This is a genomic window from Shinella sp. 838, from assembly GCF_029623935.1.
GTDB lineage: Bacteria > Pseudomonadota > Alphaproteobacteria > Rhizobiales > Rhizobiaceae > Shinella.
In genome coordinates this window covers 1,017,130-1,073,494 of the sequence record NZ_JARSBQ010000001.1, presented here as the reverse complement: position 1 = coordinate 1,073,494, position 56,365 = coordinate 1,017,130, and the positions used below count along the sequence as shown (strand labels likewise).

Genomic DNA, 56,365 nt, shown 5'->3' with positions numbered 1-56,365 from the left:
TCCTGGATCACGTTTCGCTCGTCATGGATGCCGAGCAGAACGCCGAACTCGACGCCGTCTCGATCATGACGCTGCACTCGGCCAAGGGCCTCGAATTCGAGACCGTGTTCCTGCCCGGCTGGGAGGAAGGCCTCTTCCCGCACCAGCGCTCGCTCGACGAGGGCGGCCGTTCGGGCCTTGAGGAAGAACGGCGCCTTGCCTATGTCGGCATCACGCGGGCCAAGCGCCGCTGCCACATCTGGTTCGTCTCGAACCGCCGCATCCACGGCCTGTGGCAGACGACCCTGCCCTCGCGCTTCCTCGACGAGCTGCCGGAAGCCCATGTCGAGGTTGCCGAGGTCGAGCAATCCTATGGCGGCTACGGTCGCGGCGGCGGCTACGGCCAGTCACGCTTCGACAAGCAGGAGCCCTTCCAGAACGCCTATTCGACGCCCGGCTGGCGCCGCGCCCAGGCGAACCGCACGGATGCGACCCGCGACAACTGGGGCTCGCGCTCCGGCCATGCCGTCGAGCGCATCGGCTATGGCGAGAGCGGGCCGCGCGCCCGCACCATCGACGGCGAGCTGGTGGCGAAATCGACGGTAAGCGAGCCATCGAAATTTGCGATCGGCGACCGGGTCTTCCACATGAAATTCGGCAATGGCAACGTGGCGGCGATCGAAGGCAACAAGCTGACGATCGACTTCGACCGCGCCGGCCAGAAGCGTGTCCTGGACGGCTTCGTCAACAAGGCCTGACGGGGCCGCATTGCGACCCCGTCCCTCGTTTTTCAGGATGCTTTGCGGATATGGCCGAGACGGGCCGCGCGCTCTTCCGGCGTCCAGACCTCGCTACCGTCACGGCGACGGGCACGACGGTTCAGCTGGAAGCGGTTCACGAGTTCGCTCAGGGTTATTGCGCCTTCCGCCAGCGACTGGCTCGTCGCCGTCGTGTGCTCCACCATGGCCGCGTTTTCCTGCGTGATCCGGTCGACGTCGGACACGGCGGCACTGATCTCCTCGAGGCCGCTCGCCTGCTCGGCAGCGGATGTCGCGATGGCATCCACGTTGTGGTCGATCTCCGCGACGAAGCTTTCGATCTCCTGCAGCGCGCGGCCTGTCTCGCCGACGAGACGCACGCCCTCATGCACTTCCGTGCTGGAATTGGTGATCAGCTTCTTGATCTCGCGTGCCGCCTTGGCGGAACGCTGCGCCAGTTCGCGCACCTCCTGCGCGACCACCGCAAAGCCCCTGCCCGCCTCGCCGGCGCGCGCCGCCTCGACACCGGCGTTCAGCGCGAGCAGGTTGGTCTGGAAGGCGATTTCATCGATGACCCCGATGATCTGGCCGATTTCGGCGGAGGCCGCTTCGATGCGTTGCATGGCGCTGACCGTGTTGCTCACGACACTGGCCGACATGTTGGCCGAGGCGCGCGCATCCCGCACGAGCTTGCGCGTTTCCCGCGTACGGTCGGTCGAGGAACGCACAGCGACGGTCGCCTCCGTGAGGGCAGCAGCCGTCTCCTCCAGCGCAACAGCCTGCTGGCGCGTGCGCTCGGAGAGATCTTCGGCCGCCTTGCGCATCTCCTGTCCGCTCCGGTTCTGGATGTAGGTCTGGTCGAGAACCTGCGAGAGGGTTTCCTGGAAGGCGCCGATCGAGTTGTTGAAGTCGCGCCGCAGCGGCTCGAACTCCGGCACGAAGGCGCGGTCGATCGTCATGCGGATGTTGCATTCCGCCAGGCGGCCAAGGCCGGCGCCGATCTCCTCGATTGACCTCACACGCTCCGTCACGTCGGTTGCGAACTTAACGACCTTGAAGACCTTGCCGTCGGCATCGAGGATCGGGTTGTAGGACGCCTGGATATGGATCTTGGCGCCACTCTTGGTGATACGTGTAAACTGGTCGGCGACGAAATGGCCTTCCGCCAGCCGCTGCCAGAACACCCGGTATTCCGGGCTTGCGACATGGTCGGGCATGCAGAACATCGAGTGGTGGCGACCGGTGATCTCCGTGAGATCGTAGCCGAGCGCCGCGAGGAAATTCTCGTTGGCACCGAGGATGTCTCCCTTCGGCGTGAACTCGATGATCGCCTGCGCGCGGCTGAGTGCCGCAAGCTTGCCCTCGTCCTCCATTGCCTTCAGCTTTACCGTCGTGATGTCGGTGGCGAACTTCACCACCTTCACGGGCTTACCGCCCCGGAAGACCGGATTGTAGGAGGCTTCGATCCAGATCTCGCGGCCGCCCTTGGCAACGCGCTTGTACTGGCGCCGGTCGAAATGGCCCTCGGCAAGCCGCGCCCAGAAGGCCGCATAGTCCTTCGACTGCGCCTCCACCGGATCGACGAACATGCGGTGGTGCTGGCCGACGACCTCGGAAAGCTGGTAGCCAACGGCCTGCAGGAAATTCTCGTTGGCATGCAGTATCCTGCCGGTCAGGTCGAATTCGATGATCGCCTGGGAGCGATCCATCGCAGCAAGTACGGCGCGGGCGTTCAATCCAAAATCGAAAGCGGTCACGTCTGGTTCCTACCCTCAGTGCGGTCCCGGCTTCTCCAAGACCCCTAAAATGACACTGGCCAAATTTGACGCGAAATTCTTAGCGTTTGATAAACCAAATAGATCATTGGCATAAGATTCTTGGAAAAACGCAAGAAACCGCATTCCAATAAAAAACCGGCGCTGCAGGGCGCCGGCTCGGATTTCAGCCCATCAAGCGGAAGGCAGTCAGGCACCGGCCTTGCGGTAAAGGGCGGCAAGCTGCGTGCGGGAGGACGGCAGCTCCGGCACCACGACCATCATCGTGATGTGACCGCGCTTGAAGGCATTGAGGAATGGCTCGTAGTTCTGGAAGGCGACGCAGCCATGCGAACCCTTCTGGCCGCGCAGCAGGTTGGTGTGCGTCAGGAGGCCCGTACGGTTCTTCGGGTCACGTCCGTCGATCGACGTCATGCGGATTGCCTCGACGCCGTGGAAGCGCCGCTCGCGCATCTTCAGGCGGTAGATACCGGCGGGCGTCGGCCCGGTCATCTTGACATGTTCGTAGCGCGGGTTGTCGCGCATCTTGCCGATACCAGAATGCGCGCGCAGCTTCGTGCCGTCGGGCATGTAGACCGTCGCATTGGAGACGTCGTAGATCGCGACCCGCGTTCCGCGCCCCGGCCAGCCGGTGCCGCTTGCGCCACCCTTGCTCTTGAAGAGATCGCCAAACAGCGAACGCTCGGGCTTGACGAGAGCGACGTCTTCCTTGGCCTTGTCCTTCGCCTCCTCGCGCTTGGCGCGGGCGACGGGTTTTTCCTCGACCACCGGCTTTTCGATGGTGACCGTCTCCAGCGCGGGCTTGACCTCCGGCAGCGGGATCTCGCTGAGGAGGTTCTCCTCCTCGGTTTCCGGCTTCTGCATGACGAGGCCGAAGGGCTGGATGTCCTTGCGGGCGGAAACATCCTCGACCAGCGCGGTAACCATGGTCGGCTGGCCAGTGATCCGCTTCTCGTCCTCGACGGAGCGTTCGGCGCGGGCGATGGCCGCCTCGATCATCGCCGCCTTGGCCTTCTCGCGCTTGACGGCGGAGGCGAGCTGGATGGAGATCTTGCGCTGGTGGGCGAGCTGGATCGCCTCGGCCGTCAGCTGCTTCTGGCGCAGCTCGCTTTCCGAGGGTTGCGACAGCCGCGAGAACTTCGCGACCTTCACCGTGCGCTCGGCGTGTTGGGTCAGCCTCGCCGCAGGCTTGCCATGCAGCGAGGCGGTCATGATCTTCTTGCCTTCGGAAAGGGAGGAGGCCGCATCCTGCATTGCGCCCAGCGTCGAAACGACGGCCCAGGCGGATCCTGCGACGACACCGCAGGCCAGGAATGCGCTGAGAAGGATACCCCGACGGGTCTTCGACGCGGAACGCGCGGAACTGTATACAGACGCCATGATACTCGTTACCCGATACTCGTTACTCGACGCGGCCGCGGAAAACACACTCCGGAAGCCGTTACGCTTGCGGCAGGCGGCGGGATCACGCGTCCCGGGCTTCTGCCGAACGAGCAAAGAATGACGAAATATGGTAAGCAATTCCTAAACGGCGCCTCGCGTTTTTGAAGGAGTCTGCCGGACGGTCCTCAACACCCGGCAAGGCTGCCTGTCACGAGAATGCGGCGCTGGCGTGTCAAAAGCCCCCGTATCCCTAGAACTGGGGATGCCGGGAGAGCCAGTCGGTCGCTGCCTCATAGCGCGCGGCAGCCGCGAGCACGTCGCGATCGGCCCGCGGGCGACCGATGATCTGGATGCCTGCGGGCAGTCCGTTCACGCCGAAACCAGCCGGCATGGCGGCGACGGGAAGGCCGGCCAGCGTCGGCCCGATCACCACCTCCATCCAGCGATGATAGGTGTCCATCGCCCGCCCCGCGATTGCCTTCGGCCAGTCGAGCTCGGCCGCGAAGGGGAAGACCTGGGCAGAGGGAAGGACGAGGAAATCGTAGCGTTCGAAGAGGCCCATGACGTGGCGCAGCCAGTCGCTGCGGCCGAGCGAGGCGGCATAGACCTCCGCCGCGGATAGGTTCTGGCCGTTCTCGATTTCCCAGATCATCTCCGGCTTCATGCGCGCGCGCCGGATGGGGTCTGCATAGTCGCCCGCCTGCCCATTGGCGACGAGGAAATGGCGCAACGTGCGCCAGGTCTGCCAGAGTCGCGCCATGTCGAAGCCCGGAGGTACGTCCTCGACGCGGCATCCAAGCCGGCGGAAGACGTCGAGCGCGGCGCGGCAGAGCTCCAGCACGCCGGGCTCGAAGGCAAGGTAGCCGTCGAAATCGCCCAGCCAGCCGATGCGGACGCCGGAAAGATCACGGTCGCCATCGTGCACAAGGCCATCATCGGCAAGCGACAGCGGATCACGGGGGTCATGGCCGGCCTGCGTCGCCAGCAGGGCCGCGACATCGGCGACGCTGCGCCCCATCGGGCCGTTGACGGCGAGCTGGCCGAGGAAAAGTTCGGTGTTGAGCGAGGGCACGCGGCCGAAGGACGGACGGAAGCCGACGACATTGTTGAAACCCGCGGGATTGCGCAGCGAGCCCATCATGTCGCTGCCGTCGGCGACCGGCAAGAGCCGCGCCGCCAGCCCCGCCGCCGCACCGCCCGAGGACCCGCCGGCGCTCCTGCCGGTGTCATAGGGATTGCGCGTGACGCCGAAGACCGGGTTGTAGCTGTGCGAGCCGAGGCCCATTTCCGGCGCATTGGTCTTGCCGATGATGATGGCGCCGGCAGCCCGGATGCGCTCGACATGGATGTCGTCGTAGTCGGGGACGAAATCCGCATAATTGGCCGAGCCGAAGGAGCAGAGGATGCCCTTCGCCTCTGAAAGGTCCTTCACCGCGAAGGGCACGCCGTGCAGCCAGCCGCGATAGTCCCCCACCGCAAGGGCCCGGTCTGCCGCTTCCGCTTCGGCCAGCAGCGCATCCGCCGGGCGCAGGCTGACGATGGCGTTGAGACGCGGATTGATCGCCTCGATGCGGGAGAGATAGGCCACCATGACGTTGCGGCAGTCAAGCCGGCGCTCGGCGATGGCGGCGGAAAGGGCAAGGGCGGAAAGGTCGGTAATGTCCTGCAAGGTCGGCTCCGGCATTCGTCTGGAACAGAGCTAGCAGGCGGAAGGAGGGAGCGCCAGCCCGGTCCTAGCCGAGCGCGGCACCCTGGCGGAACGCGAGCGTGAAGAAACCCACGGCGGCAAGCGCGCCGAGCGTGCGCACATGGTTCCACAGCGTCCAGACGTCGAGATAGCGCTGCCAGAGCGCCGCCTGTTCGGGGCTTCCCGCCGGCGCGGCGGCAAGCGCCTCATTGAGCGGCACGCTGAAGACGACCGTCACGCCGATGACCGCAACAAGGAAGACGGCGCCGCCCGCCGCAGCCGTCAGTCCGCCCGGCCCGTCCTGCAGAAAACCGAGCACCGTCAGCACCAGCGACAGCAACGCCCCGCCGAAGAAAGCCGAGAAGAACCAGGGATTCTGGATGACGGCATTGATGGCGTTCATCGCCGCCGCCCCTTCGGCCGGCGACAGGCGGGCGAAGGCCGCCATGATGCAGACCGAGAAGATGAAGAACAGCCCGGCATTCAGCGCCGCGGCGAGAATGGCGAGGAAGGTCAGGATGGGAACGGCACTTGCCATGGTCAGGTCCTCCAGAAACCGCTTTCGGCCGTATCACGGGCGAATTCGGAAAAGTCACGCGGCGGACGGCCGAGCACACGCGCAATGTCGTCGCTCAGATGCTCGTTCCGCCCGTCGAGCACCGAACCGAAGAGATAGCTGACGAGCCAGACGACCTCTTCCGGCTGGCCGGCCTGCCGCAGCATGCCGGCATAGGCTTCGATTGTGACGGGCGTATAGGCCACCGTGCGCCCGCCGGCGGCGGCGAACTCCTGAACGGCCTCGCGAAAGGTCATCAGCCGCGGTCCGGTCAGTTCGTAGGTCTTGCCGGCATGTCCCTCTTCCGTCAAAGAGGCGACCGCCATGTCGGCGATGTCGCGCGTATCGACGAAGGGTTCGCGCACGGTGGCGGACGGCAGCACCAGCTCACCGGCAAGGATCTCCTCGGCAAAGAGCCCCTCGCTGAAATTCTGGAAGAACCAGCTGCCGCGCAGCACAGTCCAGGTTACACCCGCCTCCTTCACCGCCGCCTCGCCCGCCTCCGCGGCATCCTCGCCGCGGCCCGACAGAAGCACCAGGCGACGCACGCCGGCGGCAGCTGCAAGATACGCCAGGTGGCGCAGGTCCGCATCCGATCCCGGCACCGCAAGGTCAGGCTGATAGGCGATGTAGACGGCCGTGACGCCCTCCAGAGCCGCCGACCACTCGGCCGGGTCGCGCCAGTCGAACGGGATCGCCGCGGAGCGGGAACCGATGCGCACCGCAACGCCCCTTTCGCGAAGCCGCTCGGCAATCGGCCGCCCCGTCTTTCCCTCGCCGCCCAGAAGCAGAATGCACTCGTTCGTCATCGTCTATCCTCCAAAACATGAGCAATCCTCATATTTGCAAAATGTGAGGATTGCTCGTATTTGTCAAGGGCAATCGAAACCACGTCGCAGCCGCCCGGAAAACCCGATGACCGAACCACAGATGCGCCGCGCCCCCACCCAGAAACGCAGCCGCGAGCGGGTGGACGCCATTCTTGCCAATGCGACGGACATGATCGCGCAGACGGGCAGCGACGCCCTGCGCATGAGCGAGCTTGCCCAGCGCACGGGCATCTCGATCGGCTCGCTCTACCAGTATTTTCCCGACAAGAGCGCCGTGGTGCATGCGCTGGCCGAACGCTGCAACGAGGAAAGCCGCGCCTGCATCGCCGAAGGCCTTGCCGCGGTCGGCAGCATGGACGCGCTTGCCGAGGCCTTCGGCGGCCTGATCGACACCTACTACGCAATCTTCCTCGCCGAACCGGTCATCCGCGACATCTGGTCTGCCGTGCAGGCGGACGGGGCGCTGCGGGCCATGGAAGCGGAGGAAAGCCGCCGCAACGGCGCGCTGCTCGCCGCCCGGCTGAGAATGCTGCGCCCGAAGGCCGACCCCGACCGGATCGAGGCGGTCGCGCTCCTCGTCATGCATCTTGGCGAGGCGACGATGCGCCTCGCCGTCTCGGTCGACCGGGCCGAAGGCGACAGGCTGGTCGAGGCCTACAAGCGCATGGCGATCCGGGAACTGACGGCGCTGTAGCCTATCGGGCGCGCCGCGCCTCCAGCACCTCCGCCGCCTCGAGCAGCGTGGCGAAGAGGTAGGAGATCTTGTCGCCGCGCGTATCGCCGTACCAGATCTGCGGCACCATCACGCGGAAGCGGCTCTCCAGGAGATCGGCGAGCGCCTCGGTGTCGCCCATCCATTCCAGCATGTCGGCATAGAGGTTCATCACGCTGGGCGCGGGAAACCGCGTCAGGAGATCCTCGAAGCCGCGTTTCGCCATATCCGGATCGCAGAGCGTATCGGCAAGCTCGTGGTCGCCGACATCGGTATTGGCCTGCTGGATCAGCGCATAGAAGCCGAGGCCGAAGCGGTCCTGCGTCAGCTCCGCCGCCCGACGGGCGAAATCCTCGAGATCCTGCGCGCTGCGTCCCAGCCAGCGCGGCATGATCATGCGGGCATGCGAGCGACAGAGGTCGATATTGTACCGGTCGAGCAACCAGACGCGCTCGAAGCGCGCTCTGAATTTCTCGAAATCGCCGTCGTTGGCCGAGCGACGGTAGTCGCTCATCCGCCAGCTGAAATTTTCCGGATCGGCATGGCTGTCGAGCACGTCGTCCGCCTCCTTCAGCAGCGTTTCATAGTCCCGCCACTGGTCCGCCCGGACAAGGCGCCCATAGGCGGTGCCGCGTCGCACGAAGGCGGTGACGCGCAACGCATCGGCATAGGTGGCGGCCGAAAAGGCGGACGGGCTGCGCTGGAAGAAGGCCCGGAAGGGCTCCAGCATGTCGATATGCGCCACCGTCTCGTCATCCGGAAGCTCCAGGAACGGCTCGACGAACCAGTCCTTCACCAGCGCGTAGAGCGGCCGGCCGCTTTCCGTGATGACACCACCCACCCGGGCAGCCTCGAACGCCCGCTGGTAGGCTTCGAAATCGCCGTTGCGCCAGGCGGCGCGCATGGCGTCGCGCTGCGGCACGAGCGCCGGTATCTCGTCGTGCAGGTCGACGAGATAGAGGTCGTAGTCACGCACCAGCTGCTCCTCCGGGGACAGAAGCTCCTGCGGCGCGGCGCTCGCCCGGCCAAACACCCTGTTGCGCATGCCGGCAAGAATATCCTTGAAACCCATGTCGATCCGCTTCCTCAGCCCGGGGCATATGTGTTCCGCCGCGAGGGACGGGAACCACCGGGAAACGGCTGCAGGCGGACGGCTATTCGCCGCATCACCGATTTTTGAAGAATGCATGCCCTTTCCGCGTGCAGGTCGTGATACATTTTCCAAACCCGGATGCACGGATGGGTGATGGTCATGCTGACAACGCTTGCCTTGCTGATAAGCCTGATGCCCGGCGCGGAACTCGCCGCCGCGGACCAGGAGGTGGATGTAGAACTGGTGCTGGCGGTCGACGTCTCCGGCTCCATGGACCTCGAGGAGGCGCAGGTGCAGCGCGCCGGCTATGTCGATGCGCTGCGCCACCCGGAATTCATCGATGCCGTGCGTGACGGGCTGACCGGCCGCATCGCCATCAGCTATTTCGAATGGGCCGGCACGATCCGCGACAATTCCCTCGTGCCCTGGCAGATCATCTCCGGGCCGGAGGATGCAAACGCGTTTGCCGCCCAGCTCGAAGCCCGCCCGATCGCGACGCGCCGGGGCACCTCGATCTCGGGCGCGATCGTCTATGGCGCACAGCTTTTCGATGCCAACGGCTATAGCGGCCTGCGCCGCGTCATCGACGTGTCCTGCGACGGCCCGAACAATTTCGGCCCGCCGGTAACCCCTGCACGCGATGCGGCGACCGCGCTCGGCATCATCATCAACGGCCTTGCCATCATGATCCGCCCCTCCGCCGCCTATGGCTCGCTCGACGACTATTATGCCAACTGCGTCATCGGCGGCCCCGGCGCCTTCGTGCTGCCGGTGCAGGAGCCCGAGGATTTCGCCATCGCCATCCGCCGCAAGCTGATCCTCGAAGTCAGCGGCGCCGAGCCGCCCGCGCGCACCATACCCGCCGCCGGAGAGCCGGCCGACTGCCTGATCGGCGAAAAACTCCGGCCCAGCTACATGGAGCGCTTCTACCCGGAACTCGACCGCTAACCCCTGTTCCACCCGAAACAGCGCGGCAGGCTCCCGCATGCGACAGTCACCCTACTGGATGAAATGGTTCGTCCATTGACTGGTAGAGAGGAGACTGAAATGCGCAAGTTCATCATGTCCGCCGTTGTCGCGACCATCGCAGCGGTGTCCTTCGCCGCCCCCTCCCAGGCCGGCGGCTTCTATATCGGTTTCAGCCATGGCTGGGGCGGCCATCACCACGGCTATGTCAGCCACGACTACGGCCATCACCGCCATTGCTTCTGGAAGAAGATCAAGCGCTACAACAAGTGGGGCCATCTCGTCGTCAAGCGCGTGAAGGTCTGCCGGTAAGAGCCGGTACCGGCGCGATTTTTCGCGAGGAATCCGCCCTGCCCTGGCCGCTTTGCGGCCGGGGTTTTGCAATTGGCAGGATACGCAACTTTCGCAACCTATTCCTTTTGAACGGAAATCATGCTTATATTGAATGAACGTTCAGCAAAATAAAGGGGAGTGACATGAACGAGATGATCCGCGATATCAACGTTCCGAACGACTGGGACAGAAGCGGACTTCCCGGTTGGTGTTATCACAGCCCTGCCCTCCTCGAACTCGAGCGGCAGCACGTCTTCCGCGAACACTGGCAGATCGCCTGCCACGTCTCCGACATTCCCGAGCCCGGCAACTATCTCGCCATGGACGTCGTCGGCGAACGGGCGCTGATCCTGCGCGGGCAGGACGGCGCGGTGCGCGCCTTCCACAACATCTGCCGCCATCGCGGCTCGCGCCTCGTCGCCGACGAGAAGGGCAGCTGCCGCAACGCGCTCGTCTGTCCCTTCCACGGCTGGGTCTACAATCTCGACGGCACGCTGCGCGGCGCCGCCCGCCCCCGCAGCTTCCCGCCGCTCGACAAGGACGAATTCGCGCTGAAGGCGCTGGAATGTGAGATCTGGCAGGGTTTCGTCTTCATCCGCTTCGCGCCCGGCCCACAGCCGTCCGTCGCCGCGCTGATGAAACCTTTTGAAGCGGAGCTGGCGCATTACCGCACCGGGGAGATGATCCCCGCCGGCGCCATCTGGACGCAGGAAACGCCGGTCAACTGGAAGTCCGTGCGCGATGTCGACAACGAGGGCTACCATGTTGCGATGGCGCATCCCGCCCTGCAGGACCTCTATGGCTCGACCTACTATGACGAACCCTTCGTCGATGGCATCTGCCGCTCCTTCGCCACCTACAACCCGCATGCCGGCCGGCGCTGGAGCGTGCGCAACTATGTGAAGATCTCGCCGGAAAACCATGCGCTGCCGGAGCGGTTGCGCAAGGCATGGATCTATTTCGGCCTGTTCCCCAACGCCGTCATTGCCGTCACGCCGGAAACCGTGCAGTTCTACCAGGAGTTTCCGCTCGGCGTCGGCAAGACGCTGCTGCGTGGCGGCATCTACCGTTACAGGCAGGAGGAGCGTGCCCATCGCCTTGCCCGCTACCTCGCCTTCCGCATCGACCGTGATACCCAGGCCGAGGATGTGCAGCTCACCGTCTGGTCGAACGAGGCGATGACCTCCAACGCCTTCGCCGGCTTCTACCTCTCCGACCTCGAATATGGCGTGCGCACCCACCACGACCATCTGCGCAAGGTGGTGCCGGTGATGACGCTGAAGGACGCACCGGAGGAGAAGGATATGGCTGGCACCAATGCCGGGCTCGCCGAAGGCCGCTGATCACGGGCATCCGGCGACAAAAAGAGAGGCCCGCTTGCGCGGGCCTCAAGCGTGCGAGGCGGGGAATGTCGCCGCGCACATCTGTTATCTGACGGATCAGCCTCGCCAAAGGCCTTCGCGGACAAGATCGTCCATCGTCAGCTCGATCCCCTTGCGCAGGATCGCCGTCATGTCGTCGATCTGGGCGGTGGAGATGGTGAGCGGCGGCGACATCACACACATGTTGATGAGCGGGCGCACCAGCAGGCCCAGTTCCTGGCAATGCCGGTCGATACGTTTGCCGACCTCCAGGTCGAGCGTCAACGGGTTCTTGCTGACACGGTCGGCGACGCATTCCACACAGGCCATCAACCCGAGACCGCGCACCTCCCCGACCAGCGGCAGGTCCTCCAGCGCCTTCAGGCTCGCCTGGAAATGACCGGTAACGGCGCGCGCATGGTCGAGCAGCCCGTCCTCCAGGATGTCGAGGTTCTTCAGCGCCACCGCGCAGCCGACCGGATGACTGGAATAGGTCAACCCATGCGCGAACATCGCCTCCGAATGGTTCGAGCGGCGCAGTTCTTCGAAGAGGCGCCCGGCGATCATCACCCCGCCAAGCGGGAAATATCCCGACGTCACCCCCTTGGCGAAGGTGATCATGTCCGGGTCGATGCCGAAAACGTCCTGCGCGGCGAAGACATGGCCGAGACGGCCGAAAGCCGTCACCACCTCGTCGGCGATAAAGAGGATGTCGTTGGCGCGGCAGAGCGCGTGCATGCGCTTGAGGTAGCCATCGGGCGGCACGATGACGCCGCCGGACGCCATGACCGGCTCGGCGATGAAGGCGCCGATATGCTCCGCCCCCTTCTCCTCGATGACCGCGCGGAACTCCTCGACAAGAAAATCGCAAAAAGCCTCGACGCTCATGCCCTCCGGCCGGCGGAACGGATCCGGGCAGGAGAGCTTGACGACGAGATCGGCAGCACTGTCCATCCAGTCGTGGTCGCGCGGCCGGCCGTTGAGCGAGGCGGAGAGGTATGTCGAGCCGTGATAGCCGCCCTGGCGCGAGACGATCAGCTTCTTCTCCGGCCGACCCTTCACATTGTTGGCGAACTGCATGAAGCGCAGCGCCGTCTCGACCGCGGACGAGCCACCGGTCGTGTAGAAGACATGGTCGATCCCGTCGGGCGCGTGTTCCGCAAGGCGCGCGGAGAGCACGGCGGACGGCGCGTTGGTCGTATACCAGGGTGAATTGTAGGAAAGCTCCATGGCCTGCGTGGCCATGACGTCGGCCAGCAGCCTGTTGCGATGCCCGGCATTGACACACCACATGCCGGCAGGCCCGTCGATCAGGCGGCGGCCGGCGGCGTCGGTGACATAGATGCCCTCGCCCGCCTCGATGCGCCCGCGCGCCTCCGCGCCGATGGAGCCGGAAACCGGCCAGGGCTGCACCAGGTGGCGCTCGGCCAACCGGGTAAGCGCGTCACCAGACGCCTCGTCGGCACACCGGTCCTCGTTCACCGTCTTCGGAATTGCCGCCATGTCCCTCTCCATCGATTATTTACCAAGAAGAATACCAGACCAACAATATGAAAGATATTACCTTTCTCAATCATATTGAATGTTCGTTCAATCAATATTGCAGAACCAGGGCTTGATTTCAACGGGGATTTCAGCGCATGCTGTCAATCAGGGAACAGCAGCGTGCCCGAAAAGCAGCACGCAGAGGCCGAAAAGGCGCAAGCGCATGGGAACGGGAAATCTCACGCTCTATGAAAGTTGTCGCGGCGGGAGTTGTGGCCGATGACGGCGGCGGCGTTCGGCCCGCTTGCCGACACACCCTCCCCCGGGAGGCGCAAGGTCTGGATGCGCAGCGAAGAGGCCCGCGGCCTCGCTCTGATCTCCCCGACCTTCCTCTATGCGCTGGCGCTGCTCTTCCTCCCGGTCCTCATCGTCATCGCCTACAGTTTCTGGACCCAGAACTATCTCGACATCGACCGCACCTTCACGCTGGAGAACTACCGCCAGGCCCTCACCGAGCCGATCTACCGCGACCTCTTCGTCCGCTCGCTCTGGATCTCGCTGACGGTCAGCATCGTCACCGTCGTCTTCTCCTATCCGATTGCCTGGTTCATCTCCTTCCATGGCGGGGTACACAAGAACCTCTGGCTGTTCCTCGTCACCGTGCCCTGCTGGACCAGCTACCTTTTGCGCGTCATGTCGTGGAAGGTCATCCTCGGCTATGGCGGCGTCTTGAACACCGGCCTCATCTCGATGGGCCTCATCGACAAGCCGCTGACCTCGCTCGTCTACAATTCCAACGCCGTCGTCATCACGCTGGTGCACAGCTGGGCCGCCTTCGCCATCCTGCCGATCTACGTTTCGCTGCAGAAGATCGACCGCACGCTGATCGAGGCGGCTCGCGATCTCGGCGACAGCCGTTTCAGGGCCTTTCTGCGCATCACCCTGCCGCTCTCGCTGCCCGGCATCATCTCCGCCTTCCTGATCGTGATGATCCCGACCGTCGGCGACTATGTCACGCCGCGCCTCGTCGGCGGCAAGGACGGCGTGATGATCGCAACCGCCATCCAGGCGCAGTTCGGCAAGGCCGCCAACTGGCCGCTCGGCGCCGCTCTCTCCGTCACGACCATGGTGCTCGTCTCGCTCACGGCGGCGGCCGTCGTGCTGGCGCTGAAATTCGCCGTCAGGAGGATCAGATGAACCTCCTCACGCAGCGCCTGCGCGTTCTTCCGTTCCTTCCGGCCTATGTCGCGCTCTATTTCCTTTTTCTCTATCTGCCGATCCTGCTGCTGCCGGTCTTCTCCTTCAACAACGCGGCCACCACCACCTTCCCGCTCGCCGGCTTCACCACCAAGTGGTACGCCTCGCTGGCCGGCAATTCGGTCATGCTGGAAGCGGCCTGGAACAGCCTCGTCGTCGGCGTCTCCGTCTCGCTGCTCTCCACCGTTCTCGGCATCTGCGCCGCCCGCGCCATCACGCGCTACCGTTTTCGCGGCCAGAGGGCTGCGGCCGGCCTCATCATGGCGCCGCTCTTCCTGCCGGAGATCATCGTCGCCGTCTCCCTCCTGATGATCGTGCTCGCAATGGGCGTGCAACTGTCGCTGATCACGGTCATCCTTGGCCAGACGGTGTTCTGCGTGCCCTATGCCATGGCGGTGCTCGTCTCCGGCTTCGAGGGGTTCGATCGCAGCCTGGAGGAGGCCTCCTACGACCTCGGCGAGACCGCCATCGGCACTTTCCGGCGCGTCACGTTGCCGGTCGTCGCACCGGCCATCGTCTCCAGCCTGCTCGTCACCTTCACCATCTCGCTCGACGAGTTCATCCTCGCCTTCTTCCTGTCGGGCACCGAACCGACGCTGCCGGTCTATATCTGGGGGCAATTGCGCTTTGCGGCGAAGCTGCCGGGCGTGCTGGCGCTCGGCACCGTCATGCTCGTCGCCTCCATCCTCATGCTCACCCTTGCCGAAATCCTGCGCCGCCGGGCCGAACGCCGCACGCAGATGGCCTTCACGCTGCCCTGAGAGGAGAAGTCCGCCATGGCCGACCGCCCGATGATCGAAATCGCCAACGTGTCCAAGTACTACGGCATCTACAAGGCGCTCGACGACGTCTCGCTCACCATCGGCGAAGGCGAGTTCTTCTCGCTGCTCGGGCCGTCCGGCTGCGGCAAGACCACGCTCCTGCGCTCCATCGCCGGCTTCGAGACACCGACGGCGGGCGAAATCTTCATCGACGGAATACCCTCCCTCGCACTGCCGCCGAACAAGCGCCCGACCAACATGGTCTTCCAGAACTACGCGATCTTTCCCCATCTCGACGTCGCGGAAAACGTCGCCTACGGTCTGAAACGACTGCGGCTTTCGGCGCAGGAGGAAAAGAAGCGGGTGGGCGACGCGCTCGACCAGGTGCGCCTAGCGGGCCTCGGCCAGCGCAAGGCGCATGAACTCTCCGGCGGCCAGCGCCAGCGCGTCGCGCTTGCCCGTGCGCTTGTCATGCGGCCGAAGGTGCTGCTGCTCGACGAACCGCTCTCCGCCCTCGACAAGAAGCTGCGCGAGGAGATGCAGGTGGAGCTGCGCACGCTGCAGAAGGCTGTCGGCATCACCTTCATCCTCGTCACCCACGACCAGTACGAGGCGCTGGCGTTGTCGGACCGCATCGCCGTGATGTTCGGCGGCCGCATCGCGCAGATCGCCGGCCCGAAGGAAATCTACCAGCGCCCGCGCACCCGCAAGGTCGCCGACTTCCTCGGCGGCATGAATTTTTTGAAAGCGAAGGTGCTGGGAGAACAGGGCAACGCCGTCTCCGTCGATGCCGCCCGCTTCGGCGCCGTCAACCTCGACAAGCCGCAGGGCTTTGCCGCCACAAACGGCCATGTCACCGTCGGTATCCGCCCGGAACGGCTGCGGCTCCTGTGGGACGACGACCGCGCCCCGCACGAGCTTGCCGGCCGCATCGAGAACCGCGCCTATTTCGGCGAGGTCACCCACCTGACCGTCGGCGTCGACGGACTGGAACAGCCGCTCTCGCTGGTCGAGACGAACAATTTCGGTGCGGACGATCTGCCGGTCGGCGCGGAGATCCGGCTGGCCTACGATCCGGAGGCGTTCGTGTTGCTGGCGGAAGACCCGCCGGTTACGCGCGTGTGACCTAGCCCCTCATCCGGCCTGCTGGCCACCTTCTCCCCGCAAGCGGGGAGAAGGAACCGTGCTGCAGGGCTTTCCTTCGATCAACGTGAAGAGGTCGCCACAGCCTCCTTCTCCCCGCTTGCGGGGAGAAGGTCGCGGCAGCGGGATGAGGGGCCGCTGCCCTCTCAATACCCCGCTTTGATCTTCTCGAATTCCGCGATCATCTTCTGCCGCAGCTCTGTCGGGATCGGCGCCTGGAACAGCGTGTTGGCGACGAAGGCGTCGACATCCGCATACCCCTTGTCGGCGAGGATCTTCGGATCGACCGCGGCCATGCCCTTGGCGTTGGAATGGCCGTAGCCCCAGCTTTCGACCATATAGGCGGCAACGCCGGGATCGGTGACGGCGTTGAGGTAGTCATAGGCAAGGTCAGGGCTGCCCTCCGCACCCTTCAGCCGCGAATAGCCGCAGACCCAGGTGGACAGCCCCTCCTTGGTATCCTTCTTGATGGCGACCGGCTGGCTGTCGGCCTGCAGCGTCGTCGCCGTCTCGTTCCAGGCCCAGGCGAGATCGACCTCCCCGCTCGCCAGCGCCTGGCTGAGATCGGTGTTGTCGGTCCAGTAGAGCCGTACGTTCTTGTGCACCTCGCGCAGAAAGGCGGAGGCCTCCCCGAACTGTGCATCCGTCATCGTGGTCAGGTCCTTGAGGCCCGTGGCAAGGCCCGCCAGCGCATAGGCATCATCGACATTGTCGCCGATCGACACGCGATCCTTGAACTTCGGATCGGCAAAGGCCTTGAGGGAGGCGATCTCCTCGGGCTTTACCGTGTCGGTGCGGTAGGTCAGCACCGTGTTGCCCCATTCGAAGGGCAGGAACCAGGCCGTACCGTCCTCGGACGTCATCAGGTTCTTCATGCCCTTGAAGGCCGGCAGGATATCGTTCCACGCAGCCAGCTTGGACGTGTCGAGCGGTTCCAGCAGCCCAGCCTCGCGCCACTTCACGATGCTCTGCGCGCAGGGATGCGCGAGATCGGCCTTGAAGCCGGAGCGCAGCTTCTGGAAGGCCTCTTCCTCGTCGCCGAAGAAGGAAAAATCCGGCGAACCGCCATGCTTTTCCGTATAGGCGGGGTGGAAGGCGGGGTCCTCGTAACCGGACCAGTCGAAGACGGTGAGCGTATCGGCGGCGAAGGCTGGGAGGGCGGTTCCGAGGGCGAGGAAGGCGGTGAGTGCCGCCATTGTGGTGCGCTTGGCCGTGTGTGCAGTCTTCATGCCATACTCCTTCCCCGTTCCGGGTTCCCTATTGTGATTGTGGTCCTTGCAAGGTGAGATGCTTCGGGAAGGTCGTGGCGACGAAGGCGATCGCCGCCTCCAGCGCCTTTTCCCGTGTGGTGCCGTCGCCCATCATCAGGCGCAGCCACAGGCCCTCCAGCATGGCGCAGAGCGACAGCGCGGTCGGCTCCGGCTCATAGGCATAGCCGCCCTCCGCCTTCAACGCGGCGCAGAGCGAGATCACGGTCTCCTGGTACTTCACGTCACGCGCGCCGCACAGCGCCTGGTAGGTCGGCCGCGACTTGGCCTCGCCCCAGAAGGCGCACCAGGCTGCAAGCTTGCGCTTTGTGCAGATCTTCCGGTCGAAATCCGCATGAACCAGCGCCCAGATGCGGCTCGCCGCGCTCGGGCCGGCCTTTTCGAGCGCCGCGTTCCAATGGTCCGCATATTCCTCGGACATGAACTGCAGCGTGGCGATGAGCAGGTTTTCCTTGCTCTCGAAATGGAAGTTGACGATGCCGCGGGAAAGGCCGGCGCCGTCGGCGACATCCGCGAGCGTCGTGTCGGAATAACCGCGCTTGGCAAGCGAATCGATCGTCGCCTCGACGAGCTGCTGCCGCCGCGTCTCCTTCGAGGCCTTGCGTCCCCGCTTCTCGCCGTCGCCCGAGCCCTGTTCAGCCCCGCCTGCCCGCATCTTCACCGCCACCTTGCCTTTGGGATTGCGCATCGTCACGGTCACGGGCGAACTCCCGCGGCCGGCTTGATGCCGCGCAGATGAGCCGGACAATGCTCCCCGCTGTCAAGAACCTTCTGCATCGCCGTCCAGGTGCGGATGTTCTTCGCGACATAGGCGTCGCCCACTGCCGCCACCGCCTCGGCATGAAGCGGCCCCTTGAGGCGCTCCAGCTCACCGCGCGCCACGTCGCGATACCAGGCATTGCGGCTTTCGACCGTCCCTTCGGAAAAGCCGGCGGCGGCCATCGCCAGAAGATAACGACGTGGCGAGGCCATGCCGAAGGAGAGCCCTTCGGCGGCAATATAGTCTTTCATATCGGCACTCGGCTCACCGTCATGGCCTATCAGCCAGTCGGACGCCGCAAGGATGCCGCCCGGCTTGAGCACACGGAAAAGCTCAGAAAACAGTGCTTCCTTGTCCGGCACGTGGATCATCGCATCCTTGGAGAAGACGACGTCGAATTCGCCGTCGTCGAACGGCAGGCGGCCCGGCGGGCTGGAGGCGAAACGCGCGACCGCGGAAAGCCCCGCCTTGGCCGCGGCCACCCGCGCCCGGTCGATGACCGGCTGCTCCACGTCGTAGCCGACGACCTCAACCGGGCCATAGGTGCTCGCAATGTGCAGCGCGATGCCGCCGGCACCGCAACCGAAATCGAGGATGCGCCGGCCCTTCAGATTGACGCCAGAAAGGATGCGATCGACCTCCGCCGGACCGCCCGGCGAAAGATAGCCCTCGCCCCAGAGGACCGCGAGGAAGCGGATCGCCGCCTCGTCATATTCCGGCTCCGCCGCCGCACCGTCCCTGCCCGTTGCCGTCATGGCCTCCGCCATCCCTCGGCCGCATGGCCGGCGCGCTTTTCCCGTGGCCGAAATTCTAGCGCATAATCAGGCGATTGCAAGATACTTGCTGAATGATCATTCAGAATATCTGGACAACATTTTGCTTTTGATGCAGCTTTTAGAAACAAGGGAGACATCAAAAATGCAAAAATACGATGCCCTGATCGTCGGCGGCGGCCATAACGGGCTCGTCACCGCCTGTTACCTCCAGCGATCCGGCCTGAAGGTCGCCGTGCTCGAAAAGAATGGCTGGGTGGGCGGCGCGGCAACGAGCCGCGAGCTGACGCCGGGCTTCCTCTACTCCAACTGTTCCTATGTCTGCTCCCTCTTCCGGCCGGAGATCATGCGCGACCTGGAACTGCCGAAACACGGCCTCCAGGTCATCGCCTACGAGGGCGGCGCGGTCTTCACCCGCGACGGGGACTACCTCGCCTCCTACCGCGACCACGACAGCCACCGCCGCGAGTTCGCGCGCTATTCGAAGCGCGACGCGGAGGCCTACGAGCGCTACGCCCGCGACGTGACGCGCCAGTGCCGTTTCATCCAGCCGCTCCTGATGCGCACCGCCCCCGACCCCTTCGGTTTTCGCCCGCGCGACCTGTCCGAGTTCCTCTACCTCGCCAAAAAGTTCGGTGAATTCAGCCCACAGGAAATGGCCGAGACGCTCCGCTTCTGGACCATGTCGATCTCCGACTTCCTCGACGAATATTTCGAGACCGACGTCATCAAGGCCTATCTCGCACTGTCGGGCATCATCGGCACCGCGCTCGGCCCCATGTCGCCCGGCACCGCCTATGTGCTGCTGCACCACTATATGGGCGAGGTGGACGGCTCGGTCGGTGCCTGGGGCTATGCGCGCGGCGGCATGGGCGCGGTGACACAGGTCCTCGCCCGCTCCTTCGAGGCCGCCGGCGGCACGATCCGCACCGACGCCGAGGTTGCAAAAATCCTCACCCGCGGCGGCCGCACGACCGGCGTGGTGCTCGCCAATGGCGACGAACTCAACGCGGGCCTCGTCGTCTCGAATGCCGACGTCAAGCGCACCTTCCTCACGCTCGTCGACGAGGACACCCTGCCCGGCGAATTCGTCCACCGGGTCAGGCATTTCAAGATGCGCGGCTCCTCCGGCAAGGTGAACATCGCGCTCGACAGCCTGCCGGAGTTCCCGGCCTTGCCGGAAGGCTCCTCCTGCCTGCGCGGCGACATGCATTTCACCGATTCGATCGAGCGCATGGAGCGGGCCTATGACGACTGGAAGGCTGGGCGCTGGTCGGCCGATCCCTTTCTCGACATGGTGATCCCGACGACGCTCGACCCGACCATGGCCTCGCCGGGAAAACACTTCATGAGCTGCTTCGTGCAGTACTGTCCGCCAAAGCTCGAGGGGCGCGACTGGACGGACGCCGACCGCGACGCCTTCGCCGAGACGGTGATCGGCCAGATCGCGGACTATTCGCCGGGCTTTCGCGAGCGCATCGTGCATATGGAGGTGCGCACCCCGCGTGAGATCGAGAACGAGGTGGGCCTGACGGAGGGCAACATCTTCCAGGGCGAGCTCACCTTCGACCAGCTGCTCTTCAATCGGCCCGTGCCCGGCTACGCTCAGTACCGCAGCCCGATATCCGGCCTCTATATGTGCGGCTCCTCCACCCATCCGGGCGGCGGGGTGATGGGCGCGCCCGGCCGCAACGCCGCCGCCGAAATCCTGCGCGACCTGAAGCGTTCCCCCGAGCAGATGAGCAAAGCCCATGACGTCATTTGATGCCATCGTGATCGGCGCCGGCCACAACGGCCTTGCCGCCGCCGCCCGCCTCGCCAAGGGCGGCCGCAGGGTTTTGGTGCTGGAAGCGGCGAACGAACCAGGCGGCGCGACGCGCGGCCGCGAGTTTTTCCCGGGCTTCCGCTCCGCCGGCCTTGCCCATCTCGTCAACCGGCTCGATGCGGACATGGCCCGCGACATCGGTCTCGACCTTGCCGGCACCGACACGGTGTTGCCGACGACGGTTCTCGACGGTTCAGGAAGGGCCACCGTGCTGCACGGCGCCTATGGCGAACGCATCGACGGCGTGTCGCCGCAGGAGGCCGAGGCCTTCACGGCGCTGCGCAGGAAACTGGTCTTCCAGGCGGGCATCCTGAAACGGTTCCTGCGCCGCCCGCCGCCGCAGATCGGCGCGCTCTCGCTCGGCGACCTTTCCACCTTCGCTTCCGCCGGCTTCGGCCTCATCCGCAAGGGGCGCCGCGAGGGCCGCGATTTCCTGCGCATGCTGCTGATGAACGTCGCCGACGTCGCCGACGAACATCTTTCGGACGACCGGCTGAAGGGCCTCCTGGCCTTCGATGCGACCCTCGGCATCCATCTCGGGCCCCGCTCGCCGACCTCCCTGCTCGGCCTCTATTATCGCCTGACCGGTGAGGTCGCCGGCAAGGCGGGCGGGCAATTCGTGCCGGCGGGCGGCATGGCGCGCGTCGCGCCCGCCTTCCTGCGCGCTGCCGAAAAGGCCGGCGTCACCCTGCGCTGCGGCGCGCCCGTCGGCCGCATCCTTGCCGATCGCGGCCGGGCGAGCGGCGTCGTTCTCGCCGACGGGACGCAGATCACCGCACCCGTCATCGTCTCGGCGATCCACCCGCAAACGACCTTCCTCCACCTCGTCGATCCCGCCGAAAGCGGCACAGGCTTCGTGCGCTCGGTGAAGAACTTGCGCAGCCACGGCAACGTCGCCAAGCTCGACCTCGCACTCGACCGCATCCCCGATTTCACCGGCCTGCCAAAGGAAGCCCGGGGGGGCCGCATCGTGCTGGTGCGCTCGATGGAACAGGTCGAAGAGGCCTTCAACCCGGCAAAATACGGCGAATTCTCCAGCGATCCCGTCATGGAAGTGACGCTGCCGAGCCTTGCCGACCCGTCGCTGGCACCGGCCGGCGGCTGCACGCTCTCGGCGCTCGTGCAATATGCTCCCTATCGCCTCAAGAGGGGCTGGGAGAGCGGCAAGCCGGCCTTCCTCAAGATCGTGCTCGACACGCTGGAGCGCCATGCGCCAGGCCTCGGAAAGTCCGTGGTCTCGGCCAGCCTGATGACGCCTGTTGATATCGAGGCGGAATACAACCTGCCGGGCGGCCATTGGCATCACGGCGAGCTGCAGGCCGACCAGCTGCTCGTCAACCGACCGACCAGCGCCGCCTCCGGCTATCGCACACCGATCGAAGGCCTCTATCTCGCGAGCGCCGGGGCGCATCCGGGCGGCGGCATATCCGGCCTGCCGGGCTGGAACGCGGCCCGTCACATCCTTTCGGGAGCGACCGCATGAACGCCATGACGAAATCCGCCGCCGAAATCCGCCGCGCCGCCCGCAACCACATCCTCGCGCCGCGACTGGAGAGCCCGTTCCATGAGCGCCTGATGGCGCTGAGCGAGGTGAACGACTGGTACAACTGGGCCGGCTACAAGGCGCCGCATGCGCTGTTCGACGGCGAGCTCGAATATTTCGCCATCCGCTCCACCGCTGCCCTTTTCGATATCTCGCCGATGGTGAAGTACCGCATAACCGGCCCGGATGCCGGGCGCTACCTCAACCGGCTGACCCTGCGCGACGTGCGCAAGCTCGCCGTGAACCGCGTACACTACACCGCCTGGTGCGACGACCACGGCCATGTGCTCGACGACGGCACGCTTTTCCGCCTCGGCGAGAGCGAGTTCCGCCTCTGCTGCCAGGAACGCCACCTGCCCTGGCTCATCGACAGCGCCTTCGGTTTTACGGTCGATATCCACGAGGAGACGGAGGAGATCGCCGGCCTCGCCCTGCAGGGGCCGACGAGCTACGCCGTGCTGCGCGATGCCGGGTTTGCCGGTGTTGAGCAACTGAAGCCCTTCCATATAGGCGCCTTCCCGCATAAGGATGGCGACGTGACCATCTCGCGCACCGGCTTCACCGGCGATCTCGGCTACGAACTCTTCGTGCCGCGCGCGAACGCGCTCTCGCTGTGGGATCGGCTGTGGAGCGCCGGCGAGCGGCACACGATCCGCGCCATCGGCTACGGCGCGCTCAACCAGGCGCGCATCGAGGCGGGCTTCATCGTCGCAAACACAGATTTCGTCACCGCCGAGGGCGCGCTGCGCGCCGACCGGGTGCGCATGCCCGACGAGATCGGCCTCGACTGGCTGGTCGATCCGGACAAGCCGAACTTCAACGGGCGCCGGCCCATCCTCGACGCGCGGCGGAATCAGTCTCTGAAGCACATCCTCGTCGGCCTTGAAATCGAAGGGAATATTCCCGCCGAGCATGCCATCGTCTATCATCGGCAAAAGCGCGAGGCAGGCCTCGTCACCGCCGCGATCTGGTCGCCGACGGCCAAGCGCAACATCGCCATCGCCAGCCTCGAGCGGCCCTACGGATCGAAATTCACGGAGGACCTCTGGGTGGAGATTTATGCGATGCGGGAGCTGAAATACCAGAAGCTGATGAAGCGCGCCAAGATCGTGCCGCGTCCCTTCGTCAGGCTCGCAAGGCGGACGGCAAGCCCGCCGGGCCTCACCTGACATGGACGAGGAGGCCCGCCGCAACTGGGAGATCATCACCATGCCCCCCGGCACTGAATGGTCCGGCCGGGCACGCTATGCGGCGGCCATGTACTTTTGCCAGCGCGGCGAGATGGCACCGGAGGTGCTGGAGGTCTACCGCATCTGTTCACGGCTCGACGCGGAGGACCCCGTCTCGGTGCTCAGGCGCTGGCAGATCGGCGCAGACTGGATCGCGCGGCTCGAAGCCCCCCGCTCAGTGTGACGGTACGGGGCTCGCATAGGTCAGGAAGAGGCGGCGCAACGCGTCCTTGCCCTCGCTGGCGATATCGAACCGCCGGCCGAACAGCAGCCATTCCGCGCAGAGCCCCTTGATGAGCCAACGCAGCATCGAGGCGGCGGAGCGCGGCGTCCAGGCCGCACCCAGCTTGCCCTGTCCCTCGGCCTTCGCAAATGCCGCTTCCAGCGCCTGCATGTGCTCGTCGTTGATGTCGTTCTGCCGTTCGGAAATGGCGGCGAATTCGCCCGACGTATCGCAACGCAGGAGGATCGACAGGATGCGCTGGCGGTGCTCGTCGGTGGCCAGCAGCTCGAGCCATTCCCGGCCGATCCGTTCGAGCACGCCGAAAACATCGGCGTTCTCCGCTTCCAGCTCGCGGGCGATCAGCTCCTCCTGCGGCATGGGCAACGAATTGTAGAGTTCCAGCACGAGATCCGCTCTATTGGCGAAGTGCCAGTAGATGGCGCCGCGGGTGACCCCCGCGGCGCGCGCCACATCCTCCATGGAGGCATGGGCGACACCCTTTTCGTAGAAGACCTTCTCCGCCGCCAGCAGGATCTGCTGGCGGGTTTCCTTGGCCTCTGCCTTGGTCCGGCGCATGGCGACTTACTCCGCCGGGTTTGCCGCCGGAGCCGGCTCCTCCTTCTTCTCCTTGCCGTAACCGAACATCTTCATCACGAAGACGAAGAAGACGGGCACGAAGAAGATGGCGAGCACCGTGGCCGTGATCATGCCGCCCATCACGCCCGTACCGATGGCGCGCTGGCTGCCCGAGCTTGCGCCCGTGGCAATCGCGAGCGGCAGAACGCCGAGCGTGAAGGCGAGCGAGGTCATCAGGATCGGGCGGAAGCGCAGGTGGCAGGCCTCGATGGTCGCCTCGATCAGCGACTTGCCGTCCTCCATCAGTTCCTTGGCGAACTCGATGATCAGGATCGCGTTCTTCGCCGAAAGGCCGATGATCGCGATCAGGCCCACCTTGAAGTACACGTCGTTCGACATGTCGCGCAGGGTGACCGCGATGACCGCGCCGATGACGCCGAGCGGCACGACGAGAATGACCGCAAACGGGATCGACCAGCTTTCATAGAGCGCCGCAAGGCACAGGAACACCAGGAGGATCGAGAGACCGACGAGGATCGGCGCCTGCGAACCGGACTGGATTTCCTGTAGCGACTGGCCCGTCCATTCATAGCCGAAGCCCGGCGGAAGCTGGGCGGCAAGCCGCTGCATCTCCGCGATCGCGTCACCGGACGAGAAGCCCGGCTTCGTGTCGCCGCTGAAGCGCATGGAGGGGTAGCCATTGTAGCCGACAGTCTGCGTCGGCGCCATCGTCCACTCCGCGGTCGCGAAGGCGGAGATCGGCACCATGCCACCCGACGCGTTCCTGACATTGAGATTCAGGAGGTCGGCCACCTGCATGCGTTCGTTCTGGTCCGCCTGGACCGTCACGCGCTGCATGCGCCCGGCATTCGGGAAGTCGTTGACATAGGTCGAGCCGAGGTTCGTCGAGATCGTCGAGTTGATGTCGGCGAAGGTCACACCGAAGGTGTTGGCCTTCTCGCGATCGATCATGACGTTGACCTGGGCTGCATCCGGCATGCCATCGACGCGCACGCCCGCAACCACGTTGCTCTGGGCCGCAAGGCCGAGAAGCTGGGCGCTCGCGGCCGACAGCGCCTGCTGGCCGAGGCCGCCTCGATCCTGCAGACGGAACGAGAAGCCGCCCGTCGTGCCGAGACCCTGGATCGGCGGCGGCGACAGCGCGAAGCTGATCGCATCCTTGATCTGGCTCATGGCCATACTGGCACGCCCGGCGATCGCCTGCGCCGAATTCTCCGGCCCACGCTCGCTCCAGTCCTTCAGCGTCACGAAGGCAAGGCCTGCGTTCTGCCCCGAACCGAAGAAGGAGAAGCCGTTGATGCCGACGATCGTCTCGACCGCGGGCTCCTGGCCGAAGATCTGCTCGACCTGGGTCAGCACTTCGTCGGTCCGGTGGCCCGTCGCTTCGGAGGGGAGCTGCATCATGACGATGGCAAAGCCCTGGTCTTCGTCCGGCAGGAACGAGGACGGCAGCTTCATGAACAGGTAGCCGAGGCCGGCGAGGATCGCGAGATAGATCACCATGAAGCGACCCGTCCGGCGCACCAGCCAACCGACGCTGCCGCTATAGCTCTTCGACGAACGGTCGAAACCGCGGTTGAACCAGCCGAAGAAGCCGCGCTTGGCGTGATGGTGGCCCTTCGGCACCTGCTTGAGGAAGCTGCCGGCAAGCGCCGGGGTCAGCGAGAGTGCGAGGAACGCCGAGAACAGGATCGACACGACCATCGTCAGCGAGAACTGCTGGTAGATGACGCCGACCGCGCCCGGGAAGAAGCCCATCGGGATAAACACCGAGGCGAGCACCAGCGTGATGCCGATGACGGCGCCGGTGATCTGCTTCATCGCCTTGCGGGTCGCCTCCTTCGGGGGCAGGCCCTCTTCCGACATGATACGCTCGACGTTTTCCACGACGATGATCGCATCGTCGACGAGAATGCCGATGGCGAGAACCATGGCGAACATGGTCAAGACGTTGATCGAAAAGCCCATGGCGAGCATGACGGCGCAAGTGCCGAGCAGCGCGACCGGGACGACGAGCGTCGGGATGATCGTGTACCGGATGTTCTGCAGGAACAGGAACATCACGAGGAAGACGAGACCGACGGCTTCGAGCAGCGTATGCAGAACCTTCTCGATCGACACCTTGACGAAGGGCGAGGTGTCATAGGGCGTCGAATATTCGAGGCCCGGCGGGAAGAACTGCGCAAGCTCGTCCATGCGGGCCTTGATTGCCTCGGAGGTCGCCATGGCGTTGCCGGTCGGCGAGAGCTGCACGGCGACGGCGGCCGAAGGCTGGCCGTTAAGGCGCGTCGAGAACGAATAGGTCTCGCCGCCCACCTCGACGCGCGCGACGTCGCGCAGACGCACGGCCGAACCATCCGCATTGGCGCGAAGCACGATGGCGCCGAATTCTTCCGGCGTCGTCAGCTGGCCCTTGATGTTGACGGGAGCCGCGATCTGCTGGGTGATCGGGTTCGGCTGCGCGCCGATGCTGCCGGCGGCGATCTGGGCGTTCTGCGCCTGGACGGCGGCCGTCACGTCCGCGGCCGTCAGGTTGAGGCCGCGCATCTTGGCGGGATCGAGCCAGATGCGCATGGAACGCTGCGTGGCGAAGAGCTGCGCACGGCCGACGCCGGGCACGCGCTGGATTTCCGAGAGAACGTTGCGGTTGACGTAATCGCCGAGGCTGATGGCATCCATCGAGCCGTCGGTGGAGGTCAGCGCGACGATGAGCAGGAAGCCGGAACCGGCCTCTTCGACCTGCACGCCCTGGCGGCGCACGGAATCGGGAAGGCGCGGCTCGACGCGGCTGACGCGGTTCTGCACGTCGACCGACGCCTGGCTCGGGTCGGTGCCCGGCGCGAAGGTGATGTTGATTTCGGCCGAACCCGAGGCACTCGAGGTCGATTCGAAATAGAGCATGCCCTCGACGCCGTTCAGCTCATCCTCGATGAGCTTGGTGACGCTCTGGTAAGTGTCCTGCGACGACGCGCCGGAATAGGTCGTCGACACCGTGATCTGCGGCGGGGCGACGTCGGGATACTGCGCGATCGGCAGAAGCGGAATGGCAATGGCGCCGGCGATCATGATGAAGATCGCGACGACCCAGGCGAAAATCGGCCTGTCGATGAAAAAACTGGGCATCCTTCAGATCCTCACTTCGCCTGCTCGGCCTTGGCGGCGCCTTCGCCGCCCTCCGCCTTGCCGGCTTCGCCGGTCTGTGCAGCACCGGCTTCGGCCTTGCCGGCCTCCCCGGTCTCGGCCGCGCCGCCTTCGGCAGCCTTCGCCACGGCATTCGGGTCCCACTCGGCCGGCACGACTTCGCCGCCCGGCTGAACCTTCTGGAAGCCTTCGACAATGATCTTCTCGCCGTCCTTCAGGCCATCCGGGATGACCCAGTTCGTGCCGATGGCACGGCCGACGCGCACATTGCGGGTGCCGGCCTTGTTGTCGGCGGAAACGACATAGACGAGCGCGCTGCCCGAGGCGTCACGCTGTACGGCCTGCTGCGGCACGATCACGGCGTTCTTCTCGATGCCCTGTTCGATCTGCACGCGCACATACATGCCCGGCAGGAGGTCGCCGTCCGGGTTCGGGAATTCGCCGCGCAGCGTCACCTGGCCGGTCGTCTCGTCGACGGCGGCTTCGGAGAACAGGAGCTTGCCCGGATGCGGATAGGCGGACCCGTCGTCGAGCACCAGCTTGACGTCGGCCGAATTGTTGTCGGCCATCAGCGCGCCGTCTTCCAGCGCCTTGCGCAGGCGCATCAGGTCGGTCGCCGACTGGGTGAAGTCGGCATAGACCGGGTCGAGCTGCTGGATCGTCGCAAGGTTTTCCGTGCCATTGGCCGAAACCAGCGCACCCTCGGTGATGAGCGCACGGCCGATGCGGCCGCTGATCGGCGCCTTGACCTCGGTATATTCGAGATTGAGCTTGGCGGTCGCAAGGCTCGCCTCGGCGATGGCGACATCGGCGTCCGCCTGCGCAAGCTGGGCGACGGCGTCGTCATAGGTCTGCGCGGACGCGACGTTCGACTTGCGCAGCTGTTCCTGGCGCTCGGCGGTGTTGCGCGCCTGGGCCTGGACGGCCTTGGCACGGCGCAGCGTCGCCTCGGCGCTGTCGACCTGCACCTGGAACGGCGCGGGATCGATGCGGTAGAGCACGTCGCCTTCCTTGACCTGCGAGCCCTGCTCGAAGATGCGGTCGATGACGATGCCGGTCGCGCGCGGCCGGACTTCCGCCGTGCGGGTCGCTGCGATGCGGCCCGGCAGGTCGTTGGTGATCGGCACATCCTCTGCCTTCACGGTGATGACGGCCACCTGCGGCGGCGGGAACGCAAAGCCGCCCTGCGGCGCCTGCTCGTCCTGGCAGCCGGCGAGAATCAAAAGGGCGCCGAAGGTCGCAATCGAAATCGGTCTCGTGAAACGCATGGGTTCTTCCATAAGCGGTGCCGCCTGAAGCGCGGCAGGGTCCTGAAAACATGAAGATGCGGTGATCGCAGGACCACCGCATCGCAACATACAAACAACGCTGTATGTTAGTTTCTGATCTTTGACAATCGTAGACCACGGCCCCGCCCGCCGCAATCCTCACCCATCACGGACTTGTGATGAGGGTCCTCAACGTATGGCGTGACCATTTGCGTCGAAACGATGCATCTGGTTTGCGGCCGGCGTGGCGAAGACCACGTCACCGGGCGCGTAGTGATGCTCTCCGAACAGACGAACGGTGAAGGCACCGACTTTCTCCGATTCGAGATAGACGATCGTGTCCGCGCCGAGGTGCTCGACATGCACGGCCCTCGCCTGCCATTCGCCGCTGTCGCGCGACAGAGTGACGTGTTCCGGGCGCACGCCAATGGTCTTGGCATCGGACGCGCCGAGGCGGCCCGCATCGATGAAGTTCATGCCCGGCGACCCGATAAAGCCGGCAACGAAGAGGTTGGCAGGCTGGTTGTAGAGTTCCATCGGCGAGCCGACCTGCTGGATGACACCGCCGTCGAGCACCACGATCTTGTCCGCCAGCGTCATCGCCTCGACCTGGTCGTGCGTGACGTAGATCATGGTGGCCTTCAGCTCGCGGTGCAGCCGGGCAATCTCGAGGCGGGTGTTGACGCGCAGCGCCGCATCGAGGTTGGAGAGCGGTTCGTCGAACAGGAAGAGTTTCGGTTCACGTACGATGGCGCGGCCGATGGCGACGCGCTGGCGCTGGCCACCCGACAGTTCGGCCGGGCGGCGGGCGAGGTACTTCTCCAGCGACAGCATGGAGGAGGCCTTGGCGACGCGCCTTTCGATTTCATCCTTCGGCGCGCCTGCCTGCTTGAGGCCGAGGCCCATATTGTCCTTGACGGTGAGGTGCGGATAGAGCGCGTAGGACTGGAAGACCATGGCGATGCCGCGCTTTGCCGGCGGCACCGTCACGACTTCCGTGCCGTCGATGGTGATCGAGCCCGACGTCGCATCCTCAAGGCCGGCGATGATGCGCAGCAGCGTGGACTTGCCGCAGCCCGAGGGGCCGACGAAGATGACGAACTCGCCGTCCTTCACGTCAAGGTCGATGCCCTTGATCACGTCGACATTGCCGAAGGACTTGCGTACGGATTTGAGTTGAAGAGAGCCCACCTGATATCCCCTTAAAGCTTGACCGTTTGACCGGTTCTGACACTTTCATCGGCCGCGAGGCAGATCCTCAGCGACTGCACCGCATCGTCCATATGCCGCGTGAGGTCGATGTCCTCGCGGATCGCCTTCAGCACATAGGCCTGTTCGCGGTCGCAGAGTTCCTGGTGGCCCGGCTCGCCGGCCATCTTCAGGTCCTCGTCCGGCGACAGGAACTTGCCGTCGGGGCCGGTGGCCGCGTTGTGAACGCGGATGACCGCCGTCTTGGTGTGGGTGTCGATGTCGTCGGACTTCGCGTTCGGATCCATGACAATGGAAACGGAGCCGTTCGGCGACATGACGTCCTTCACGAAGAAGGCCGTCTCCGAGATCATCGGGCCCCAGCCCGCCTCGTACCAGCCGAGTGAGCCATCGTCGAAGAGCACCTGCAGGTGGCCGTAGTTGTACATGTCGGGCGCGATCTCGTTGGAAAGGCGCAGGCCCATGCCACGCACCTCCACGGGCTTGGCATCGGTGATCTGGCACATCACGTCGACATAGTGCACGCCGCAGTCGACGATCGGCGGCGTCGTCTGCATCAGCGCCTTGTGGGTCGCCCAGGTCGGCCCGCTCGACTGCTGGTTCAGGTTCATGCGGAAGACATACGGGCCGCCGAGCTTGCGCGCTTCCTCGATGAGCCGCACCCAGGAAGGATGGTGGCGCAGGATATAGCCGACGATGAGCTTGCGGCCGTTCGCCTTGGCGCAGGCGACCACCCGCTCGGCATCGGCGACGGTCGTCGCCAGCGGCTTTTCGAGGAAGACATGCGCACCGGCTTCGAGTGCTGCGATCGCATATTCGGCATGGCTGTCCGAATAGGTGTTGATCGAGCAGAGTTCCGGCTTCAGCGCGCGCAGCGCCTCCGGGAAGGACGGATGAATCTCGTAGCCTTCCAGCCCGGCCGGAACCGGAACCTTCGACCGGTTGACGAGACCGATGATCTCGAAACCCGGATTCTCATGGTAGGCGAGCGCATGGCTGCGGCCCATATTGCCGAGACCGGCGGACAGGACGCGAAGGGGGGACGTGGCAGAACTCACTTGACTGCTCCCGAAGTGATGCCGCGGATCAGCTGCCGCGAGAAGATGAAATAGAGGATGAGGACGGGCAGGATCGCGAGCGAGAGTGCGGCGAGCACTGCATTCCAGTTGGTGACGAACTGGCCGATGAAAATCTGCGAGCCCAGCGTCACCGTCTTGGTCGCCTCGCTCGGCGCCAGGATCAGCGGGAACCACAGGTCGTTCCAGATCGGGATCATGGTGAAGACCGCGACGGTCGCCATGGCCGGCCGCACCAGCGGCAGGACGAGGCGGAAGAAGATGGAGTATTCCGAGAGACCGTCGATACGCCCGGCATTCTTGAGGTCATCGGAGACGGTCCGCATGAATTCGGAGAGGATGAAGACCGCGAGCGGGATACCCTGCGCGGTATAGACCAGGATCAGCGCCGTCAGCGTGTTGACGAGCCCCGTCGCCACCATGCCCTGCAGGATCGCCACGGTACCGAGACGGATCGGGATCATGATGCCGATGGCAAGGTAGAGGCCCATCAGCATGTTGCCGCGGAAGCGGTATTCCGAGAGCGCGAAGGCGGCCATGGCGCCGAACAGCAGCACCAGCGCGATGGAGGCCACCGTGACGATAAAGCTGTTCTGGAAATAGGTCGCGAAATCCCCCTGCCCCAGCACCGTCGTGTAGCCGACAAGGTCGAAGGTCCCGGGCGTCGGAAGCTGCATCGGGTTGCGGAAGATGGCGTTGCGGTCCTTCATCGAGTTGATGATCGTCAGGAACACCGGGAAGATCGAGATCACGGCGTAGCCGATCAGCGCCAGGTGAACGAGGGACGTGCGGGTCAGCGAGGTGCGTGCTTTGGACATGTCTTGCCCTCCCGATCAGAACTGGTAGCGACGCATGCGCCGCTGGATGGCGAAGAGATACAGCGAGACGCCGGCGAGGATGATGAGGAACATGACCGTTGCGATCGTCGCGCCCATCGATCGGTCGCCCAGCTGGAGCTGGAAGCCGAAGAAGGTGCGGTAGAGCAGCGTGCCGAGGATATCGGTGGACTTGTCAGGCCCGGCGAGCGCACCCTGCACGGTGTAGACCAGGTCGAAGGCATTGAAGTTGCCGACGAAAGTGAGGATCGAGATGATGCCGATGGCGGGAAGGATGAGCGGCAACTTGATCTTCCAGAACTGGCTCCAGCCGGTGACGCCGTCGCATTCGGCAGCCTCGATCACCTCTTCGGGGATATTGAGCAGCGCCGCGTAGATCAGCATCATCGGAATGCCGACATACTGCCAGACAGAGATCAGCGACACTGCGATGAGCGCCGAGTTCGGCTTGCCGAGCCAGGGGGCGAAGAGCGATTTCAGGCCGACCAGATCCATCAGATAGGGCGAGACGCCCCAGATCGGCGAGAGGATCAGCTTCCAGATGAAGCCGACGATCACGAAGGAAAGCAGCGTCGGCAGGAAGATCGCCGTGCGGTAGAAGGCGGCAAAGCGCAGCTTCGGGATCGACAGCATGGCCGCGAGCGCCACCCCGATCGGGTTTTGCACCAGCATGTGGATGACGAAGAAGATCACGTTGTTCTTCAGCGCGTTCCAGAAGTCGGCCGCCCAGCGCTCGTCGCCGAACAGCACCTTGAAGTTGCTGAGACCGACGAAGGTCGACTGGCCGTCCACCGTGTTGAACAGCGACAGGCGCAGCGTCTCGATGAGCGGCAGGATCATGACCGCCGAATAAACGATGAAGGCCGGCAGCAGGAAAACGCCGATATGCCAGCGTGTTGGCCGCTTGATCGGTCCTGTTGCCTCATGGGAAGAAGGTATGTCGCTCATGGCCCAGCGTGCCCCGTCCGGTTGTTGTTCGTTAGATCCGCATGCACGGACGCCGTGCGCGGCCGGTAGTGCCGCACATGACAAATTCAGCATACACGATAGTGCCGGGGTCGCTCCCCGATTTTGCCCTTCGGCACCCTCTGTCCACCGGGACGAAGAGGGATACGGCGTGCGCCTGATCATTCGAGCCGCACCGCCCAAGCACCTCCCCCCGAATTTTACGGGGAGAGGGCCGGAGCGGGACGATGCCCGCTCCTCAAAGCAGAATTCAGCAGTCGAGACGCAGGCTTACTTGGCCGGCTTGTACCAGCTGTCGATGCCCTTCTGGAGCTTTTCGCCAGCCACTTCCGGCGTATCCGTGCCGTTGATGACGTTGGCCGATTCGGTCCAGGTCTCGTTTTCGAGGTTCGGCGTGCCGCGCGACAGGATCTGGTAGGTCGAGCGGATCGTCGGCTGGCACTTTTCACGCCAGGAGACGAATTCCTGCGCCAGCGGGTCGGCCATCTTCACGGCCGTCGAATTCAGGCTGAAGAAGCCCGGCAGCGAGTTGGCGTAGATGTCGGCGAATTCCGGCGAGGAGACGAAGCTCAGGAACTTCTTGGCGGCATCCGCATTCGGGCTCTTGGCATTGAGGCCGATGCCGATGTCGTTGTGGTCGGAGATGTAGCAGGTGTCGCCGGCATTCTTCACCGGCGGCGCGAACGCGCCCATCTTGAACTGCGCCTGCGTGTTGAACAGGCCGATTTCCCACGAGCCGGCCGGATAGATGGCAGCGCGGCCGAGCGTGAAGAGGTTCTGGCTGTCCGGATAGGTCTGGGCTTCGAAACCGTCGCCGAGATAGTCCTTCCACTTGGCGAGAACGCGGTAGGGTTCGACCCAGGCGTCGTCGGTCAGCTTCTGCTCGCCCTTGATGAGCGCCTTGCGGCCTTCTTCGCCCTTCCAGTAGGTCGGGCCGATGTTCTGGTAGCCCATGGTGGCGGCTTCCCAGAGATCCTTCGTGCCCATGGCCATCGGGATGTAGCTGCCTTCGGCCTTGATCTTGTCGAGCGCGGCGAAGAACTCGGCTTCCGTCGTCGGAACCGAGATACCGAGCGTGTCGAAGGCGTCCTTGTTGTAGATGAAGCCGTGGATGACCGAAGCCATCGGCACGCAGAAGGCCGTCGCGCCGTCGTCCGTCGTCCAGGCGGACTTGGCGACGTCGGAGAAGTTCTCGATGCCCGGCAGATCGTTCAGGCCGGCAAGGTGGCCCTTGTTGAACAGCTCGAGCGAGGCGTCGAACGGACGGCAGGTGATGAGGTCGCCTGCCGAGCCGGCGTCGAGCTTGGCGTTCAGCGCGGCGTTGTACTCGGTCGGCGCGGTCGGCGCGAAGACGACCTTGATGCCGGGGTTCTTGGCTTCGAAGGCCGGGATGATCTTTTCCTGCCAGATGGCGAGGTCGTCGTTGCGCCAGCTTTCGACCGTCAGCGTGACGTCGGCCGCCTGAGCGATCCCGGCCGTGCCGAGGATGCTCGTGGCGAGCAACAGGCCTTTGATTGCGGTGCGTGTCATTGCATTCTCCCCTTTTATGCGCCGCAGCGCGTTTTGAGACCAGTTATCCGAGGGCTTTCAGGGCGCGCCGGAGGCTCTGCCCCGACCGCTCCAGCGCAGCCTCGGCCGCGCTGGCGTCCTCCACCCCCGCAGCGAGCAGCACGGCCGTCTTGACCGAGCCTTCGGAGCGCTGAAGAAGGCGTTCCGCCTCATCGAGCCCGACACCCGAAATGTCGGACACGATGCGACAGGCGCGCCCCTTCAATTTGATGTTGTCGGCCTTGAGATTGACCATGTGGCCATCGTGAACGTGGCCGAGATGCACGCCGACAAGCGTCGAAAACATGTTGAAAGCGATCTTCTGCGCCGTGCCGGCGCCCATGCGCGTCGAGCCGGAAATGACCTCCGGCGGCGTCTGCAGGAGGATCGCGACGTCGGCGCCCTCGAACAGCGCGGCACCGGGATTGTTGGCAAGCGCCACGATCCGGGCACCCTTCTCCTTCGCGTAGGATGCGATCGCCAGCACATAGGGCGTGCTGCCGCTCGCCGAAACGGCGATCACGCAGTCCCGCGGGCCGATAGCGGCAGACGCGGCATCGCGGCTTGCAAGCGCACGGTCGTCTTCATACCCGCCCGCCAGGTCCTCCAGGCTCGCGGCACCGCCGGCAAGCAGGATGACGATGCGATCGCGGGAAATACCGTAGGTGCCGGGGAGTTCGAGCGCGTCGGCCATCGCCATCAGGCCGGAGCTGCCGGCGCCGGCATAGACAAGACGTCCACCGGAAAGAAGCGCATCGGCCGCAAGACGGGCCGCAGCGGCAATATCGACAAGCGCGGCATCGACAACGCCGGCGGCTGCCTTCTGGGCATCCGCAAGCACCTTCAGCACATCGACGGGCTGACGTTCGTCCAGCCCGCTTGCCTGATCGTGCCTGCCCTCTGTCCTGCCTGCAGCCATCACCGTGTCTCCTCTGGCCGGAATTAATGCCAAAAAAATACCAATTGTCCATAGGAAATTAATTTTTGAGACCACTTTTTTACCACTCAATATTTTTATTGTTTTAAAACAGCAAGTTAAACGAAAGCTTATTCTCCATGCCACCATACCCCTTGGTAAATGGTATTTTTTTGGTATCGTTGTGCTCGGAGGTGCCCATGACAGATCTTATTCTCGGTATCGACGGTGGGGGAACGAGTTGCCGCGCGGCGGTCGCACGCCCGGACGGCACAGTCCTCGGGCGCGGCAAGAGCGGCGCAGCCAATATCCTGACCGACCCCAACAACGCGATCATCTCCATTACGGAGGCCGCCAAGGCCGCCTATCGCGATGCCGGACTGGACGAGGCCGGCGTCAGCGGCGCCTCTGCCTTTCTCGGCCTTGCCGGCACCAATGTCGGCGACCTCACCCGCTACGTGCACGACCGCCTGCCCTTCCGTCATACGGATATCGATTCCGACGGCCTGATCGCCCTGCAGGGTGCGATCGGCGATACGGACGGGGCCGTCGCGATCCTCGGCACCGGCTCCATCTATATGGGGCGCAAGAACAACGTGGTCCGCTACATCGGCGGCTGGGGCTTTACCGTCGGCGATCTCGGCGGCGGCGCGCGCATCGGCCATGCCGCTTTGCAGGAGGCCCTGCTCGCCCACGACGGCGTGCATCCGCACTCGGGCGTGACAGACACCATTCTCGACGAGTTCAAGCACGATCCGCGTGGCATCGTCGAATTCGCCCGCCTCTCCAAGCCGGGCGATTTCGGCCGCTACGCTCCCCTCGTCTTCACCCATGCGAAGGACGGCGACGCGCAGGCGATCGCCATCGTCAAGGCCGGGGCGGCCAGCGTCAACGAATCCCTCGACGCCATCATGGCGCTGGCCGGCGCGCCGCGCCTCTGCCTGCTCGGCGGCCTCGCCCCGCTCTATCCGCAATGGCTGTCCGAACATCACCGCGCAATCCTGGTGGAGGCCGAGGCCGATGCGCTGACCGGCGCCGTAGCGCTCGCCGCCAAGGGCTTCAGAGAGCGCACGGGAGCGGCCGCATGAGCACGTCCCTTGCCGCGATCCTCTCGCCGGAAAGCCTGCAGTCGGGCGTGCCCGGCCCGCTCTATGTCAAGCTGCGCCAGATGCTGGAAGAGGCGATCACCTCCGGCAAGCTGACCTACGGCGACGCGCTGCCCGCCGAGCGCGACCTTGCCGACCATGCCAATGTCAGCCGCGTCACCGTGCGCAAGGCCGTCGACGATCTCGTCAAGGACGGTCTCCTGGTGCGCCGCCACGGCTCCGGCACCTTCGTCGCCAAGCCCGTCGCCAAGGTGCAGCAGTCGCTGTCCCGCCTGACTTCCTTTACCGAGGACATGGCCCGCCGCGGCCTCGTCACCCGGGCCGAGTGGATCGACCGCGGCCTGTTCCACCCCTCGCCGGACGAGATGATGATGCTCGGCCTCCCTGCCGATGCGCTCGTCGCGCGGCTCGGGCGCCTGCGCGTTGCCGACGACATGCCGCTCGCCATCGAGCGCGCCTGCATCTCCTCGGAGTTCCTGCCGGATCCCATGCAGGTGCAGGGCTCGCTCTATGCCGCGCTGGAAAAGCGCGGCTGCCGGCCGGTGCGCGCCGTGCAGCGTATCTCCGCCTACAACATGAAGGATCCCGATGCCTCGATGCTCGGCGTGCCGCCGGGTTCGGCGGGGCTGTCCATCGAGCGGGTCTCCTATCTGCGCTCCGGCCGGGTGGTCGAGTTCACCCGCTCCATCTATCGCGGCGACGCCTATGATTTCGTCGCCGAACTGACGCTTTCCGAGACGTGACCAACCGCAAAGGGAATTCCATGCAGACCAACATGCGCAAAGAGATCAACGAAATCCCGGAAGCGGCGGCCCGCCTGCTCGAAAATTCCGCCAGCGCCATCACGGCCGCCGGCAGGGCGCTCCGGGAGCGTGATCCGCAGTTCTTCGTCACCGTCGCCCGCGGGTCTTCCGACCATGCGGCGCTCTTCCTGAAATATGCGATCGAACTGACCGCCGGCCGACCGGTCGCCTCGCTCGGCCCGTCGCTCGCCTCCATCTACGGCGCCAAGCTGAAACTCGGTGGTGCGGCCGCCATTGCCATCTCCCAGTCCGGCAAGAGCCCCGACATCGTCGCCATGGCCGACGGCGCCACCAAGGGCGGTGCGATCTCCATTGCGCTCACCAACACCCTGCCCTCGCCCCTCGCCGATGCCTGCTCGCATTCGCTCGACCTCTCGGCCGGCCCGGAACTCAGCGTCGCCGCTACGAAGTCCTACGTCAATTCCATCGTCGCCGGCCTTGCCGTGCTCGCCGAGTGGACGGGTGACACCGATCTCGACCGCGCCGTCAAAAACCTGCCGGAGCAGTTCGCGAAGGCCGTCGCCCTCGACTGGTCCGACCTTGCCGGCGACCTCAAGGACGCCCAGTCGCTCTACGTGCTCGGCCGCGGCCCGGGCCTTGCCATCGCCAGTGAAGCCGCGCTGAAGTTCAAGGAAACGTCGGGCATGCACGCCGAAGCCTATTCCTCGGCGGAGGTGCTGCACGGCCCGGTCGCGCTGGTCGGCCCGTCCTTCCCGGTCATCGCGCTTGCGGCACGCGATGCCGCCGAAGCCTCCGTCACCGGCATGGCCGACAGCCTCGCCGATGGCGGTGCCTATGCCTGCGTCACCGCCGCCGGCGCAAAGAGCGCGCGAAAACTGCCCTTCGTTGCCACCGGGCACCCGATCACCGATGCGCTCGCCCTCATCGTGCCGTTCTACGGCTTCGTCGAAGCCTGGTCGCGCGGCAAGGGCCTTGACCCCGACAAGCCGGTCAACCTGAAGAAAGTGACGGAAACCCGATGACAGCGCTCACCGCCCTTACCGGCGCCCGCATCTTCGACGGCGATCTGTGGCATGAGGACAGTGCGCTCCTGCTCGCGGATGGCAAGGTCGCCGCCATCGCGGCGGCCCGCGACGTGCCGGCCGATGCTCGCGTTGTGCCGATGGACGGGCATTCGCTCGTCCCCGGCTTCATCGACCTGCAGGTCAACGGCGGTGGCGGCGTGCTGCTCAACGAGCGGCCGGACCTCGAAGGCATCCGCACGATCTGCGCCGCCCATGCCCGCTTCGGCACGACGGGCCTCCTGCCGACGCTGATCACCGACAATGTCCAGGTGACGACAGAAACCATTGCCGCGGGCCTTGCAGCAAAGGCGGCAAAGGTGCCGGGCTTCCTCGGTCTCCATCTCGAAGGCCCGCACCTGTCGGTCGCCCGCAAGGGCGCGCATGACCCGAACCTCATCCGTCCGATGGAGCAGGCGGACCTCGAGCGCACCATCGAAGCGCGACACAGCCTCGATGCGCTCCTCATGACGCTGGCGCCGGAAAACGCCACCAACGACCAGATCGCGGCGTTGCGTGCGGCAGGCGTCACCGTCAGCCTCGGCCATTCGGACTGCGGCTACCGGACCGCCGCCGCCGCCGCCGAGGCGGGCGCCAGCATGATGACCCACCTCTTCAACGCCATGAGCCCGCTCGGCCACCGCGAGCCCGGCATGGTCGGCGCGGCGCTCGATCTCGGCCATCTCAATGCCGGCCTCATCGCCGACGGCTTCCATGTCGACCCGGCCTCCATCGGCGTGGCGCTGAGGGCCAAGCGCGGCCCCGGCCGCATCTTCCTCGTCACCGACGCGATGTCGACCATCGGCACCGACATGAGGAGCTTCTTCCTCAACGGCCGCGAGATCTTCCGCGAGGGCGGGCGCCTGACGCTCGCCGACGGCACGCTCGCCGGCGCCGATATCGACATGGCCTCCTGCATCCGCTTCATGCGCGACGAGGTCGGCATCGATCTGGAAGAGGCGCTGCGCATGGCCTCGCTCTACCCGGCGGAAGCGATCGGCATGACCGGCCGCAAGGGGCGCCTCACCCACGGCCACGACGCCGATTTCGCTGTCATCGACGACAATGTCAACGTCGTCTCGACCTGGATTGCCGGCACGCCGGTCTTCGCCGCCTGATGCCTCCACCGCGGTTCTTGCGGGCCGCGGCGGAATCGGCTCTACCCCGTCGAACAATCTGACCTATCGATCCGGGAGCGCCCCATGCAATTGATCTTCGACGGCCACAACGACGTTCTCCTGCGCCTGTGGGAGCACGCCCGGAAGGGCGCCGATCCGGTCGCGGAATTCGTCGGTGGAACGGACCAGGGCCATATCGACGCCCCGCGCGCGAAGAAGGGCGGCCTTGCCGGCGGCTTCTGCGCCATGTTCATCCCGCCGGTTGAGGATTACCCGCCGCGCGAAGTCGATGGGAACGGCCACTACAATATCCCGATGGTCGGGCCGCGCGCCCATGCCGATGCGCTTGAGATCGCGCTCGAGATGGCCGATATCGCCAACCGGCTGGAAGCGGCCGGCGGCCTCGCGATCTGCCGCTCCACCGCGGCGATCCGCGCCGCCATGGAGGCCGGCCGCTTTGCCGCCGTGCTTCATATCGAAGGCTGCGAGCCGATCGCCGAGGACCTGTCGAACCTCGAAACCTTCTATGACAACGGCCTGCGCTCGCTCGGCCCCGTCTGGAGCCGGCACAACCTCTTCGGCCATGGGGTGCCCTTCGCCTATCCCTCCTCGCCCGACACAGGCCCGGGCCTGACGGCCGCAGGGGTCGAGCTTGTGAAGGCCTGCGACCGGCTTGGCATCATGATCGACCTCGCCCATATCACCGAGCAGGGTTTCTGGGATGTCGAACGCGTCAGCACCCAGCCGCTCGTCGCCACCCATTCCAACGCCCATGCTCTGACGCCGATCTCGCGCAACCTCACCGACCGCCAGCTCGACGCGATCCGCGAGCGCAAGGGCATTGCCGGCCTCAACTACGCCACGACCATGCTGCGCGCCGATGGCCTCGAAAGCCCCGAAACGCCGCTCGCCGACATGGTGCGCCACATCGACCACATGGTCGAGCGCATGGGCATCGACTGCGTGGCGCTCGGCTCGGATTTCGACGGCGCGACCATTCCCGGCGCGATCCACGACGCCGCCGGCAGCCAAGCCCTCGTCGAGGCGCTGCGCCAGGCCGGCTACGGCGAGGACGACCTGACAAAGCTCTGCCGGGAAAACTGGCTGCGGCTCCTCAAAACCGTCTGGCACGAAGCCTGACCCGAAGCCCCGGAAGGACACCATGGCCAAGCCCCTCATCGAACTCTGCGTCGAAGGCATCGACGGTTTCCTGGCCGCGCAGGATGCAGGCGCCGACCGCGTGGAACTCTGCGCCAGCCTTGTCGAGGGCGGCCTGACGCCGAGCCTTGCGACGATCCGCGCCGCGGTAAAGGCCGCCAAAATCCCCGTCCACGTCATCATCCGCCCGCGCGGTGGCGACTTCCTTTACTCGGAAACGGAATTCGAGACGATGGTGGAGGATATCGCCGCCCTCCGGGGCGAAGGCGTTTCCGGCGTCGTCATCGGCTGCCTGACGCCGGACGGCAGGATCGACGAGGCGCGCACCAAACGGCTGGTCGAGGCCGCGCGGCCGATGTCCGTCACCTGCCACCGCGCCTTCGACATGACGGCCGATGCCGGCGAGGCACTGGAGGCGCTCATCCGCTGCGGCGTCGACCGCGTGCTGACGTCGGGCCAGCGCGACACGGCGCTGGAAGGCCTTGCCATCCTCAAGACCGCCAACGAGCAGGCTGCCGGCCGCATCGTGATCATGGGCTGCGGCGCGCTCGATGCAGACACCATCCGCGCGGTCCGCGACGGCGCCGGACTTGTCGAGCTGCACTTCGCCGCGCTGAAGACCGTGCCGAGCGGCATGGCTTTCCGCAACCCGCATGTCGGCATGGGCGGCACGGAGAAAGACCGGGAATACGAGGTGACGCTGACCGACAGGGATGCGGTGCGCGCCACCATCGCCGCGGCAAAATCGTAAGGGCAACTTCAGCGAAAGCGAAAATGCGCCGGGCGCCGGCTTGCAAGCGGCCGACGCCTCCTTACCTTGAAGACGGAACAAGGAGACCTGCCATGTCGCTGACGAAACTTGCCGCACCTCGCCTTCGCACAGCCCTTGCTGCCGGCCTGATGGCGCTCGCCGCCCTGCCCGCTGCCGCCGAGACGGTCGGCAAGGTCGGCGTCGACTGGATCGGCAACGATATCTATATCGATGCGGTGACCGATCCGGAGGTGTCCGGCGTCACCTGCCACGTCACCTACTTCGACCGCAGCGTCATCGATCGGCTGAAGAAGGGCAACTGGTTCGAGGATCCCTCGAACAACGCCATCTCCTGCCAGCAGACCGGCCCGATCACCATCGGCGACATCGAACTGGACAAGGAGGGCGAAGAGGTCTTCAAGTCCGGCCTGTCACTGATCTGGAAATCGCTGATCGTTACGCGCATCTACGACAAGAAGAACGACACGCTGATCTATCTCGCCCATTCGCGCGAACTGACGGAAGGGTCGGCGAAGATGTCGATCTCCACCGTGCCGCTCTATGGCGAGATAGTCACCTGGACGAACGGCAAGCCCTGAAAACGCAAGACACCCGGCCGTGAACCGGCCGGGTGCAGAAGATGTCGATCGCGCGCCTGCCGCGTCAGGCGGCCTGGGCGAGTTCGTCGGCGATGACGGTGTCGAGGTTGAGGAAGCAGACCATCGACTTCTCGAGCGCGACGATGCCGCGGCAGAAGGCCCGCTGGGCTTCCGGAATGATTTCCGGCGCCGGCTGGAGGGCTTCGCTCTTGATGGTCATCATGTCGGAAACCTGCTCGACGAGCAGGCCGACGAGCTTGCCGGCAATGTCGGTGACGATGATCGCGGAGCGCTCGGACGGCTCGGTCATCTTCATGCCGAGGCGGCAGGCCATGTCGATGACCGGGATCACCGCGCCGCGCAGGTTGATGAGCCCGAGCACGTAGGGCGGCGTGTGCGGCATCGGCGTCACCGGCGCCCAGCCGCGGATTTCTCGGATGGCCATGATGTCGATGCAGAATTCCTGCTCCCCGAGATGGAAGGAGACGATTTCGAGATAAGCGCCGGACTGTTTCAGGGCGTTGGACATGGGTGAGGCTCTTTCCAATCGACGATGGACTTGTTGGAATGCGCTGCACGCCGTCTCCGGCGCACGGCGGACATCATGTCCAGCGGGTCAGACCGGCCCTTTGCGCGTTATCCGAAAGTGGCAAAGAGAGATTAAACAATGGCTAAGGAAGGGCACCGGGAATTTGCATTTTAGCCGCTTTTGATGAATTCCCGGGCGGTGAAACGCCTTCCGTTACGGCAATCCTGCCCGTTTGAAATTCCGCGGTTCCGGTCTATACTCGCCCTATGGACAAGACCGCCCGCCGATACACCGCCCTGCCCGCTGCACTCATCGTGCTCGGCCTCGGCGTTATGGCCACCACAGCCGCCTTTGCAGGCTGGGTGGAGCATGGTTCGGCGATCTTCCTCAGCCTTGCCGAATCCGGCATGGCCTGGTGCTTCTGATCACAATTCCGCGAGCCCCCGATCCTTCCGCGCATTGCGGCAATTGGCCCGTTTGCGCGCGCCGGACCGAAGGACTATGACACGCGCAGACCTCGGACATAGCCTTATCGAAGGACTGCCATGAAGACCCTGCGCCTCGTACTCTGGATCGCCGTCGCCCTCGTCGCCGCCCTGCTCGGCTGGCTGACGCTGGAAATGACCAAGACGAAGGAAGAGGTCGCGGGCGGTCCGTTCGGCGTACCCTTCGAGCTCGTCGCGCAGGATGGCAAGCCGATCACCGAAAAGGCCTTCACCGGCAAGCCGACCGCCCTCTTCTTCGGCTTCACCCACTGCCCGGAAGTCTGCCCGACGACGCTGTTCGAGATGAACGGCTGGCTCACCAAGGTCGATCCCGACGGTTCCAAGCTGCAGGCCTATTTCATTACCGTTGATCCGGAGCGCGACACGCCAGAGCTGATCGGCCAGTATGTCGGCAACGTCTCCAAGCGCATCACCGGTATTTCCGGCCCGGCGGACAAGGTGCTGGAGATGGTCAAGGGCTACCGGGTCTACTACCGCAAGGTGCCGCTCGACGAGGCCAAGCCCGACGGCGACTACACGATGGACCACACGGCATCCGTCTTCCTGCTCGACGCGACCGGCCGCTTCGTCGGCACCATCGCCTATGGCGAGAACCCCGAGGTCGCCGAGCAGAAGCTGACGAACCTGATCAAGGGATAATCGTCAGGCCGGGCATACACCTTTGCCCTCGGCTTTCGGACATGCTAGGCGGACCTGAAACAACAGGGACCCCGAGCCGTGAGCGAAATCCGCCTCTATATCACCACGACCGAGAAGCGGGCCGATATCGCCCTCTCGCTGATGACCGACGCCTTCGAGGAAGAAGGCTATGCCATCGCGACGATGGAGATCGACGAGAAGAAAGACATCTGGGAAGCCTCCGTCTACATGTTCCGTGAGGACGAGGCGGAAATCCACGGGCGTTTCGCGGCGCTGCTTGCCGACACGTTTCCCGATGCGCCGATCGAGCGCGAGGAACTGCCCGATATCGACTGGATCGCCAAGTCGCTGGAAGGCCTGAAGCCGGTGCGCGCCGCGCGTTTCGTCGTGCACGGCTCGCATGACCGCGGCAAGGTGCGGGCTGGCGAGATCGCCATCGAGATCGACGCCGGCCAGGCCTTCGGAACCGGCCATCACGGCACGACAGCGGGCTGCCTGGAGGTGATCTCCGACGTGATGCGCACGCGCAAGGTCAAGCGCGTTCTCGACCTCGGTACCGGCAGCGGCGTTCTGGCGATTGCCGCGCGCAAGCTCGCCCCGGTCACGGTTCTGGCGACGGACATCGACCCGATCGCCACGCGCGTCGCACGGGAAAACGTCCGCCTCAACGGCATCGCCTCCGGCGTCGCACTGGAAACAGCGCCGGGCTTCCACTCCACCGCCTTCGGCCGCCACGGCCCCTTCGACCTCATCATCGCCAATATCCTCGCCCGGCCGCTGATGCGCATGGCGCCGCAGCTCGCCGCACAACTGGCGCCGCAGGGCGATGTCATCCTGTCCGGCATCCTCGCCTCGCAGCGCTGGAAGGTGCTTGCTGCCTACAATGGCGCAGGCCTGCGTCATGTGCGCACGATCTGGCGCGAAGGCTGGGTGACGATCCACCTCGACAACCGGCGGTGACGGCACCGTCCGGAAGCGGGGTGGCAACATCCCGCTTCAACGCAAGGGAAATACAGGCAAAATAAAAGGCGGTGCCAGAGGCACCGCCTATGGGCCGGCGAACCGACCTGCCCGCGAGCTTGAGGAGGAGGAGTGCTCAAGCGGGCCTATGTGTTCCGAGCGCCTTCCCGGAGGAGGGAGGAGGAGTGACCGGCAAGACGCCTGATCGGAACACCTAGTCTTTTGCCTTTCGGCAGTTCATTTTGCGATCCGAAGGACTGGAGGAACTTTCACTTCGTTTCGCTTGAAGCGCGTTTTGTTTCGCTTCGTTGGCGCCGCTTATACAAGATTCGAAAATTTGCGACAGAGCCTTTGGGACATGGGTGCCATGCACACAATGCATAAGTCCAATTACAGACCTCTTGGCACGATCCGGGAGCTTTCCTGATCATGGCCGCCACCATCATTCCGCTCATCACCCTTGCGATTATCGTCTTCGTGCTGTGGATCGCGATCCGCGCCAACATCGAGGCGCGCAGGAATCCGCACCGCGTCGAAAGCACCACGCGCACCGAGGCTGAACGCCGTCGTATCGCCCTGTCCCTGCGCGATGCCCTCAGCCGCAAGCCTCTCGGCGCAACGCTGGCCGAACAGCTCTGGCGAAAGCTGGCAAACGAGGTGCCGGGCAACGGCGTGATCTACGACTATCACCGGGATTTCTGCGGCCAGGGCCTCATCCGCACCGATGACGGCGTCATGCTCGCCGACGTGCAGGATGGCGGGGCCTATTTCGGCTCCCCCATCGCGGCGTGGAAGACCGAGGAAGACTTCGTCGCCTTCCTCGCCCGCCAGTCGGATTTTTCGATGAGCGGCTGGGATGCCGGCGAACCCGCCTTCTTCACCGAGGACGACTGGTATCGCAACAACCAGCGCCTGACCCGCACCGTGCTGGAGCGCTATCTCTCCCGCCTTTGACGCAGCCGGCCGATAGGCCAAAGCGTACCGCGATCGGCCATATTCGCTCTCTGCGCTTCAATGCTTAGGTTTTTCGCATGCCGGCAGCGCAAAACCGCCGCGCACTTTTGCGCGACATGCTTTAGATTGCCGGCACGATTCATCGCCATACCGGAAGTCCCCCATGTTCCAGAGTTTCGACGTCACCTCCACGCCCCAGTTCGGCCGCGAACGCGCCGATGCGCTGCGCGCCAGCTTCGATGCACTCGGCATCGACGGCTTCCTCGTGCCGCGCGCCGACGAGTATCAGGGCGAATACGTGCCGGCCTCGGCCGAGCGCCTTTCCTGGCTGACGGGCTTCACCGGTTCGGCCGGCGTTGCGCTCGTCATGCGCGGTGCGGCCGTGGTCTTCGTCGATGGCCGCTATGTCACGCAGCTCGCCGAGCAGGTCGACGGCAGCGTCTACACCGGTGGCGACCTTGTCGGCGAGCCGCCGCATCTCTGGCTGCAGAACCACGCGCCGAAGGGTTTCCGTCTCGGCATCGACCCGTGGCTGCACACCGGCGCGGAAGTGCGCCGCCTCGAGAAGGCGCTTGCCGGCCTCGGCGGCGCCCTCGTCTTCCTGCCCCACAATCCGCTCGACAAGGCCTGGGCCGACCGCCCGAGCGAACCGCTCGGCCGCGTGACGATCCAGGCGATCGACCAGGCCGGGGAACTGGCCAGGGACAAGCTCGCCAAGATGGCGGAGGCGACCGCCAAGGCCGGCGCGGATGCCCTCGCCGTTACCGACCCGTCCTCCATCGCCTGGATCTTCAACATCCGCGGCAGCGACGTGCCGCACACGCCGCATCCCTTGGCCCGCGCCATCATTCCGGCAGAGGGTCGCCCGCAGCTCTTCCTCGACAAGCGCAAGACCGGCATCGAGCCCGAGGCCTACCTCACCCAGCTCGCCGACCTCGTACCGCCGTCGCAGTTCGACGAGCGCATCGCGGCGCTCGCCGCCGAGGGCAAGCGCATCCTGATCGATCCTGACCAGGCGCCCTTCGCGCTCGCCGAGATCGTGCGCCGCAAGGGCGGCACGCTGGTCGAGGCCAACGACCCGGCCCGCCTGCCCCGCGCCTGCAAGAACGCGGTCGAGCTGCAGGGTTCCGCGCGTGCCCACCTTCAGGATGGCGCAGCCATGGTGGAGTTCCTCGCCTGGCTCGACGGCACGACGCCCGGCACGCAGACCGAAATGGCCGTCACGAAGAAACTGGAGGCCGTGCGCGCCAGCGTCGGCGAGCGCCATCAGAACCCGCTGAAGGACGTGTCCTTCGACACCATTGCGGGCGCTGGCGCGCATGCCGCCATCATGCATTACCGCGTGACGACCGCATCGGACACGCTCATCGAGCCGGGCACGCTCTTCCTCATCGATTCCGGCGCGCAGTATATCAACGGCACGACGGACATCACCCGCACGGTGGCGATCGGCGCGGTGCCGGAAGAGCAGAAGCGCTTCTTCACCCTGGTGCTGAAGGGCATGATCGCGATCAGCACGGCACGCTTCCCGAAAGGCTCGCGCGGCTGCGACCTCGATCCGCTCGCCCGCATCGCGCTGTGGAAGGCCGGTGCCGATTTCGCCCATGGCACAGGCCACGGCGTCGGCTCCTATCTCTCCGTGCATGAGGGTCCGCAGCGCATTTCCCGGCTTTCGACGCAGGAGCTTCTGGCCGGAATGATCCTGTCCAACGAGCCCGGCTACTACCGGCCCGGCGCCTTCGGCATCCGCATCGAGAACCTGATCCACGTCCTGCCGGCCGCCCCTGTCGACGGCGGCGACATGGACATGCTCGGCTTCGAGACGCTGACCTTCTGCCCGATCGACCGCCGGCTCGTCGTCGCCGCCCTGATGACGGACGACGAGCTTGCCTGGCTGAACGCCTACCACGCGGATGTGCGCGAAAAGATCACGCCGCTGCTGTCGGACGAAGCAACGAAGAGCTGGCTGGAAAAGGCGACGGCGCCGGTCAGCCGATGAACTGACGCAGCACCATCACGACGACCCAGCCGATGGCCAGCACCGGCAGGAGCGAGAGACGCAGGCCAAGCAGGAAAGCGATGGCCATCGTCACGCTGACGTCGAAACCGCCCGTCACGGCTGCCGGCGCCACCAGCGTGGTGAGCACGGCGGCCGGAACGGCGTTCAGCGCCGCTTCGGCGCGCGGCGGGATGCGCTTCATGCGCGTGATGAAGACATAGCCGCCGACGCGCGTCAGGTAGGTCGCGATGGCGCCAGCGGCGATGATCAGCAGCGTCTGCGTGTGGAACAGCGTGTCCATGCTCATGCCTCCCCGCGTGCAGCGTCGCCGACCGGCTCGGCCGGTGCCTTGTCATCGAGCGGCATGACCGCCGCGACGAGCACCCCCGCAAGCGCGCCAAGGCTGACATGCCAGGGCGAGCCGACGAAATGCAGCGCGAGGATCGAGCCTGCCGAGGAGGCCAGCACCACCGGAAGCCAGTTCGCCCGGCTGCGGAAGCCGAGCACCAAGCCCATGAAGTAGATCGGCAGCAGCACGTCGATGCCGATCTCCTTGGGGTCGCCGATCAGGTTGCCGAGCAATCCCCCGACAACCGTCAGGCAGAGCCAGGGCACATAGACGCTGAGGCCGAGCACCATCGACCAGATATAGCTGACGCGGATACCCGCATCCGCACGACGCTCGGTTTCGGCGAACTGAGGGTCGGTGAGGAAGAACAGCGACGTCGCCTTCTGCCAGAAGGTGAGATGCCGGATATGGGCGGCGATCGCCGCCGAATAGAGCACGTGCCGGAAGTTCACGGCGAAGATCGACAGCACCACCAGCCAGGGCGCGACATTGTGATCGAAGAGCTCGACGCCGACGAGCTGGCTGGCGCCGGCATAAAGCGTCGCGCTCATCAGCGCCGCTTCCGCGATCGTCAGGCCGTTGTCCACGGCGACGGCGCCGAACAGCACGGCAAATGGCGCCGCGGCGATCGCGACGGCGCTGCCACGCCGGAAGGCGTCGCGGATTTCTTCTTTCGTGGCGGGGGTCATGGGTCTGCTCAAAATCTGTCGCAAATCCGGGAGGAGCGCACGGCGGTCTTCCGGCCGGACTTGCAGGAAACGATCCGCCACCCATAGAGCAGGCGCGATCCACCCGCAAACCAATATGGCTGATGGACCGTTCAGCGTCGTTGATCAATCAGCGCCGTTTTTCTTCCGGCGCTGATCGATTATCAGCTCTTCTTGAGCTGGAACGTGTGCTCGGGTGCCGGAAAGCTGCGCGCCTTCACCTCTTCGGCGTAGGTCGCGAAAGCCTCGCTCATGACGGGGGCGAGATTGGCGAAGTGCTTGACGAAGCGCGGCTTGAAATCCGTGAAGATGCCGAGCACGTCGTCGACGACCAGCACCTGTCCGTCGCAGGCCGGCGAGGCTCCGATGCCGATGGTCGGCGCCTTGACCGTGCCGGTGATCTCGCGCGCCAGCGGCTCGACCGTGCCCTCGATGACGATGGCGAAGGCGCCGGCGTCGTCGATGGCCGCGGCGTCCTTGCGGATCTTCTCGACTTCCTTGTCGTTGCGGCCGAGCGAGCGGTAGCCGCCGGTCGTGTTGATGAGCTGCGGCATCAGGCCGACATGGCCGAGCACCGGAATGCCGCGCTGGGTGAGGAAATGCACCGTCTCGGCCATTTCCGCCCCGCCCTCCAGCTTGATCGCCGAACAGCCGGTTTCCTTGAGAACCCTGGCAGCCGTCGCAAAGGCCTGTTCCTTGGACTGCTGGTAGGAGCCGAAGGGCAGGTCGACGACGACGCAGGCGCTGGACGAGCCGCGCATGACGGCCTGGCCATGGGCGATCATCATCTCGATCGTCACGCCGACGGTGGAATCGAGACCGTAGAGCACCATGCCGAGGCTGTCGCCGACCAGCATGAAATCGACATGGGGATCCATGAGCTTGGCGACCGGGGTCGTGTAGGCGGTGAGGCTGACGATCGGACGCTCGCCCTTGAGGGCCCGGATATCGGCGGGCGCCAGACGGCGCTTGGCGGTATGTACGCTCATGTCACGCTACCTTTTTCATGTTTTTCGGGCCAAAAACCCGATTATCGAGGAGTTTCGTGCTCCCAAAGCGCACGAAAAGCAACAAAAGAACCGGTCGATCGCCGACCGTGTCGATCTCGGCAAGCGTCTGCGGATCGCGGATCGCGACCACTTCGGGCTTGGCGAGCGGCTCGCTGGCAAGGAAGGCGGTAACACCCGCCTCCAGGCGCCTTGCATCCGTCTCGCCCGCCACGATCAGCCGCTCGGCTTCCTCCAGCGCGCGCGGCACGATGGTGGCAGCGGCGCGCTCCCCGGCCGAGAGGTAGACGTTGCGCGAGGAACAGGCGAGCCCGTCCGCCTCGCGCACCGTCGGCACGCCGATCACCTCGACCGGCTGCGCCAGGTCCTCGGCCATGCGGCGGATGATGGTGAGCTGCTGGAAGTCCTTCTCGCCGAAATAGGCGCGGTCCGGCTGGGCGATATTAAAGAGCTTGGTGACGACGGTCGCGACCCCCGCGAAATGCCCGGGGCGGACGGACCCTTCGAGCTCCGAGCCGAGCTTCGGCACATCAACGACAGTCTCCATCGGCCGTGGATACATGTCGGAGACGCCGGGTGCGAAGAGATAGTGCACGCCTTCGGCCTCCAGCATCGCCTGGTCGCGGGCAAGGTCGCGCGGATAGCGCGCAAGATCCTCGTTTGCTCCGAACTGCAGCGGATTGACGAAGATGGTGGCGACGACGATGTCGTTGTCGGCGCGGGCCCGCCGGGCAAGCTCCATATGGCCGACATGAAGGTAGCCCATAGTGGGCACGAGACCGATGGTGCGACCGTCCAGCCGGTGCGGCGCCAGCGCCGCGCGCAAATCCGCGATGGTTGTAAAGGTCTGCATCGACGGTTCCTCCTTGCTCTCGCCCTCTCCCGCGGGCGATGCCGCCTGCACGATCTCTGCGGATCGGTTCCAGGAGGCGCCGTTTTCTATCTTGTGCAGCGCAAAAAGACAATCGGCAAACACCTTGGGCGGCGATAGGCCCCGCCGCTGGGCAGCATTGCATTTTGCGCACTGTACATTTCGCTCAATGCCCAGTAGAGAGCGCGTTGACACGCCCGTCGCATACGAGCGCAGAGTGCGACGCCAGATCGTCGCGGAACCCGAATTCCGAAAGACCCTACATGACGAGTTTTGAAAGCCTCGCTCCGGCGATGGCAAAGGCGTTGGAAAAACGCGGCTACACTACCTTGACGCCGGTGCAGATCGCCGTCTCCGACCCCAAGATCGGCGATTCCGATGCGCTGGTCTCCGCCCAGACCGGCTCCGGCAAGACCGTCGCCTTCGGCCTCGCACTCGCCCCGACGCTGCTTGAGGGCGAAGAACGCTTCGCCCGCGCCGAGAGCCCGCTTGCCCTCGTCATCGCGCCGACGCGCGAGCTCGCCATGCAGGTCAAGCGCGAGCTGGAATGGCTCTACGAGATGACCGGCGCCGTCATTGCCTCCTGCGTCGGCGGCATGGACGTGCGCAACGAGCGGCGCGCGCTGGAGCGCGGCGCCCATATCATCGTCGGCACGCCGGGACGCCTGCGCGACCACATCACCCGCGGCAACCTCGATCTCTCCGCCATCCGCGCAGTCGTGCTCGACGAAGCCGACGAGATGCTTGACCTCGGTTTCCGCGAAGACCTCGAATTCATCCTCGAAGCCGCGCCGGAAGACCGCCGCACGCTGATGTTCTCGGCGACAGTGCCGAAGGAGATCGCCGCGCTCGCCAAGAACTACCAGCGCGACGCGCTCCGCATCTCGACCGCGTCCGAGCGGGAGCAGCATGTCGACATCGATTATCGCGCCCTGCTGGCCGTGCCCGCCGACCGCGAGAACGCCATCATCAACGTTCTGCGCTACTACGATGCGCAGAACGCCATCGTCTTCTGTTCGACGCGCGCAGCGGTGAACCACCTGACCGCCCGCTTCAACAATCGCGGCTTCTCGGTCGTGGCACTCTCCGGCGAACTCAGCCAGAACGAGCGCACCCATGCGCTGCAGGCCATGCGCGATGGCCGCGCCCGCGTCTGCATCGCCACCGACGTCGCCGCCCGTGGCATCGACCTGCCCAATCTCGAGCTCGTCGTGCATGCCGACCTGCCGACCAACCCCGAAACGCTGCTGCACCGCTCGGGCCGCACCGGCCGTGCCGGCCGCAAGGGCGTCAGCGCGCTCATCGTGCCGCTCAGCGCCCGCCGCAAGGCCGAGCGCCTGCTGCAGGCCGCCAACCTCAAGGCGAACTGGGCGACCCCGCCGTCCGCCGAGGACATCCTGCGCCGCGACGACGAGCGTTTGCTCGCCGACCCCATGCTGACCGACACGATCGGAGAAGACGAGGTCGAGACGATCGACGCGCTCGCCGCACGGTTCGACGCCCGCCAGCTGGCCGCCGCCGTCGCCCGTTTCTTCAAGGCTGGCCGCTCGGCGCCGGAAGACCTGGTCGAGGTCTCGCTCGAACAGCGCAAGCCGCGCGAGCGCGGCAACGACTTCATTCCCGCCGAAACCAAGCGCCCGCGCGACGGTTTCGGGGCGAGCGTCTGGATCTCCGTGTCGGTCGGCCGCAAGCAGCGCGCCGAACCGCGCTGGCTGATCCCGATGCTCTGCCGCAACGGCAGCATCACCAAGAACGAGATCGGCGCGATCAAGATGCAGCCGGAAGAGACCTATATCGAGCTCTCCGCCGCTTCCGCCGACGGCTTCCTCGGCCATCTCGGCCCAGGCAGCATGCTGGAGCGCGGCATCCGCGTTACCGTGCTGGAAGGCCAGCCCGACCTGACGCCGCAGCCCTATACGCGTGTGCCCGGCGAGAAGACGCAGCGCTACGACAAGCCGGAACGCCGCGCCGACTGGAAGCCGAAGGGCGAATTCGAGAAGAAGCCGCGTTTCGAGAAGAAGCGCGATTTCGACAAGCCGGAAGGTGCCGCCGCCAAGCCGCACTGGAAGGACCGTGAAGACGGCGGCAAGAAACCCGCCAAGCCCTTCGCCGGTGCCAAGCCCTTCAAGGGCAAGCGCGACGAAAAATTCGCCAAGCCCGACGGCGCGCCGCGTAAGCCGAAGGCCAAGAAGCCGGATCGCTTCTAAACAATGACACCTGACCGGCGCGGAACCATCCGGTCCGCGCCGCGTTACCCCCGCGCTTTTGCGAGGGGGTTTTCATGGCCGGAAACGACGCGCAGACGGCGGCGGACAAAGACGAACTCAACCGGTTCGTGACCGGCCTCGGCCGCGGTGTCGCCGGCGCCCTGTTCCTGGCGCTGCCCATGCTGATGACCATGGAAATGTGGCATCTCGGCTTCTCCATGGCGCGCGAGCGCCTGTTCCTGCTGCTCCTCCTCGACATTCCCCTGTTGATCCTGCTCGCCCATCGCATCGGTTTCGAGGAGACATTTGGCTGGCGCGAGACAATCCGTGACGCGGCGATCGCCTATGGCATCGGCATCCTGACCAGCTTGGTAGTGCTGACGGCGCTCGGCCTGCTGCGTGGCGGCATGCCGGCGAGCGAACTTTCCGGCAAGGTCGCCCTGCAATCCGTCCCCGCCAGCATCGGCGCCATGCTTGGCCGCAGCCAGCTCGGCCATGACGACGATGACACCGGAACGAAGGAGACGAGTTATGCCGGCGAGCTGCTGCTGATGGCGGCCGGGGCCCTCTTTCTCTCGCTCAACATCGCGCCGACCGACGAGATGATGGTGCTCGCCTACAAGATGACGGCCGGGCACGCCCTTGCCGTCGCCCTCATCTCCATCGCCCTTATGCACGGCTTCGTCTATGCGGTGTCCTTCACCGGCGGGCACGAGCTTTCCCCGCAGACGCCCTGGTGGCACGCCTTCGTGCGCTTCACCCTGCCCGGCTATGTCATTGCGCTGGCGATCAGCATCTTCGCCCTGTGGATCTTCGAGCGCCTTGGCGGCAGTGCGCCGGTCGAGGTCGCATTGTCCGTCATCGTGCTCGGTTTTCCCGCAGCGCTTGGCGCCGCAGCCGCGCGATTGATCCTGTGAGGCAGCCATGACCCGATCCGAACGGGGCCGCCATCGCGAACGCCACGATCCGCACTGGATCGAATGGCTGACCGGCCTGGTCTCCGCCCTCCTCGTCGCCGGCATGCTCGGCTGGATCGGCTGGGAGGCTTTCACGCGGGAGGCGACGCCACCGGACCTTTCCGTCACGGTGCTGACGACGGAGAAGACCGGCGCCGGACAGCGCGTCACCTTCGACATCGCCAATTCCGGAACCACCACCGCGGCAGCCGTCACCGTCATCGGGCGGCTGATGGAAGGCGAAAAGATCGTCGAGGAGAGCCACGTTGTCTTCGACTATGTCGCCGCAGAATCGAAGTCGACAGGCGCCATCCTGTTTGCAGGAGACCCGGCCGGGCGGCGGGTGGATATCCGTGCCGCCGGCTACACCGGTCCATAGCGGCCAACGGCTTGAAAAAGCGGAACCAAATACGCATCTGCGGATTGAACAAAAGACAAGTATCCGTGTCCGCATCGAAATGGGCATCCCAGACCCCGCAAGGCTTCACCATGGCATGGCCCATTCTCATCCTGCTGACCACCCAGGTCCTCCTCCCGGCCTTCTTCTTCTCCTGGCTCTTTCTGCCCCGCCCCATCGACCGGCTCGGCTGGCTGACACGCGTCGCCTACGGGGCGGCCTACTTCGCCTTCGTCGCCGTCATCGGGCGCTGGGATTTCCTCGGCTCCGCCCTTGCAATGCTCCTGCCGGCGGCGTTCGTCGTGGCCGCCGCCCTCTCCTATCTGCGCGTTCGCGGCCGGCCCTGGAATGCATCACCCTCGCTCTTGCGCGCGCATGGCTTCACCGCAGCCATGGCCGTGTTCTTCCTGGCGCTGACGGCACGGGCCCTTTCCGGCTACGGCTACAAGGAGACGGCCGTGGAGCTCGCCTTCCCGTTCGCCGCCGGCACCTACTATGTCGGCCAGGGCGGCGGCACGACCTCGATCAACTATCACCATGCCAGCCAGAGCCAGCGCTTCGCGCTCGACATCGTCGCGCTCAACGGTTTCGGCATGCGCGCGAACGGGCTGATGCCGAAGGACCTTGCGGACTACGAGATCTATGACCGGGAGGTGAAGAGCCCCTGCAACGGCGTCGCCATCGCCACCCACGACGGTGTCGATGACAACCGCATCTCCGAGAGCAATACCGAGGCGCCGGCGGGCAACCACATCATCCTCGCCTGCGGCTCGGCGCGCATCCTGCTTGCCCATTTCCGCAAGGGTTCGGTCGCCGTCGCCGATGGCGCGGTCGTCACGAAGGGCGAAACGCTCGGCCGGGTCGGCAATTCCGGCAATTCATCCGAGCCGCACCTGCACATGCATGCCTATCTCGGCGGCACGCGGGACTACAACGAAGGCCAGGGCGTGCCCATGACCTTCGACGGCCGCTTCCTCGTGCGCGGCTCGATCGTCACGGCGCCTTGACCCGCTCGAGCCAGCCGTCCTCGTCGATGACCTCGACGTTGAACTCCCGCGCCTTGTCGAGCTTGGAGCCGGCGCCCGGCCCGGCGACCACGAGATCCGTCTTCTTGGAGACAGAACCCGCCACCTTGGCGCCCAGCCGCTCAGCCATCGCCTTGGCCTCGTCGCGCGTCATCTTCTCCAGCGATCCCGTGAACACCACCGTCTTGCCGGCAACCGGGCTCGCAGTCGCCACCACCGCTTCGGCGGCCTGCGGCTCCACCTCCTTGCGCAGGGCAGCGATGACCTGAAGGTTGCGCGGTTCCTTGTAGAACTCCACGAGAGCCCGGGCGACAACCTCGCCGATCCCGTCGATGCTGTTCAGTTCGGTCCACGCGTCGCCCGAAAACGACGACGCCGCGATCAGCGCCTCCTCGAAGGCCGCGTAGGTGCCATAGGCACGCGCCAGCAGCTTGGCATTGCCTTCCCCCACATGGCGGATACCGAGCGCGTAGATGAAACGGTTGAGCGCGATGGAGCGCCGCGCATCGATGGCATCATAGAGCTTGCGAACGCTCACCTTGCCGAAACCGTCAATATTCTCGAGTTTCGTCAGCTCGGATTCGTCCTGCCGCTTCCGGAGCGTGAAGATGTCAGGCGCGGTGCGGATGCTGAGACTGTCGTCCTGCGCGGTGAAGAAGAAGTCGATCTGCTTGGTTCCGAGGCCTTCGATGTCGAAGGCGTTGCGCGAGACGAAATGCTTGAGATGCTCCACCGCCTGCGCGGGGCAGACGAACCCGCCCGTGCACCGCGTCACCGAATCGAGGCGGCCGGTCTTTTCGTTGCGTTCGCGGACGGCATGGCTGCGGCAGGACGGGCATTCCGTCGGAAATTCGTATGGTTGCGATTCCGGTTTGCGTTTCTCCAGCACGACGTCAAGCACCTGCGGAATGACATCGCCCGCGCGCTGCACGATAACGGTGTCGCCGATGCGAATGTCATGGCCCTCCGGCCGGATGCGGTCGCCGCTGTTGCCGATACCCGCGATGTAGTCGGCATTGTGCAAGGTTGCATTGGTGACGACCACGCCGCCAACGGTAACGGGTGCAAGGCGGGCGACGGGCGTCAGCGCCCCGGTCCGGCCCACCTGGATGTCGATATCCTCGACGGTGGTGAAGGCTTGCTCGGCCGGGAACTTGTGCGCCGTCGCCCAGCGCGGCGAGCGGGAGCGGAAACCGAGGCGTTCCTGCAATGCCAGCTCGTCCACCTTGTAGACGACGCCGTCGATGTCATAGTCGAGATCCGGGCGGTCGAGGCCGATCTCGCGGTAATGCGCGATGATGTCATCGACGCGGGAAAGCCGCTTGGTCATCGGATTGACCGGGAAGCCCCAGGCCTTCAGCACCTCGATCATGCCATATTGCGTATCGGCCGGCATGGCCGACATCTCGCCCCAGGCATAGGCGAAGAAACGCAGCTTTCGGCTC

Annotated in this window: 53 protein-coding genes (2 of these 53 running past the window's edge); 28 read left to right on the top strand and 25 right to left on the bottom strand. The window is 65.2% G+C overall.

The genetic code is table 11. The features are described 5' to 3' along the window. On the top strand, positions 1-737 hold the 3' end of the coding sequence (locus P9A16_RS05050; RefSeq protein WP_023514221.1) for an ATP-dependent helicase. The gene continues 1,723 nt to the left of window position 1, outside the view; the window shows 737 of its 2,460 coding nt (coding positions 1,724-2,460); its start codon lies beyond the left edge, outside the window; its stop codon occupies positions 735-737. 32 nt (positions 738-769) lie between these two features. Here P9A16_RS05050 and P9A16_RS05045 read toward each other — a convergent pair whose 3' ends face one another. From P9A16_RS05045 to P9A16_RS05025, 5 genes are all read right to left on the bottom strand, one after another. Further along, positions 770-2,446: a methyl-accepting chemotaxis protein gene (locus P9A16_RS05045; protein WP_051758656.1), complete on the bottom strand. Its 1,677-nt coding sequence runs from the start codon at positions 2,444-2,446 to the stop codon at positions 770-772. A 255-nt stretch (positions 2,447-2,701) separates the two neighbouring features. After that, positions 2,702-3,892 carry a DUF2778 domain-containing protein gene (locus P9A16_RS05040; RefSeq protein WP_278025566.1) on the bottom strand — a complete coding sequence of 397 codons (1,191 nt, stop codon included), beginning with the start codon at positions 3,890-3,892 and terminating at the stop codon, positions 2,702-2,704. A 253-nt stretch (positions 3,893-4,145) separates the two neighbouring features. Further along, a complete protein-coding gene (locus P9A16_RS05035; protein ID WP_278025565.1) occupies positions 4,146-5,564 on the bottom strand; it encodes an amidase in 1,419 nt (472 codons plus the stop codon). 64 nt (positions 5,565-5,628) lie between these two features. Next, positions 5,629-6,120, bottom strand: a complete 492-nt coding sequence (locus P9A16_RS05030; RefSeq protein WP_023512220.1) for an anthrone oxygenase family protein — start codon at positions 6,118-6,120, stop codon at positions 5,629-5,631. Positions 6,121-6,122: 2 nt separating this feature from the next. Then, positions 6,123-6,947 (bottom strand): NAD(P)H-binding protein, encoded by an 825-nt coding sequence (locus tag P9A16_RS05025; RefSeq protein ID WP_023512221.1) that lies wholly within the window; start codon positions 6,945-6,947, stop codon positions 6,123-6,125. Between the two features lie 106 nt (positions 6,948-7,053). On the opposite strand from P9A16_RS05025, the gene P9A16_RS05020 reads away from it, so the two are divergent. Then, entirely contained in the window at positions 7,054-7,662 is a 609-nt protein-coding gene (locus P9A16_RS05020) for a TetR/AcrR family transcriptional regulator (RefSeq protein WP_023512222.1), read from the top strand. Position 7,663: 1 nt separating this feature from the next. On the opposite strand, the gene P9A16_RS05015 is transcribed toward P9A16_RS05020, so the two are convergent. Further along, positions 7,664-8,752, bottom strand: coding sequence for a hypothetical protein (locus tag P9A16_RS05015; protein WP_023512223.1), 1,089 nt, complete (start codon positions 8,750-8,752; stop codon positions 7,664-7,666). A gap of 180 nt (positions 8,753-8,932) precedes the next feature. Between P9A16_RS05015 and P9A16_RS05010 the strand changes: the two genes are divergently transcribed. From P9A16_RS05010 to P9A16_RS05000, 3 genes are all read left to right on the top strand, one after another. Further along, complete coding sequence (locus tag P9A16_RS05010) at positions 8,933-9,721, top strand: DUF1194 domain-containing protein (protein ID WP_278025564.1); 789 nt, start codon at positions 8,933-8,935, stop codon at positions 9,719-9,721. Between the two features lie 99 nt (positions 9,722-9,820). Beyond that, positions 9,821-10,051 (top strand): hypothetical protein, encoded by a 231-nt coding sequence (locus P9A16_RS05005; protein ID WP_023512225.1) that lies wholly within the window; start codon positions 9,821-9,823, stop codon positions 10,049-10,051. Positions 10,052-10,215: 164 nt separating this feature from the next. Beyond that, entirely contained in the window at positions 10,216-11,415 is a 1,200-nt protein-coding gene (locus tag P9A16_RS05000) for an aromatic ring-hydroxylating oxygenase subunit alpha (protein WP_023514131.1), read from the top strand. A 96-nt stretch (positions 11,416-11,511) separates the two neighbouring features. Here P9A16_RS05000 and P9A16_RS04995 read toward each other — a convergent pair whose 3' ends face one another. Then, positions 11,512-12,936 (bottom strand): aminotransferase, encoded by a 1,425-nt coding sequence (locus P9A16_RS04995; protein WP_023514132.1) that lies wholly within the window; start codon positions 12,934-12,936, stop codon positions 11,512-11,514. 261 nt (positions 12,937-13,197) lie between these two features. On the opposite strand from P9A16_RS04995, the gene P9A16_RS04990 reads away from it, so the two are divergent. Genes P9A16_RS04990 through P9A16_RS04980 form a run of 3 tightly spaced genes read left to right on the top strand, consistent with a single transcriptional unit; the run spans position 13,198 to position 16,061 of the window. Continuing rightward, positions 13,198-14,115, top strand: a complete 918-nt coding sequence (locus P9A16_RS04990) for an ABC transporter permease (RefSeq protein WP_024270536.1) — start codon at positions 13,198-13,200, stop codon at positions 14,113-14,115. Then, positions 14,112-14,936 carry an ABC transporter permease gene (locus P9A16_RS04985; protein WP_130515379.1) on the top strand — a complete coding sequence of 275 codons (825 nt, stop codon included), beginning with the start codon at positions 14,112-14,114 and terminating at the stop codon, positions 14,934-14,936. The genes P9A16_RS04990 and P9A16_RS04985 overlap by 4 nt, the downstream gene beginning before the upstream one ends. Before the next feature lie 30 nt (positions 14,937-14,966). Continuing rightward, the gene (locus P9A16_RS04980; RefSeq protein WP_037407170.1) at positions 14,967-16,061 is read left to right on the top strand and encodes an ABC transporter ATP-binding protein; all 1,095 of its coding nucleotides are present in this window, start codon (positions 14,967-14,969) and stop codon (positions 16,059-16,061) included. A 164-nt stretch (positions 16,062-16,225) separates the two neighbouring features. On the opposite strand, the gene P9A16_RS04975 is transcribed toward P9A16_RS04980, so the two are convergent. Genes P9A16_RS04975 through P9A16_RS04965 form a run of 3 tightly spaced genes read right to left on the bottom strand, consistent with a single transcriptional unit; the run spans position 16,226 to position 18,862 of the window. Then, positions 16,226-17,308 (bottom strand): extracellular solute-binding protein, encoded by a 1,083-nt coding sequence (locus P9A16_RS04975; RefSeq protein WP_023514335.1) that lies wholly within the window; start codon positions 17,306-17,308, stop codon positions 16,226-16,228. 28 nt (positions 17,309-17,336) lie between these two features. Then, a complete protein-coding gene (locus tag P9A16_RS04970; protein ID WP_050744605.1) occupies positions 17,337-18,002 on the bottom strand; it encodes a TetR family transcriptional regulator C-terminal domain-containing protein in 666 nt (221 codons plus the stop codon). 41 nt (positions 18,003-18,043) lie between these two features. Further along, a complete protein-coding gene (locus tag P9A16_RS04965; protein ID WP_023514333.1) occupies positions 18,044-18,862 on the bottom strand; it encodes a class I SAM-dependent methyltransferase in 819 nt (272 codons plus the stop codon). A 163-nt stretch (positions 18,863-19,025) separates the two neighbouring features. On the opposite strand from P9A16_RS04965, the gene P9A16_RS04960 reads away from it, so the two are divergent. The 4 genes from P9A16_RS04960 to P9A16_RS04945 are packed head-to-tail and all read left to right on the top strand — an operon-like array spanning position 19,026 to position 23,661. Continuing rightward, positions 19,026-20,645, top strand: a complete 1,620-nt coding sequence (locus P9A16_RS04960; protein ID WP_023514332.1) for a phytoene desaturase family protein — start codon at positions 19,026-19,028, stop codon at positions 20,643-20,645. Next, complete coding sequence (locus P9A16_RS04955) at positions 20,632-22,188, top strand: phytoene desaturase family protein (protein ID WP_024270535.1); 1,557 nt, start codon at positions 20,632-20,634, stop codon at positions 22,186-22,188. The genes P9A16_RS04960 and P9A16_RS04955 overlap by 14 nt, the downstream gene beginning before the upstream one ends. Positions 22,189-22,193: 5 nt before the next feature. After that, positions 22,194-23,417 (top strand): aminomethyltransferase family protein, encoded by a 1,224-nt coding sequence (locus P9A16_RS04950; protein ID WP_081870606.1) that lies wholly within the window; start codon positions 22,194-22,196, stop codon positions 23,415-23,417. A 40-nt stretch (positions 23,418-23,457) separates the two neighbouring features. Then, positions 23,458-23,661 (top strand): hypothetical protein, encoded by a 204-nt coding sequence (locus P9A16_RS04945; RefSeq protein WP_306414940.1) that lies wholly within the window; start codon positions 23,458-23,460, stop codon positions 23,659-23,661. Here the strand turns inward: P9A16_RS04945 and P9A16_RS04940 are convergent. The 9 genes from P9A16_RS04940 to P9A16_RS04900 all read right to left on the bottom strand — a co-directional run bounded on the left by P9A16_RS04940 (position 23,653) and on the right by P9A16_RS04900 (position 35,260). Next, a complete protein-coding gene (locus tag P9A16_RS04940) occupies positions 23,653-24,276 on the bottom strand; it encodes a TetR family transcriptional regulator (RefSeq protein WP_050744560.1) in 624 nt (207 codons plus the stop codon). The two genes, P9A16_RS04945 and P9A16_RS04940, sit on opposite strands and share 9 nt — an antisense overlap. A 6-nt stretch (positions 24,277-24,282) precedes the next feature. After that, positions 24,283-27,420: an efflux RND transporter permease subunit gene (locus tag P9A16_RS04935; RefSeq protein ID WP_023515745.1), complete on the bottom strand. Its 3,138-nt coding sequence runs from the start codon at positions 27,418-27,420 to the stop codon at positions 24,283-24,285. Between the two features lie 11 nt (positions 27,421-27,431). Beyond that, a complete protein-coding gene (locus P9A16_RS04930; RefSeq protein WP_023515746.1) occupies positions 27,432-28,718 on the bottom strand; it encodes an efflux RND transporter periplasmic adaptor subunit in 1,287 nt (428 codons plus the stop codon). Positions 28,719-28,895: 177 nt separating this feature from the next. Beyond that, positions 28,896-29,897 carry an ABC transporter ATP-binding protein gene (locus P9A16_RS04925; protein ID WP_024271552.1) on the bottom strand — a complete coding sequence of 334 codons (1,002 nt, stop codon included), beginning with the start codon at positions 29,895-29,897 and terminating at the stop codon, positions 28,896-28,898. 11 nt (positions 29,898-29,908) lie between these two features. Next, complete coding sequence (locus P9A16_RS04920) at positions 29,909-30,973, bottom strand: Gfo/Idh/MocA family protein (RefSeq protein WP_023515748.1); 1,065 nt, start codon at positions 30,971-30,973, stop codon at positions 29,909-29,911. Beyond that, positions 30,970-31,809 carry a carbohydrate ABC transporter permease gene (locus P9A16_RS04915; protein ID WP_024271551.1) on the bottom strand — a complete coding sequence of 280 codons (840 nt, stop codon included), beginning with the start codon at positions 31,807-31,809 and terminating at the stop codon, positions 30,970-30,972. Before P9A16_RS04915 ends, P9A16_RS04920 begins: the two co-directional genes overlap by 4 nt. 15 nt (positions 31,810-31,824) lie before the next feature. Further along, on the bottom strand, positions 31,825-32,775 hold the full coding sequence (locus P9A16_RS04910; protein ID WP_023516266.1) for a carbohydrate ABC transporter permease: 951 nt from the start codon (positions 32,773-32,775) through the stop codon (positions 31,825-31,827). Between the two features lie 288 nt (positions 32,776-33,063). Beyond that, complete coding sequence (locus P9A16_RS04905) at positions 33,064-34,323, bottom strand: ABC transporter substrate-binding protein (RefSeq protein ID WP_023516267.1); 1,260 nt, start codon at positions 34,321-34,323, stop codon at positions 33,064-33,066. Between the two features lie 43 nt (positions 34,324-34,366). Then, the gene (locus P9A16_RS04900; protein WP_023516268.1) at positions 34,367-35,260 is read right to left on the bottom strand and encodes an N-acetylmuramic acid 6-phosphate etherase; all 894 of its coding nucleotides are present in this window, start codon (positions 35,258-35,260) and stop codon (positions 34,367-34,369) included. 197 nt (positions 35,261-35,457) lie between these two features. Between P9A16_RS04900 and P9A16_RS04895 the strand changes: the two genes are divergently transcribed. The 7 genes from P9A16_RS04895 to P9A16_RS04865 all read left to right on the top strand — a co-directional run bounded on the left by P9A16_RS04895 (position 35,458) and on the right by P9A16_RS04865 (position 41,814). Then, positions 35,458-36,345: an N-acetylglucosamine kinase gene (locus tag P9A16_RS04895; RefSeq protein ID WP_023514286.1), complete on the top strand. Its 888-nt coding sequence runs from the start codon at positions 35,458-35,460 to the stop codon at positions 36,343-36,345. Continuing rightward, positions 36,342-37,106, top strand: a complete 765-nt coding sequence (locus P9A16_RS04890; protein WP_023514285.1) for a GntR family transcriptional regulator — start codon at positions 36,342-36,344, stop codon at positions 37,104-37,106. Before P9A16_RS04895 ends, P9A16_RS04890 begins: the two co-directional genes overlap by 4 nt. Before the next feature lie 20 nt (positions 37,107-37,126). After that, a complete protein-coding gene (locus tag P9A16_RS04885) occupies positions 37,127-38,149 on the top strand; it encodes an SIS domain-containing protein (protein WP_023514284.1) in 1,023 nt (340 codons plus the stop codon). Beyond that, positions 38,146-39,306: an N-acetylglucosamine-6-phosphate deacetylase gene (gene nagA, locus P9A16_RS04880; protein ID WP_023514283.1), complete on the top strand. Its 1,161-nt coding sequence runs from the start codon at positions 38,146-38,148 to the stop codon at positions 39,304-39,306. The genes P9A16_RS04885 and nagA overlap by 4 nt, the downstream gene beginning before the upstream one ends. An 84-nt stretch (positions 39,307-39,390) precedes the next feature. Then, positions 39,391-40,446, top strand: a complete 1,056-nt coding sequence (locus P9A16_RS04875; RefSeq protein WP_023514282.1) for a dipeptidase — start codon at positions 39,391-39,393, stop codon at positions 40,444-40,446. 22 nt (positions 40,447-40,468) lie between these two features. Beyond that, entirely contained in the window at positions 40,469-41,215 is a 747-nt protein-coding gene (locus tag P9A16_RS04870; protein ID WP_023514281.1) for a copper homeostasis protein CutC, read from the top strand. 92 nt (positions 41,216-41,307) lie between these two features. Next, complete coding sequence (locus tag P9A16_RS04865; RefSeq protein WP_023514280.1) at positions 41,308-41,814, top strand: CreA family protein; 507 nt, start codon at positions 41,308-41,310, stop codon at positions 41,812-41,814. Positions 41,815-41,878: 64 nt separating this feature from the next. Here the strand turns inward: P9A16_RS04865 and P9A16_RS04860 are convergent, their stop codons facing one another. Continuing rightward, a complete protein-coding gene (locus P9A16_RS04860) occupies positions 41,879-42,343 on the bottom strand; it encodes a chemotaxis protein CheW (protein WP_023514279.1) in 465 nt (154 codons plus the stop codon). Between the two features lie 266 nt (positions 42,344-42,609). Here P9A16_RS04860 and P9A16_RS04855 point away from each other — a divergent pair, with 266 nt between their 5' ends. From P9A16_RS04855 to P9A16_RS04835, 5 genes are all read left to right on the top strand, one after another. Further along, on the top strand, positions 42,610-42,768 hold the full coding sequence (locus P9A16_RS04855; RefSeq protein WP_023514278.1) for a hypothetical protein: 159 nt from the start codon (positions 42,610-42,612) through the stop codon (positions 42,766-42,768). A gap of 120 nt (positions 42,769-42,888) precedes the next feature. Beyond that, positions 42,889-43,488, top strand: a complete 600-nt coding sequence (locus P9A16_RS04850) for an SCO family protein (protein WP_023514277.1) — start codon at positions 42,889-42,891, stop codon at positions 43,486-43,488. A gap of 78 nt (positions 43,489-43,566) precedes the next feature. After that, the gene (locus P9A16_RS04845; protein ID WP_023514276.1) at positions 43,567-44,448 is read left to right on the top strand and encodes a 50S ribosomal protein L11 methyltransferase; all 882 of its coding nucleotides are present in this window, start codon (positions 43,567-43,569) and stop codon (positions 44,446-44,448) included. Positions 44,449-44,877: 429 nt separating this feature from the next. After that, positions 44,878-45,402 (top strand): hypothetical protein, encoded by a 525-nt coding sequence (locus P9A16_RS04840; RefSeq protein ID WP_024271550.1) that lies wholly within the window; start codon positions 44,878-44,880, stop codon positions 45,400-45,402. A gap of 163 nt (positions 45,403-45,565) precedes the next feature. Next, entirely contained in the window at positions 45,566-47,401 is a 1,836-nt protein-coding gene (locus P9A16_RS04835; RefSeq protein ID WP_024271549.1) for an aminopeptidase P family protein, read from the top strand. Here P9A16_RS04835 and P9A16_RS04830 read toward each other — a convergent pair. The 4 genes from P9A16_RS04830 to panC form a co-directional block, all read right to left on the bottom strand. Beyond that, complete coding sequence (locus tag P9A16_RS04830) at positions 47,391-47,702, bottom strand: AzlD family protein (RefSeq protein WP_023513525.1); 312 nt, start codon at positions 47,700-47,702, stop codon at positions 47,391-47,393. The two genes, P9A16_RS04835 and P9A16_RS04830, sit on opposite strands and share 11 nt — an antisense overlap. Positions 47,703-47,704: 2 nt before the next feature. Continuing rightward, positions 47,705-48,439, bottom strand: coding sequence for an AzlC family ABC transporter permease (locus P9A16_RS04825; RefSeq protein ID WP_023513526.1), 735 nt, complete (start codon positions 48,437-48,439; stop codon positions 47,705-47,707). A 182-nt stretch (positions 48,440-48,621) separates the two neighbouring features. After that, entirely contained in the window at positions 48,622-49,446 is an 825-nt protein-coding gene (gene panB / locus P9A16_RS04820) for a 3-methyl-2-oxobutanoate hydroxymethyltransferase (protein WP_023513527.1), read from the bottom strand. A gap of 1 nt (position 49,447) precedes the next feature. Continuing rightward, positions 49,448-50,317 carry a pantoate--beta-alanine ligase gene (gene panC, locus P9A16_RS04815; protein ID WP_023513528.1) on the bottom strand — a complete coding sequence of 290 codons (870 nt, stop codon included), beginning with the start codon at positions 50,315-50,317 and terminating at the stop codon, positions 49,448-49,450. 281 nt (positions 50,318-50,598) lie between these two features. Here panC and P9A16_RS04810 point away from each other — a divergent pair, with 281 nt between their 5' ends. From P9A16_RS04810 to P9A16_RS04795, 4 genes are all read left to right on the top strand, one after another. After that, positions 50,599-52,542, top strand: a complete 1,944-nt coding sequence (locus P9A16_RS04810) for a DEAD/DEAH box helicase (RefSeq protein WP_023513529.1) — start codon at positions 50,599-50,601, stop codon at positions 52,540-52,542. A gap of 74 nt (positions 52,543-52,616) precedes the next feature. Beyond that, the gene (locus P9A16_RS04805; protein ID WP_023513530.1) at positions 52,617-53,459 is read left to right on the top strand and encodes a TIGR02587 family membrane protein; all 843 of its coding nucleotides are present in this window, start codon (positions 52,617-52,619) and stop codon (positions 53,457-53,459) included. A 7-nt stretch (positions 53,460-53,466) separates the two neighbouring features. Further along, a complete protein-coding gene (locus tag P9A16_RS04800; protein ID WP_023513531.1) occupies positions 53,467-53,877 on the top strand; it encodes a TIGR02588 family protein in 411 nt (136 codons plus the stop codon). Positions 53,878-53,987: 110 nt separating this feature from the next. Beyond that, positions 53,988-54,902 carry a M23 family metallopeptidase gene (locus tag P9A16_RS04795; protein WP_023513532.1) on the top strand — a complete coding sequence of 305 codons (915 nt, stop codon included), beginning with the start codon at positions 53,988-53,990 and terminating at the stop codon, positions 54,900-54,902. Here the strand turns inward: P9A16_RS04795 and ligA are convergent. Next, on the bottom strand, positions 54,889-56,365 hold the 3' portion of the coding sequence (ligA, locus tag P9A16_RS04790) for an NAD-dependent DNA ligase LigA (RefSeq protein WP_278025563.1). It continues 686 nt past the right edge of the window; the window shows 1,477 of its 2,163 coding nt (coding positions 687-2,163); its start codon lies beyond the right edge, outside the window; the stop codon is at positions 54,889-54,891. The genes P9A16_RS04795 and ligA overlap by 14 nt on opposite strands.

Bases quoted from the DNA above. Each gene is read 5' to 3' on its own strand.
- P9A16_RS05000 (WP_023514131.1), top strand. From the start codon at position 10,216: ATGAACGAGATGATCCGCGATATCAACGTTCCGAACGACTGGGACAGA.
- P9A16_RS04890 (WP_023514285.1), top strand. From the start codon at position 36,342: ATGAGCACGTCCCTTGCCGCGATCCTCTCGCCGGAAAGCCTGCAGTCG.
- P9A16_RS04895 (WP_023514286.1), top strand. From the start codon at position 35,458: ATGACAGATCTTATTCTCGGTATCGACGGTGGGGGAACGAGTTGCCGC.
- P9A16_RS04930 (WP_023515746.1), bottom strand. From the start codon at position 28,718: ATGGAAGAACCCATGCGTTTCACGAGACCGATTTCGATTGCGACCTTC.
- P9A16_RS04995 (WP_023514132.1), bottom strand. From the start codon at position 12,936: ATGGCGGCAATTCCGAAGACGGTGAACGAGGACCGGTGTGCCGACGAG.
- P9A16_RS04830 (WP_023513525.1), bottom strand. From the start codon at position 47,702: ATGGACACGCTGTTCCACACGCAGACGCTGCTGATCATCGCCGCTGGC.
- P9A16_RS04965 (WP_023514333.1), bottom strand. From the start codon at position 18,862: ATGACGGCAACGGGCAGGGACGGTGCGGCGGCGGAGCCGGAATATGAC.
- P9A16_RS05005 (WP_023512225.1), top strand. From the start codon at position 9,821: ATGCGCAAGTTCATCATGTCCGCCGTTGTCGCGACCATCGCAGCGGTG.
- P9A16_RS04850 (WP_023514277.1), top strand. From the start codon at position 42,889: ATGAAGACCCTGCGCCTCGTACTCTGGATCGCCGTCGCCCTCGTCGCC.
- P9A16_RS05015 (WP_023512223.1), bottom strand. From the start codon at position 8,752: ATGGGTTTCAAGGATATTCTTGCCGGCATGCGCAACAGGGTGTTTGGC.
- P9A16_RS04935 (WP_023515745.1), bottom strand. From the start codon at position 27,420: ATGCCCAGTTTTTTCATCGACAGGCCGATTTTCGCCTGGGTCGTCGCG.
- P9A16_RS04870 (WP_023514281.1), top strand. From the start codon at position 40,469: ATGGCCAAGCCCCTCATCGAACTCTGCGTCGAAGGCATCGACGGTTTC.
- P9A16_RS04865 (WP_023514280.1), top strand. From the start codon at position 41,308: ATGTCGCTGACGAAACTTGCCGCACCTCGCCTTCGCACAGCCCTTGCT.
- P9A16_RS04805 (WP_023513530.1), top strand. From the start codon at position 52,617: ATGGCCGGAAACGACGCGCAGACGGCGGCGGACAAAGACGAACTCAAC.
- P9A16_RS05045 (WP_051758656.1), bottom strand. From the start codon at position 2,446: ATGGATCGCTCCCAGGCGATCATCGAATTCGACCTGACCGGCAGGATA.
- P9A16_RS04800 (WP_023513531.1), top strand. From the start codon at position 53,467: ATGACCCGATCCGAACGGGGCCGCCATCGCGAACGCCACGATCCGCAC.
- P9A16_RS04855 (WP_023514278.1), top strand. From the start codon at position 42,610: ATGGACAAGACCGCCCGCCGATACACCGCCCTGCCCGCTGCACTCATC.
- P9A16_RS04985 (WP_130515379.1), top strand. From the start codon at position 14,112: ATGAACCTCCTCACGCAGCGCCTGCGCGTTCTTCCGTTCCTTCCGGCC.
- P9A16_RS04840 (WP_024271550.1), top strand. From the start codon at position 44,878: ATGGCCGCCACCATCATTCCGCTCATCACCCTTGCGATTATCGTCTTC.
- P9A16_RS04970 (WP_050744605.1), bottom strand. From the start codon at position 18,002: ATGCGGGCAGGCGGGGCTGAACAGGGCTCGGGCGACGGCGAGAAGCGG.
- P9A16_RS04835 (WP_024271549.1), top strand. From the start codon at position 45,566: ATGTTCCAGAGTTTCGACGTCACCTCCACGCCCCAGTTCGGCCGCGAA.
- P9A16_RS04960 (WP_023514332.1), top strand. From the start codon at position 19,026: ATGCAAAAATACGATGCCCTGATCGTCGGCGGCGGCCATAACGGGCTC.
- P9A16_RS04950 (WP_081870606.1), top strand. From the start codon at position 22,194: ATGACGAAATCCGCCGCCGAAATCCGCCGCGCCGCCCGCAACCACATC.
- P9A16_RS04980 (WP_037407170.1), top strand. From the start codon at position 14,967: ATGATCGAAATCGCCAACGTGTCCAAGTACTACGGCATCTACAAGGCG.
- P9A16_RS05025 (WP_023512221.1), bottom strand. From the start codon at position 6,947: ATGACGAACGAGTGCATTCTGCTTCTGGGCGGCGAGGGAAAGACGGGG.
- P9A16_RS04945 (WP_306414940.1), top strand. From the start codon at position 23,458: ATGCCCCCCGGCACTGAATGGTCCGGCCGGGCACGCTATGCGGCGGCC.
- P9A16_RS04940 (WP_050744560.1), bottom strand. From the start codon at position 24,276: ATGCGCCGGACCAAGGCAGAGGCCAAGGAAACCCGCCAGCAGATCCTG.
- P9A16_RS04990 (WP_024270536.1), top strand. From the start codon at position 13,198: ATGACGGCGGCGGCGTTCGGCCCGCTTGCCGACACACCCTCCCCCGGG.
- P9A16_RS04910 (WP_023516266.1), bottom strand. From the start codon at position 32,775: ATGAGCGACATACCTTCTTCCCATGAGGCAACAGGACCGATCAAGCGG.
- P9A16_RS04875 (WP_023514282.1), top strand. From the start codon at position 39,391: ATGCAATTGATCTTCGACGGCCACAACGACGTTCTCCTGCGCCTGTGG.
- P9A16_RS04915 (WP_024271551.1), bottom strand. From the start codon at position 31,809: ATGTCCAAAGCACGCACCTCGCTGACCCGCACGTCCCTCGTTCACCTG.
- P9A16_RS04810 (WP_023513529.1), top strand. From the start codon at position 50,599: ATGACGAGTTTTGAAAGCCTCGCTCCGGCGATGGCAAAGGCGTTGGAA.
- P9A16_RS05040 (WP_278025566.1), bottom strand. From the start codon at position 3,892: ATGGCGTCTGTATACAGTTCCGCGCGTTCCGCGTCGAAGACCCGTCGG.
- P9A16_RS04825 (WP_023513526.1), bottom strand. From the start codon at position 48,439: ATGACCCCCGCCACGAAAGAAGAAATCCGCGACGCCTTCCGGCGTGGC.
- P9A16_RS05010 (WP_278025564.1), top strand. From the start codon at position 8,933: ATGCTGACAACGCTTGCCTTGCTGATAAGCCTGATGCCCGGCGCGGAA.
- nagA (WP_023514283.1), top strand. From the start codon at position 38,146: ATGACAGCGCTCACCGCCCTTACCGGCGCCCGCATCTTCGACGGCGAT.
- P9A16_RS04905 (WP_023516267.1), bottom strand. From the start codon at position 34,323: ATGACACGCACCGCAATCAAAGGCCTGTTGCTCGCCACGAGCATCCTC.
- P9A16_RS05030 (WP_023512220.1), bottom strand. From the start codon at position 6,120: ATGGCAAGTGCCGTTCCCATCCTGACCTTCCTCGCCATTCTCGCCGCG.
- P9A16_RS04860 (WP_023514279.1), bottom strand. From the start codon at position 42,343: ATGTCCAACGCCCTGAAACAGTCCGGCGCTTATCTCGAAATCGTCTCC.
- P9A16_RS04795 (WP_023513532.1), top strand. From the start codon at position 53,988: ATGGCATGGCCCATTCTCATCCTGCTGACCACCCAGGTCCTCCTCCCG.
- P9A16_RS04885 (WP_023514284.1), top strand. From the start codon at position 37,127: ATGCAGACCAACATGCGCAAAGAGATCAACGAAATCCCGGAAGCGGCG.
- panB (WP_023513527.1), bottom strand. From the start codon at position 49,446: ATGAGCGTACATACCGCCAAGCGCCGTCTGGCGCCCGCCGATATCCGG.
- P9A16_RS04975 (WP_023514335.1), bottom strand. From the start codon at position 17,308: ATGAAGACTGCACACACGGCCAAGCGCACCACAATGGCGGCACTCACC.
- P9A16_RS04955 (WP_024270535.1), top strand. From the start codon at position 20,632: ATGACGTCATTTGATGCCATCGTGATCGGCGCCGGCCACAACGGCCTT.
- P9A16_RS05020 (WP_023512222.1), top strand. From the start codon at position 7,054: ATGACCGAACCACAGATGCGCCGCGCCCCCACCCAGAAACGCAGCCGC.
- P9A16_RS04900 (WP_023516268.1), bottom strand. From the start codon at position 35,260: ATGGCTGCAGGCAGGACAGAGGGCAGGCACGATCAGGCAAGCGGGCTG.
- panC (WP_023513528.1), bottom strand. From the start codon at position 50,317: ATGCAGACCTTTACAACCATCGCGGATTTGCGCGCGGCGCTGGCGCCG.